Source organism: Synechococcus sp. H55.7, assembly GCF_047462395.1.
In the GTDB taxonomy this organism is placed as follows: Bacteria; Cyanobacteriota; Cyanobacteriia; order Thermostichales; family Thermostichaceae; genus Thermostichus.
The window spans coordinates 57,029-112,943 of the sequence record NZ_JANSJD010000004.1; the positions used below are offsets into that span (position 1 = coordinate 57,029).

The window sequence follows — 55,915 nt, forward strand, 5'->3', positions numbered from 1 at the left end:
GGATCGGCGTCACCGAGTTTGGGGATCAAAACACGCTGATGAACTTTATTCCCACCCGTTCTCCATCTGAAATTGCCCGGGAATATCTGGAAAGTTTTTGGAAGTTGTATGAGCCGGCGCGATATCTCTCTCGCTGTTTGCAACAGTGCCTGAGTATCGGCACTAAAGTAGGTCGGCAACAAGCAATGCGGCTGCCCCTTCACAAAGGGATCTATCTGCTTCTACAACTCATCTGGCGGCAAGGGATCCTTCATCCCCAAATTCGCGCCCAATTTTGGCAACAGCTATGGACGATCTGGCGCCAGAAACCGAGCCTGCTGAACCTATATCTGGGCCTCTGTGCTGCGGGGGAGCATTTTTGGGAATATCGAGAACTGGCGCGCGCCCGCCTCAGCCAACAACTGGGATACGATCCTTTGCTGGCCAGCTCATCATAATCTCCGGGCGGGGCCGATGCGGCGACGACAGTTGGCGGTGATGGGGCTGGGATCCCTGTGGGCCCTTTGGGGAGGCTCTCTGCAGGCCCAGACTGCTGGAGATTGGTTGGCCGTGGAGCTGTTCAGCCGCTGGGGCGCGGAGCCTTTGACCCAACTGGAGCTGAGCGGCCCCTTTGTCTTGAATCAGCAGCCCTTTCCGGCAGGGATCTGGAAGCTGCAGGTTCGCCGCCAAGCGCTGATTTTGAGCGGGCCGGGCCAGCCCCGTCGCTACTCGGGATCCCTTTGGCTGCAAGGAGGGGGGCTGCGTCCTGCGGCGGGAGAGGAGCGTCGCTACCGTGGCTTGATCCAGATTCGCCCAAGCGGCCCAGAGCGCCTGCACCTGCTGAACTGGGTACAACTGGAAGACTACCTGCTGGCCTTGGTGCCCGGCGAAATGCCCGCCGATTGGCCAGCCGCCGCTTTGCAGGCCCAAGCCATCCTGGCCCGTACCCTGGCCGTTCCCCATCTGCGCCCCGCTCCAAGAAGAGAATGGCCCTCTACCCCGGCAAGGCCATTGCAAGATTCCACCGCCCACCAGTTCTACGGGGGCCTGGCCTATGAGACGGCGGCGACCACGGCTGCGGTGCGGGCAACCCAGGGGCAGATCCTAACCCATGCCGGCCAGCCGGTAGAGGTTCTGTTTCACTCCACCTGTGGCGGCCACACCAGCGCCAACCAAGATATTTTTGCCCCACCCGCCCGTCCCTACCTGCAAGGGGTGAGTTGCGAAGGGTGTCGCGCTTCCCCCTTCTATGGCCCCCACAGTGTCCGGCTCAGCCGACAAGAGTTGGAGCAAGCCCTGGGCAGCGCCGAGTTAGAGATCCTGCAATCGGATCCCTGGGGGCGCCCTCTGCGCATCCGCGTCGGATCTCGGTTATTTACCGGACAGGAGTTTGTGTTGCACCTCGGGCAAACCCTAGGGTGGGGGATCCTGCCCAGCAACCGCTTTACCCTCAAACGCCTCGAGCCAAAGGCCGGCCAGCCGGAATCGTACCTTTTCACCTATCGGGGAGCCGGGCACGGGGTGGGTCTATGTCAGTGGGGAGCCCGCGGCCTGGCCGAACAGGGCTACACAGCGTCGCCCATCCTCAACCACTACTTCCCCGGCACCCAGGTGACACCGTTGAGCTGATGAAACATCTCTCCACAGCGTTATTGCTACGCAACACTGTCGCGAACTCCCCTCTCCCTCTGGGAGAGGGGACGGGGGTGAGGGTGGGAGAGGGGACGGGGGTGAGGGTAGCGGCGCAGATACCGACTCCTTAGATCCACCACAAGCAGGGGATCTGGTGCCATCCCAGCTTGAGAAGCTGTCCTCAGGAAAGAGCTTTGGGAGTGACCTTCAAAATGGTGGAACGGGATCTAGACGGAGCTGAACCATTCGCCTGGGGCTCCTTGGCCATCCCACCGCCGGTGGAAGCTGCTTGTGCTCCGCGCCGCTTCCGCAGGCCAGCCGCCTCGGCCTGCTGGCCTGTAACGCTGGAAGTAGTCTTCGCTTGGGTTTTGCTTGCAGCGGAGTCGGCTTTGCCGGTTGAGCGGCTTTTTTTCTTGCCATCGGCAGCAGAACCTTCTTTTTCGGCCAACACCTGCAGGGCCATTTCCAGGGTGACCGCTTCGGCAGGGAGCTCCTTGGGCAAAGAAGCATTGACCTTGCCGTGTTTGACATACAGCCCGTAGGGGCCGTCGTGCAGATTGACCGGCTCGCCGTCCTCAGGATGGGATCCCAGCTCGCGCAGGGGTTTGGCCGAGCCGCGCCCACGGCCTTTTTTGGGCTGGGCCAGCAGCTCCAGCGCCCGCTCTAGGCTGATGGTCAGCACATCCTCATCGGCGGGCAGAGAACGAAAATCCCCGTCGCAGACCACGTAGGGGCCGAAGCGGCCAATCCCTGCTTGCACCTTTTTCCCCGATTCCGGGTGCTCCCCCAACGTGCGGGGCAGGCTGAGCAACCCCAGGGCAATCTCAGGGGTGACCTGCTCCGGCTTTAGCCCTTTGGGCAGGGAGGTGCGCTTGGGCTTCTTGTTCTCCTCCGACACCTCCCCCAATTGCACATAGGGGCCGTAGGGACCCTGGGGAATCACGTAGACCGGCTCTTGGGTTTCCGGGTGGAAGGTGATGGGCTTGGGGCCCTCCTGTTTGCGCTTGATCAGCTCCGCTACATGTTCGGCGCTGAGATCGGCGGGGGGAATCTCCTCCGGCAGGTTGGCGCGCACCTCTCCCGATTCAGTCTCTACTGCTACATAAGGGCCGTAGGGGCCGATGCCGATCTTGACGGGCAGGTTCTCCAGGTGAATGGAGCGGGCCAGGCCAGAGTCGATTTCCAGCTCGCGCGCCTTCACCTGGCCTTCTAGGCCCTGCTCTCCCAGAAAGAAATGGCGCAAATAGGGCAACCAGTCTGCCTGGCCAGAAGCGATGTCATCGAGGGTTTGCTCCATCTCGGCGGTGAAGCGGGTATTCACCAAGTTGGGAAAGTATTTTTCCAGCAGCTCGGTCACTGCAAAAGCGGTGTAGGTGGGCACGAGGGCATTCCCCATCGACCTCACGTAGCCACGGCTCATGATCGTGTTCAAGATGGTGGCGTAGGTGCTGGGACGGCCAATGCCCTCGCTTTCCAACACCTTGACCAGGGAAGCTTCCGTATAGCGGGCGGGGGGCTGGGTCTCGTGGCCGACGGGTTCGAGCTTCCGGCAGCGGAGGGGATCCCCCTGCCGCAAGCGGGGCAGATGCACCTCCCGATCTTCCAGAGCCGCCTCCGGGTCGTCGGATCCCTCCACATAGGCGCGGAAGAAGCCGGGAAAATCGATGCGCTTGCCGCTGGCCCGAAACACCGCATCGTCCACCGCGATGAGCACGATGGTGTGGGTCTGTCGTGCTTCGGCCATTTGGCTGGCGACGGTGCGCTTCCAGATCAGGTCGTAGAGGGCCAGCTCCTGCCCTGTGAGCGGGGTTTGGCTGGGCAGGCGAAACTCCGACCCGGCGGGACGAATGGCCTCGTGGGCTTCTTGCGCCCCTTTGGTTTTGGTGGTGTACTGGCGCGGTTCGGGGCTGAGGTACTCCTTGCCGTACATCGACTCCACGCAGGCGCGGGCGGCGCGGATGGCCTGTTCCGACAGGTGTACCGAGTCGGTGCGCATGTAGGTGATGTAGCCCTCTTCGTAGAGCTTTTGGGCGATGCGCATCGTCTGCTGGGCGGACAGGTGTAGCTTGCGGTTGGCCTCCTGCTGCAGCGTGGAGGTGGTAAAAGGAGGGGCGGGCTTGCGGGTGGAGGGGCGCTCTTCGACCGAGCTGACGACCCAAGCTTTCCCCAGCAGGCGATCCCGTAGGGCCTCGGCCTGGGCTTGATCCAACAGCACCACATCCCGCCCGGCCATGAGCTGCCCGGTGCTGGGATCGAAGTCTTGCCCGCCGGCCAGGCGCTTGCCGGCCAGGCTCACCAGCTCTGCTGGAAAGACGCTCTGCCGCTCCTGCGGGGAAGTGCTCGGTTGCAGCTCCGCCTTCAGATCCCAGTAGGAGGCTTTTTTGAAGGCGCGCCGCTCCCGCTCCCGATCCACCAAGAGCTTGACCGCCACCGACTGCACCCGCCCTGCTGAGAGTTTGGGGGCAATTTTTTTCCACAGCAGCGGCGACAGGGTGTAGCCCACCAGGCGATCCAAGATGCGGCGGGTCTCCTGGGCACGCACCAGTTGCTCGTCCACCTGGCGGCAGTTTTGCAGCGCCTCTTGAATGGCCTCGCGGGTGATCTCGTGAAACACCATGCGGCGGGTGGGCACCTTGGGTTGCAGCACCTGTTGCAAATGCCAGCTAATGCTTTCCCCTTCGCGATCCTCGTCGGTGGCCAGGATCAGCTCGTCGGCTTTCTTGAGGGCTTCCTTCAGTTCCTTGACCACTTTCTTCTTGTCTTTGGGGATCACGTAGAGGGGCTCGAAGTCGGCGTGGACATTGACCCCCAGGCGGCTCCACTCTTCACCCTTCAATTCTTCTGGGATTTCAGATGCCGAATCGGGGAGATCCCGCACATGTCCCATCGAGGCCTGAACTTCGTACCCTGCGGGCAAGAATCCACGGATGGTGCGGGCTTTGGTGGGAGATTCGACAATGACCAGCTTAGGCATGATGATGTTGTTGTTGGCAGCAATTGGCTGAGGTTGCCAGGGCCAGCGTACACCACAAGAGGTGCTTAAAATAGATGGCCTGCTTCTCTGGAGCCTAGCAAGTCTATCTGCGCTTGACTAGCGGTCATCGGCGATTGATTCCAGGGATCTGCCCCCACCTGGCTCTTTGTACGACCATGAAACTGCATCATTTTTCCATTCGCACTGCCGATATTTTCCGCTCCATCGCCTTTTACGAGGGGCTGGGCTTGGCTGTGGAAGAACGCTTCACTGCCGGGATCACGTTGGCCTGCTGGATGCGTGGTCCCTGGGGGCGCCTAGAGCTGATGCAGGTGCCCCAGCCCCAGCCGGCTCCCGATCCCTTTGGGGATCCCCACTATGTGGGCTACTACCATCCCTCTTTGGAGATCGGCCCTGAATGGGGATCCCTGGCCGGCTATTTAGAACATCTACAAGCGCAAGTCCCCCTTACCCTGCTGCTCCCGCCCCAGCTCCAGCAGATCGGCCATCAAACTTATGAGGTAGCCTTCATCGCCGATCCCGATGGCCTGCCGATTGAGTTGCTGCGTTTGCAGGGATCCCCGGAATCCCAGCAGTTGGGCAAGGAAGGCTGTTGAATTTGCCGTTGGGTGGGATCCTGCAATTGGGCCTGAAGCTAAGCTGGTAAGGCCTGTGGGGAACTTGAGCAAGGATGGGTTGGCTTGTTTACTGAACTGGCGATGAAAGCTCAGCTTCCGGTTACCGTCTTGACGGGCTTTTTGGGCAGTGGTAAGACCACCCTGCTCAAGCGCATCCTGCAGGAAAAGCATGGGCTGCGCATTGGGGTTATTCTCAACGAGTTTGGCGAAATTTCCATCGATGGCGAGCTGGTCAACCTGCCCGAAGAGGGGCTGATGCAGCTGAGTAATGGTTGCCTCTGTTGCACGGTGCGGGCAGATTTTGAACGGGCAGCCCGAGAGCTGCTGCAGCAGGCCCAGGCGTTGGACTACCTGGTGGTGGAAACCAGCGGGGTGGCGGATCCCAGGCAGGTGACGGAGCTGTTTGTGCAAGAGACTTTTCATGAGGACTTGCGCCTCGATGGCGTGGTGACCCTGGTGGATGGGGCCGAATACTGGCACAACTTCCGGCGCTCGCAAACCGCCGCCCACCAGATCAGCAGTGCTGACATCCTGCTGCTCAACAAGGTGGACTTGATCACCCCTATCGAACAAGAGCAGATCCTTGCCGATCTGCGCCGCTACAACCCCGATGCCCCTTGCCTGCTCACCACCCATGCCCAAGTCCCCCTGACCCGCATTTTGGATGTGCATGCCTTCCGTCCAGAAGGGTGGGATCCCAAACTTCCCGATTTGGAAGCCGAGGCCCACCCTAGCCATCACCTCGCAGAAGACGGGATCCAATCGGTGAGCTTTCAACTGCAGCAGCCGCTGGATTTGATGGCTTTTCGCGACTGGCTACAAGACTTGCCGGAGACGATTTTTCGCGCCAAAGGGGTGCTGTGGGTTGTGGACGAGCCGCAGCGGGTTATCTTTCATCAGGTAGGCCAGCGGCAAACCCTCTTCTTGGAACGGGACTGGGATGTGGAAGAGCCTCGCCTGTCCAAAATTGTGTTGATCGGCAAAGGGCTAGAGCGAGAACAGTTGGCTGCCGACCTCAGCCGGGTCGCCGCTGGTTAGGGATCCTCGTCATGGCTATTTTTTCAGTTCGTGGATGGGGTGAATTGGGATGGCTCGCAGCAAGCTTTCGGAGCAAGAACAACAGCAAATTGTCAGCGCCTACCGCGGCTCAGCAGCGACCGCCGTCGAATTGGCCGAGCAATTTCAAGTGAGCGTCACCACCATCACCCGCGTGTTGAAGGAAAATATCGCTGCCGATGAGTACCAGCGGTTGATTCAGCTCAAACGCTCGGCTGCCCGCCGCAAAGACATAGAGGAAAAAGTGGCCGTTGGCCAGATCGCAGCTTTGGAGCAGCAGCTCTTGCCGCTGTCTCCATCTGGGGATCCCCCCGCAGCCGCCACACCCCCCAATGGTGAAGAGCCGAACACAAACGACGCACCCATCGGCGGGATAGAAGAGTCTTTGCCAGAACTGCAGTTGGCGGCTGAGCTTCAGGAAGATCTAGAGGATATCGACGACGAGGAGGAAACCGAAGAAGACAGTGACCTCGAAGACGAGGACGACTCCGACTATTTCCCAGAAGACGAGCCGGAAGCAGACCACCTCGCCGATCCCGGCTATCAAGTTCAGGTGTTACCCCTGGAAGAGCTCACCCCGCCGGAAACCTGTTATGTCGTTGTTGACCGCTACCAGGAGCTGACCACTCGCCCCCTCAAGGAATTCTTTGGCCCCGGATCTGTGCCCGTCGAAGGGATCGATAACGCCAATACGCTGCCCATTTTCGACAACCACAAGGTGGCCCGTCGCTTTTCCGAAATGAGCCGCCGCGGCAGCAACACCTACCCCCCCTATCGGGTGATCCAGTTTCCCGGCTACATTCTGGACATTGTGCGCACCCAATTGCAAAAAAAAGGCATCACCCATCTGCTCGTAGATGGGCAGATCTACAGCCTATAGGTCAGTTGGGCGGCAATCGCTCTCAACAGGTGGGTTTGGTCGATGGGCTTGGTTAGGTAGGCGTCAGAGCCGAGCCGTAGCCCTTGTTCAATGGCTTCTTGGGAGGTTTTGGAGGAGAGAAAGACGAAGGGGATGTGGGCCGTGGACTGATCCCATCGCAAGGCATCTAACACGCCATAGCCGTTCAGCTTGGGCATGACCACATCGCACAACACCAAATCCGGCATAAGCGCGCGCACCATCTGTAGGCCTTCCTCGCCATCGGTGGCCGCCACCGTGTCGTACCCAGCCCGCTGCAACACCTTCTGCAGATAGGTGCGGATAGAGGGTTCGTCTTCAATCACCAAGATGCGTTTGGACATGTGGCTTCGTAGACAAGCAAACGATAGTCTCCCCCAACCTGTCGGGCTGGCTGTCAGCTTCAACCGAGAGCCCAGTTGATGCGGGAACGGACAGAGAAGCTATAAAGGCAGCATAGGAAAACTCTGAGGAAAAAAACTCCGCCAAATGGCTCATTCTGGCACCCCAACCCTCTGCAGAAATCCTGATACGGTGCAGAACCTCCTTCCTCATCCGCAGATTTGCGCTTATGGTCATTATCAAATAGCAATGAAACGTTTCTCTCCGTCTATCCCTAACTCCCCTCTCCCTCTGGGAGAGGGGCAGGGGGTGAGGGCTGGGAGAGGGGCAGGGGGTGAGGGCTGGGAGAGGGGCAGGGAGGGGCCTATTCCGAGGTCAGTTGTCGCTCCATCAGCCTGGCCAGGGCGGCAGTGGGAGTGGTCTGCCCCTGCAGCAACCGGTGAACCTCTTGGGTAATGGGCACCGGGATCCCGTGTTGGGCGGCGATCTTGACCACAACAGGGGCGGTGTAAACCCCTTCGGCGGTGCCCTCGATGGCGGCCAAAACCTGGGACAAAGGACTACCCTGGCCCAATCCGTAGCCCACCCGGTAGTTGCGGCTCAGAGGGCTGTGGCAGGTGGCCAGCAGATCTCCCAGCCCCGACAGGCCGTTGAAGGTCTCAGGTCGCGCCCCCAGCTTGGATCCCACCCGGATCATCTCTGCCAGGCCGCGGGTGACCAGAGCCGCACGGGCATTGGCCCCCAGTTGCAAGCCGTCACACACTCCAACAGCGATGGCGATAACATTTTTCAAGGTGCCCCCCAGCTCCACCCCCAAGGGATCGCTGCTGGTGTAGAGGCGAAACCGTTCCGAAGCCAGGGCCTGTTGTACCTGCATAGCTGCCCAGGGTTCCCGGCTGGCCACCACTGCCGCTGCCGGCAAGCCCTGACGGATTTCCGCCGCAAGGTTGGGCCCTGAAAGCACCACCAGGGGCTGCTCTGGGAAAGTGGCCCCCCAAATTTGGGCAGGGGTCAGAAGCTGCAGCGGATCCAGCCCTTTGGTGGCCGAGACCACAATCGCTTGGGGAGGGATCCCCACCTGGCGCACCGCTTCCACCACAGGGCGCACCCCCGCCATGGAGACTGCCGAGATGAGCATTTGGGATCCCGGTAGCACTTCTTCGAGATCCAGACCCTTGCGCCGATCCCAAACCTGCACCCGGTGCCCTTGGGCTTGGGCCAGCAGAGCCAGTGTGCTTCCCCAGGCTCCCGCCCCCAGAATGGCGATGCTCTGGGGAGAGGTCGGGCGTTGGACTTCTGTCTTCATCGCGCCTCTCCAGCCGTAGCCTCTCTCCTAGGGTGCCTCTGGCTAACCCCTCTAAAAAAGTCTTCACCGTTGGGAGGAAGAGCAAGGGCAAAGGTTAGTATGGGTGGATACCAAATCATGGGTTCAGAATCGAGAACAAAGGAGATGACAGAAGCAGGGATCCAACGCCTTCCTGCTGAGGTGGCTGCCAAGATGGGGAGTTGGCGGCACGGCTATGCCCTGACCAATGGCATTCAACTGCACTATGTCACCCAGGGGGAAGGGGAGCTGGCGATCTTGTTACACGGTTTCCCGGAGTTTTGGTACTCCTGGCGCCACCAGATCCCGGTGTTGGCGCAGCGATTTCGCGTGGTGGCCCCTGACCTGCGCGGCTACAACGACTCCGACAAACCGGATCACGGCTACGACCTGGATACCCTCACCGAGGATGTCCGCGGCCTGTTGCATCACTTTGGGGCCCAGAAGGCGGTGGTCGTGGCCCACGACTGGGGGGGAGCCATTGCCTGGCACTGGGCGCAATTTTTCCCGCACGAGATCCGCAAGCTGGCCGTTCTCAATTCTCCCCACCCAGCCTGCTTTCGGCGGGAGTTCTTGAGCAACTTGGATCAACTGCGGCGCAGCTGGTATCTGTTCTTTTTTCAGTTGCCTTGGCTGCCAGAGTGGGTGCTGCAGTGGGATTTGGGAGATTGGGTGCGGCGCATTTTCCAAGAAACCTCGGTGCGCAAAAGCGCCTTCACCCGCCACGATCTGCAGCTCTACCAAGAGGCCCTCGCCAAACCCAAGGTGCTCACCTCTGCCCTCAACTACTACCGCCAGCTTTTTAACCTGCCCACCTTGCAGAACCTGTTTTTGCAGCCCATGCGGCAGATCCTCGCCCCCACCCTGCTCATCTGGGGCGAAGAAGACTTTGCCCTCAGCCGCGAGCTGACCGAGGGGATGGATCCCTTTTTCCCCAACGGCCTGCGCAAGGAGTACATCCCCGAATGCGGCCACTGGGCACAGCAAGAGGCGCCGCAAACCGTGAATCGACTGCTGATGGAGTTTCTCTAGCCAGCGGGGGAATGGCCGGGCTGGGGATCCGCCCTTTACCATCTCCAAGGGTTCACCCTAGAATAATCCACTGAATTCTACGGGAGAACCGGCATGGCCCTGGAGTATCCATCCCACCTGCGCTACGTGGACACCCACGAGTACATCCATGTCGAGGATGATATTGCGGTGATCGGGATCACGGCTTATGCCGTCGATCAGCTTGGGGACATCGTTTTCGTCGGCCTGCCCGAAGAAGGCACCGAGATTGAAAAAGGCGAGAGCTTTGGCTCGGTCGAGTCGGTCAAGGCGGTCGAAGATCTCTATGCCCCCCTGTCGGGAGAAGTGGTGGCCGTCAATACGGCAGTGGTGGATAGCCCGGAGAGCATTGCCGACGATCCCTATGGCGATGGCTGGCTGATCAAGGTGCGCATCGCCAACCCCGAAGATCTCGAAGACACCATGAGCGCTGAAGCCTACGCCAGCCTGGTAGAGGGATCCTAAATTGCAACGGCTTGAGCTATCGGAAAATCTCTCGGTCGCCGCCCTCAGCCTTAGCCCGGTAGAGAGCCTTGTCGGCAGCAGCCAGCAGACTTTGCAGGTCGGCTCTTTCTCCCAGCTCCAGCAGAGAGGCGATGCCTACGCTGCAGCTCAGGTGGGTGGTCTCCGCCCCTACCTGCACCGACAGCAACTGGACGGCCCGCCGCAAGCGCTCTTTTAACCCCAAGATTTGGGGGTTCGGGATCCCGCGTACCAAGAGGGCAAATTCATCGCCCCCCAGCCGGGCCAGCAGATCCTCGCGACGAACTTGGGCCTGCAATTGTCGTGCCACCCGGATCAAGGTTTGATCCCCAACCCAGTGCCCCCAGCGATCGTTGATTTGCTTGAACCCATCCAAGTCCAGATAGAGCACGTGGAGGGGAATGTGATGGCGAAGCGCAAAAGGGATCTCCAGCTCCAGTTGCTCCAGGAAAAAACGGCGGTTGTGCAAGCCGGTCAGCGGGTCGTAGAGGGCGGCAGTGGCCATTTGCGAAAAGAACGCTGCTTCTGCCGCGTCGTAGTGGGCAAACTTGAGGGTGGTGGCCCCCACTTGAATGCGATCTCCATCTTTCAGAAGAATGCGGCTGATGCGTTTGCCGTTGACGTAGGTACCGTTGAGGCTCTCGAGGTCGGTGAGAACATACCCCTCGCCTTCTCTCTCCAGCCGACAGTGCCGCCGGGAGACGGCGTGGTCGGATAGCTGAATATCTGCTTGGTGGCTGCGCCCCAAAACTCCCCCACTTGCCATAGGAAAGGTCATGCCCACATTGGCACCGCTGATCACCGTCAGAAAGGCCGCAGTCGGCTCGGCCTGGGAGCCGCGCTCGTAGGGGGGGATCCGAGTGGTTGGTTCCTCTGGCATCGGAAAGAGAGGATCTGGAGGCATGGCCCGTTGTAACTTGTATAAAAGTTAAGTTAGCAACAACTCCTGTTTATATCCGTATTATGCTGGTTGGCCCGCGGGCCTGTTTGTGCCTGGGAGGTACATAAGAGTTGTCTTGCCAGTTCTGATCTGAAGGGTTGCCGAGGCAGCCTAGAATGGGGCTGGGATCCTTAATCCAGGAGAAGCGGGGCATGACAAGACCCAATTCTGCCCACCTGTTGACCCCAGATTTTCGCCTCAGCCTGTCGGTGCTGGCCTTGGCAGTGCCGTTGTTTTGGCTTTCTTTTTGGGCGGGGCTGGGGGTGGGCCTGTTTGGCCTGTTTTTGATGGTGCAGACCTCTTTGATTGGGCTGGCCTTTACCAGGACGGCGCTGCAGGTCTACAGCGGCCCCAAACGCATCCGCGAGTTCCCCTATAGCGAGTGGCAGGATTGGCAAATTTTCTGGCCGCCGCTGCCGGTTTTGTTCTTTTTCCGAGAAACCCAGAGCATTCATTTTTTGCCGATGCTGTTTAACCCTGCCGAGCTGAAAATGTGCCTGGAAGAGCGGTTGGGCCATCTCCACCCACGACGAAAGTCTCATGGCTCCCGCCAATGATTGGCTCTGCCGTGTGGGTTTGGCGGCAGGCAGGGAGATGGCGCTGGCTGGAGTGTCAGCTTTTGGCAGAGTGGCCTCACGCTTTTGGCTCTCGCCAAGGTCATCCTTATCCCCCGTCCCAGTTGGCCGCTCGGCTGCAATTGCCTCCTGAACGGGCCACGTGGGGCCATCAGGTGCACGGCTGCAACTGGATTTGGGCAGATGAGAGCACGGAAACCCTCAGGCAAAAAAGACCCGGTCAAGGGATCTCTACCCATTCTCAGGCGGATGCAGTCATTGCCCGCCGCCAAGGGGATTCTGCCTGGGTATGCACCGCTGACTGTGTGCCGATTTTGCTGGCCAGTCGAGGATGGGTGGCGGCCGTTCATGCCGGCTGGAGAGGAACTGCTGGGGGGATTTTGTCCAAGGTGCTGCGGGAGTTTCTCCGGGCGGGGATCCCTGCTGCCGCGATTCGCGTTGCCATCGGGCCTTCTATTTCGGGGTCGGTCTATCAGGTGTCAGAAGAAGTGGCCGAGCAGGTGCTGAAAAGCCTGCCTCTGGGGCTGGACACCCGCGCCGCCCTGTTGCCGGATCCTCTGCCCGGCAAAGTTCGTTTGGATCTGCGCTGGGTCAATTGTGCCCAAGCCCAAGCCCAAGGGATCCCCTCTGAACAGATTGCCGTCAGCCCCCATTGCACCCTCAGCCAACCCCAAGATTTCTTTTCCTACCGCCGCGATGGATCCCTGAAGGATGAGCAGGGCCGTCATTGCGTGCAGTGGTCGGGCATTGGCCTGCGGTTGTCAGCATGCTCCAGTCGGCTCTGCCCAGAAGACTCGGAACAACAGTGGCTATAATTGCGCTCAAGACAGAGCCCTATAGCCTCTTACTAACCGGCGAGGATCCCATGTTTCGTAGTGCCGCCCTTTGCGGATTGTCTGGGATGGTCTTGGCTCTCACGCTCGTTTCGACTCAAGGGGCAAGAGCCCAAACCTCTCTGACCGGCATCAACCGTGACAGCGTACTGCAGCTGAACCTTGGGTCGGGACGCAGCCGCCCTCGGGCCCCTGTGAGCGGTTCAGGTTCTGAGGAAGGCCGGGATCCCGCTGCTCCCTCGCCGCAGATGTGGGCTGAATGGCATATTCGCGCCAATGTCTGTACCGGCAACCTATCTACAGAAGAGTTGGCGGAGCTGTTTCCATTGGTCAACCAAGCTCTGGTGGATGCCGTCTGCCAGGGAGGAAGTTAAGAGGAAGTTAAAGATCGCCCAGGTTGGCAGTAAGGTAAAGAAGGAGCCTCTAGGTCGCTGCTGCATGGATTTTGAGAAGCTATTGGAGGAATGGGTGGCAGCCTTCACCCAAGCGGCGGAAGAAAGCCTCGCCGCTTTGGAAACAGCCCTGACAGAACTGACGGAACACCTGGCCGTGCCTCTCCAAGAAACCCTGCGGCAGTGGGAAGCGCTCTGGAATCTGGAGGAGGAACTGGAGCCAGAACCTTGCGAGGAAACCTTCAACCCTTCTGTGGGCGAATCTTTCAGCAGCAGCCGTTTCTTCGTCAGCCCGATAGGATTTGGTGGCCTGGTTGTTTATACCTACGTGGCTTCGCCGCCCGACTCCATCGGGGATCCCACCTGTCGCTACAATGCCCATTCTCCAGAGTTGCGCTGTGCCGTCAATCCGCACGGCCCCTGTGAAGGTTGCCCCCACTACGAGCCCCGGAACGTGAGCCCTGGAATGAGTCGCGATGAAGGGTGACCGCCTGATTGTTGCCCTGGATACCTCTTCTTGGGAGCAGGCTGTGGGGTGGGTGGACGCTTTGCCGCAGGTGCTGTGGTGGAAGGTGGGCCTGGAGTTGTTCTCTGCTACGGGTTCCTCTATCCTCCAGGCTCTCAAGGAAAGGGGCAAGCGCATTTTTCTGGATTTGAAGCTGCACGACATTCCCCACACGGTGGGACGGGCTACGGAGGTGGCCGTCGGCTATGGGGTGGATCTGCTCACCGTCCATGCTTGCGGTGGCAGTGCTATGTTGCGGGCAGCCGTGGCCGCCGCCCAGGGCAGTTCCTGTCGGCTGTTGGCAGTGACCCTCTTAACCAGCCTCGGCCCCGACCAGGTGCGGCAGGAGCTGGGCATTGAACGGGATCCTGGCGACTACGTTTTACAATTGGCCCGACTGGCCCTGGATCAAGGTGTGAAGGGGCTGGTCTGCTCCCCGCAGGAAGTGGGGCGGCTGCGCCAGGCTTTGGGGCCGGAGGTTCTGCTGGTTACTCCAGGGATCCGTCTGAGCGACGCCATGGGGGATGGTGGGGATGATCAACAGCGCATCTGCACGCCCGACCAAGCTCTGCGGGCAGGAGCCGACTACCTGGTGGTGGGTCGCCCCATCATTGCTGCTCCGGATCCGGTGGCGGCCTTGCGGCGCTTCCAAGCCTTGTGGGATGCTTCTGGGTGAGAAGGTTGAGGGATTCGCCCGCTGTTGGCTAAGTGGTGCTGTGAGGCAACGACGCCATAGGCCACCTGTCCAGTCTGCTAACGCGAACGGCAGGGGGTGTTGGCTGGGAGTGGGTTTATCGGTGGCTTTGGGCCTGTGCAGCCTTCCTGCCGCCCCGGCCAGCGGAGAAGCCTGTCTGGCTGCTCCTCAGGTTTGGGCTGAGGCTCTAACGGAGCAGTTGCCTCTGTTCCTCAATCTGGCCTTGAGCCGCTCCCGCTCTGAGTTTCAGGTTGTGCTTGTGGGGAAGCCGGAGGTTGAAATGCTCCCTCCTCAGGAGCTGGCTCAGGTTTTCTCGGACACCACAACAGCTGCAGAGGCTTTTCGACTGTATTTCACCACGTTGGAGCGCCGCTTGGTCTTGCCCCAACACCCCCAGGACAACCCCTTGGCCGGTCGGCGCAGCGAAACCCTGCAACTGGCCTACGAGGCCTATGTGCTGCGGGCTAGGTCTGGGGATCCCTGGCAGTTGGTGCGTCTGCAGGTAACCGGAGCGGGGATCCCGATTCGCGATGTAACCGAGGGGCTCACCGCTCAGGCCATCCGTCGCTGGCAGCAGTCGGGTTGCCCCTTGACGGGCGATCTAGAGTTGACTAGACCTTCTCTGTAGGCGGGGAGTTTTGCAAGGCACACAAGGACACTTTCTCCTCCCAGAGGGAGAGGCATTGGATGTTCTGCTGCTGGTCGAATGACCATTCCGTTCAGGAACACAATAGGGCATACCTATGAAGTTTCCCCCCGCCAAACCTCGCCAGGGCAAACGGCTGCCCCGCGGCTCATTTTCCCGACTGCGGTCGTCCAACACGGACAAACATCGCCGCCGACGTCTGGTCGGTTTTGGTTGCATAGGCCACTGGCTGCTTTGGGGCGGGATGGGCCTGCTCTTGGGACAGCGGCTCCGCTCCTGGGGGCAACCGTCTCCGCTGCAGTGGTGGCGCGTTGTGCCCGTGAGCGGCTCTGAGGGATCCTTGCCATCCGGTCAGCCGGAACTGCCCCTCTACCACTGGTTTGCGGATGGCCTAGTGCCCTGGCTGGCTCAGGGAACGGGGATCCCGGCTGGAGAGCTGTTGCGGATCTTCTCGGTCATGGCTTGTTTGGCCATCCTGCTGTTGTGCTGGAGCTGGGGCAACTTCTGGAGTGCCGGGCTGTGGGGACTCAGCCCCTGGGTGCTGACCCAAGGGTTGGAGCCGGGCAGCGAGATTTTGAGCACCTGGGTGTGGCTGTGCAGTTGCGGCGTTGGGCCGGGATCTGCCTTGCGCCGGTGGGGTCTGGCCCTAGCTTGTGCCCTGTCCTATAAGATTTGGCCCTTGGCTTTGCTCTGGGCGGGGCTGTGGACGAGCCAGCAGTGGTCGCGGCAGCCGCTGCGTTCGCGAGGGGCACTTTGGCTGCTTTTGCTGCTGCTGGTGATGGCCCTTTCTTGGCTGGGACGGGTCGATCTACCGGCTGATCCTTCTGCAAGGGTTGCCTATCGCCTCAGCTCCCAAGGTGGCTTGGCCGTTTTGGCGACTTTGATGCTGCCCTTGGGGTTGAGCTTGGTGCGGTTGGGCTGGCCCTGGGCGGAACGGCAACAAGCCTTGCTCAGCTTGGCCGGCCTGGGCCATGTCCTCTGGATGGGGATGCTGGCGACGTGGTTTTGGGATCCCCAAGTGAACAGCCTGCAGCAAAGTGCTCGCTGGGGATTGGTGGGGCTCCCCTTCCTGTGCCTGAGCGCCGGCGGCGTCTTGGCGGAGATCCCCTACCGGGGCTGGCGGCGGGTTTTGGGATCCCTGCTGCTGGGCAGTTCTTTCTTGTTATCGTGGCAATCATTGGCCTAGGCTAGTCTGCATTTTTCTTTTTGTCTTGCCTGCTATGACCCAGACCTCATCATCGCTACGCGACGCTTTTGCGAACGCAGCAGCTCAGCCTCTGTTGCAGACCCTGTTTGCCCAACGGGCGCAGGCTTTGATCCCCCCGCCTTTTGGCGCGGAGATCTAGGGGCGGTGCCGGTGGTGAGCAGTTCTGCCTTTGGACTCGCGTTTGTTTCCCAAGACCGACTTGGCACGGGCCACGGCGGAGGTGTTGGCAGAGGATGGGGACAATGCCCTCAATTATGGCGGCACGTTTGCCGGGTTGATTGAGGTGGTGCTGCAGTTGATGCCGGCTAGAGGGGTGGAGGCCCAACTGGAAAACCTGCTGATCGGCCATCGCTCTGGGCAGATCCTCGGCCTCTTGCCCCAGGTCTTTGTGGAGCCGGGGGATGTGGTGATCGTGGAGGGGCCCACCTTCATGGGGGCGGTCAGCCGTTTTGCGGCGTTTCGCGCTGGCGGGACGGAGTCCTTTGTGATTGCGCTTTTGGGGGCCGCTGTAAACCGACCTAGGGGTTCGTGGTTGGCTTGCCAACTGCAGGGCTACCATTCGCGTCAGCGGCGCGGAGCGCTAAAACCTCACCCGCCTATGCGGTGGGGTAGTTTATGAGGCTACACCTATCAAGGCATAGCTCTCCCCGATCCGGAGAAAAATCTCAGAGCCGAGGGGGCTTGATGCTCACCGCAACAGCTCCCTGGCCGTTTGTCCTTCTAATCGCAGAACTGCAGCCGGGATTGCGGCTGGCGCATGGCCGGATCCAGCTCGCAGATCAGCTCGAAGTTGATCACTCGCCAGCGCTGCGGTGGTCCACCGGCTCCTTCAGGAAGCTGGGAGCTGAAGCTAACCGGCAGGCCGTAGAGGCGGGGTGGGCCGGGACGGCGATGGGATCCCTGCTCCAGGTAGGGGGTGAGCAAGGGGCGGTAGCGCTCGGCCACGATCACCTGTGTGGCTCGCATCCCTTGCATGCGCAGCCGATCCAATTCTTCATGAATCTCGAAGCGGATCCCATCGGCGTGGGTGTGCTGACGAAACCAGCGGCCTTCCCAAAAACGCCAGCGCCGTCCGGATTGCAGATGTACCAGCTCCTCTTGCTCAGCATCCGCCTCAAAGGCGCCGTGGCGAGGGCAGAGGTAAGTATCGGTCAGCGTGAGGGCCGCAATCGTTTGCCGACAGTGGGGACACTGAATGCTGGGGCCGAAGATCGGGTAGGAAAAGGCAACGGTCATAGGTAACCCCACAAAACGCGGCTGAATAGTCGAGCAAATCCGCAGTTGTCCACATTATAGATGTTGCCTTTTGTGGATCTGGTGCCGATCGCGTGGGCAAAACGCAAGTCAGGATCCCCATGACAAAACCAGACGAGATCTTTTAAAATGGATTGAAGGGAAGCACGCCCAGAGTCTGCACCGGCTCCAGGCAGCTCCCAGGCAATCTCCGCAATGACAACGGGGAGTGGGCAGCGCCCACTTTTTTGCTTTTTGGGGGGCTGAGCGCCCCTGTTGCCGGCACCGGCCCAAGTGGGTTTGGATCTGACAGCAACATAGGTTGGCGACGAGTTGGTTATGGTTCACCCTCTTATTCCACAGTTGGAGAGCTTGGCCCGTCCTGTGGCCGCTCGACTGGGGTATCAATTGGTGCAGATGGTTTTTCACACCAATCAGTATCCACCGGTCTTGCGGGTGGACATCCGTCCGCTGGATCCGGATCAAGAAACCAGCCATGCCGATTGCGAAACCATGAGCCAGGCCTTGGAGGTGGAGCTGGATCGGGTGGATCTGATCCCCGGCCATTATGTGCTGGAGGTCTCCAGCCCCGGCATCACCAACCTGCTCACCAGCGACCGCGACTTTGTGGTTTTCAAAGGATTTGCGGTGCAGGTGACGGTGGATCCGCCCTACAAGGGCAAAACCGTCTGGTCAGGACACCTACTGGGTCGGGATGAGGAGAACGTTGCCCTCTCCCTCAAAGGGCGACGAGTCCAGTTGCCCCGCGCCTCAGTCCAGCGCGTTGTCCTCTCAGAGGCAGAAACCGAGTAGAGGAATGGGGATAGAGAGGACGTTCGGCCGCGAAGTGTGTTGCCCTGTCTTCGCGTCGGAGCTACCTGCTATGCGACGACGCATTTCCCGTCAGGATTGCGGAGCAACAGTGATAGCAGTTTCATCCCAGCTTAAGTTGCATTAGGAGGACAACAGTTTATGTCGATGGTGCCTCTGCCCGGTTTGGCAGAAATGGTGGAGATGATCTCGCGGGAGCGCAACCTGCCCCGCCATGTGGTCACCGATGCCCTGCGAGAGGCGCTGCTCAAAGGCTACGAACGCTACCGCAAAACCATCCAGCGAGATGTCGTTTTTGAAGAAGATCACTTCCGCAACTTCGATGTAGAGTTGGATGTGGAAGCAGGGGGCTTTCGCGTTTTGGCCACCAAAGCCATCGTGGAGCAGGTGCAGGATCCGGATCACGAGATCTCCCTGTACGACGTGCAGCAGGACTATCCAGAAGCCGAAGTGGGCTGGCAGGTCATGAGTGACGTTACCCCACAACAGGCGGAATTTGGCCGCATGGCGGCCATCCAAACCAAGCAGGTGCTGGCGCAAAAGTTACGGGATCAGCAGCGCCGTCTGATTCAGGAAGAGTTCCGCGATCTGGAAAAAACCGTACTGCAGGCACGGGTGCTGCGCATGGAGCGGCAGAAGGTGATCATGGCTGTTTCCAGCGGTTTCGGCCAGCCAGAGGTGGAGGCCGAGCTGCCTAAGAAGGAGCAGTTGGCCAGCGATCGCTACACCCCCAACACGGTGATGAAGGTCTACCTCAAACAGGTTTACCAGGGATCCCGGCGGGGGCCGCAGCTTTTGGTTTCCCGGGCCGATGCCGGCTTGGTGGTCAACCTGTTTGCCAACGAGGTGCCGGAGATCGAAGAGGATATTGTGCGCATCGTGGCGGTGGCGCGGGAGGCCAACCCCCCTTCCCGCAACGTGGGGCCGCGCACCAAGATCGCCGTCGATACGGTGGAGCGAGACGTGGATCCGGTGGGGGCCTGTATTGGCGCAAGGGGATCCCGCATTCAGGCGGTGGTAGCCGAGCTGCGCAACGAGAAAATCGATGTCATCCGCTGGTCGCCGGATCCCGCCACCTACATCGCCAACGCCCTCAGCCCGGCCAAGGTGGTGGAGGTGCGGCTGGTGGATCCGGAAATCCAACAGGCCCACGTGTTGGTGACCGGCGACCAGCTCAGCCTGGCCATCGGCAAAGAGGGGCAGAATGTGCGCCTGGCCGCCCGTCTCACCGGCTGGAAAATCGATATTAAAGAAGTGGAGAGCTACCGGGCGGCGCTAGAGGAGGCGCAAGCGCAGGGGCTGCCCTATCCCTTCATCACGCCGGAGGCTTTGGAACGCTTGCGGCGGCGGGCAGAGCGAGCCGCTCTGGGCCTAGAGGACGAGGAGTACGCAACCAAAGGCCGCTTGGAGGAAGAGAAGTTGGCCACAGACGACAGGCTGGGAGAAGACTGGGTTGAGGAAGACGAGGACTTCGACTACGATGCCGAGTTCGACATCGCCCAGCCCCAAGAGTGAGATCAGAGAGAGCTCTCCTCGCTAGACTTGAGCAGAAGACGTTCTGCGGCGGCCCTTGACATCCTCTCTGCCCATCATCCTTGGCGTCTCAGGCGCCTCTGGGATGCTTTATGCTGTGCGGGCTTTGCACGTCCTGCTCAGCCTGGATTACCGCGTCGAAGTGGTGGTCTCCAAGGCGGCCTATCAGGTGTGGCAGGGAGAGCAAGGGGTGCTGTTGCCGGTGGATCCCCGGCAGCAGGCGCAATTTTGGCGGCAGCAGGCCGAAAGCGAGGGCGGATCCCTGGTCTGCCACCGTTGGCAGGAGGTGGGGGCAACCATCGCCAGTGGCTCTTATCGCACCCAGGGGATGCTGGTGATCCCGTGCAGCATGGGGACGGTGGCTAAGTTGGCTGCCGGCCTGAGCTCAGATCTGCTGGAGCGGGCGGCCGACGTGCAGCTTAAAGAAGGTCGCCGTCTGGTCATTGTGCCGCGGGAAACCCCCTTTAGCCTGATCCACCTGCGCAACTTGACCACTCTGGCGGAAGCAGGGGTGCGCATTGTCCCGGCCATTCCGGCCTGGTACCACCAGCCGCGCACCCTCTTGGATTTGGTGGATTTTGTCGTGGTGAAGGCGCTGGATCAGTTCGGCATCGACAGCGACCTTATCCAGCGCTGGCAGGGGATGCGCCAGCGGCAGATCCTCAAGCTGCCCCCAGAGGACTAAGGGGATCCCCTCACCCCCAGCCCCTCTCCCAGAGGGAGAGGGGAGTTATCTTAGAGCTTGCTGCCACCTACCCACCCTCGATGAGTCTTTTGGCCAGCTCTTTAAGTTACGCCTACAGCAACAGCGACCTGCTAGTTCAAGCTTTCCTCCAGCACCTACAACTGGTGGCGGTGCCGCTGGGGATCGCGTTGCTGGTGGGCCTGCCCTTGGGTTTTGGCAGCTCCCGCTCGCAGGTGGTTTCCCTCGTGGTGATCAATGCCTTCGGCAGCTTGCGGGTGATCCCCAGCTTGGCGATTTTGTTTTTGGCCATTCCCTACTTTGGCCTTGGCTTTCAGTCGGCGGCGATTGCCCTGACGATCTTGGCCTTGCCCCCCATTTTAATCAGCACGGATGTGGCCTTCCGCAGTCTCGATCCGGCTCTACGCGAAGCTGCTTTGGGAATGGGCATGACGCCGGCGCAGGTGCTACGCCATGTGGAGATCCCCTTGGCGTTGCCGGTAATCTTGGCCGGTGTTAAAACCGCTACTATCGAGGTCATTGCCAGCGCCACGTTGGCCGCCTTTATCGGGGCGGGCGGGCTGGGCAGCTTCATCACGCTGGGGTTTGCCCTCTACGACAACGCTATCCTGTTGGTGGGAGCAATCCCGGTGGCGCTGTTGGCCATTGGTGCCGAAATTCTCCTCGGCGCTTTGCAGCGAGCTCTGGAGCCGCCCCAAGCCTAGGGATCCCATGCTGTTTTCCTCTTCTTCTCCAATGCACCTGCCCTTCCTCACTTCTCGAGCGGTTCCTTTGCAGGTGGCGCTGCTGTTGCCGCTGCTGTTGGCAGTGGCTGGGGGGGCAGGCGGGGTGGGCTATCTCTCCTGGCGGGCTGGCCGGCAGATGGCGCTGCAGTTGGCCGAGCACCTGAAGAGTGAGGTTAACCATCGCACTGAAGAGCACCTCAGGCGCTATCTCCAAGCCCCCCTTCAGATCAATGCCCTCAATCAAGGGGCAGTCCAGTGGGAGCTACTGCCCAATTTGGCCGCGCTTCAGCCGCAAGATCTGGAGAGGCTTGAGGCCTATTTTGCCCGCCAGTTGCAGCAGTTTCCCGAGCTGAGCTATATCGGCTTTGTCTCAGCGGAGGGGGGGTTTGTAACCGCCCGCCGCCACACCGGTGGGTCGATCTGGACCTACCACACGCCAGGCCTGAAGCCGGGATCCGTCCAGGGCTGCCAGCGGGATCCGGAAAGCGGGGATCCCACCGGCTTGACGCGGCAGTTGGGCTTTGTGGATTTGCGGCGGCTGTCTTGGTTTCCCGAAATCCTGCAACAGGAAGGGGCCCGCCGTACCTGGGTGGTGAGCAACTTTTTTGTCGAGTTTCCCAATCAGAGGCCGGAGCGGCTGATCCTGACAGCGCTGCCCTTGGCCGAGGCGGAGGGGCGGGTTTACGGCAGCTTGGTGGCTGCTCTCTCGGCTCAGCAACTGCAGGCTTTTCTGGAGGATCTGCAGGCCAGCTTGGCGTATCCAGGGGTGAGCTGGTTGCTGGATGAAGAGGGCCAGGTGGTGGCCGGCAGGGAGGAGCTGTCTCCCCAGCCGCTGCTGCTGGCTGTGCAAGAGCAGGTGGGATCCTGGGCAACGGCGGCCTCTGAAGGTTTGCTGCGCCTCAGGGTGGACGGGATCCCTTACTGGGTGCAGGTGATGGCCATTCAGGATCAATGGGGGCCGGGCTTTTATTTCGTCTACGGGATCCCGGAGGGCGCCCTTTTAGCCCCTGTCTATGCCAGTGCTCGGCAGGCGGCCCTGTTGGGGGGTGGGCTGCTGCTGGGCTTTTTGGCCGCCGGGATCCTCCTCAGCGAAGCCCTCTCTCGTCCGCTGCGCCGCCTTACCCAAATAGCGGAGCAATTTGTGCACACTGAGATCCTGGCCTGGCCCCCTGTGGATCCCGGCCCTATCCAAGAAGTGCAGACCCTGGCCAAGGCTTGGCAGCAGGCGGCCACCAACCAACAAGCTTTGCTGGATCGCCTCTGGCAACAGCAGCAGCAGTACCGCGCTGTGGTGGAGCAGCAGACGGAGCTGATCTGCCGCTCTTTGCCCGATAGCTGCATCGCCTATGCTAACCCTGCCTACCTGCGCTTTTTTGGCCGTTCCGCAGAAGAAGCGATAGGTAGCCGTTGGGTGGACTCTCTGCCGCCGCAAGAACGGGAGGCGGTGCTGCAGTCCCTTGCGGCTCTGACGCCTGAGCACCCTTACCACCGCAGCGAGCGGGAGTACCCCGGCGAAGATGGCCAATCCCGCTGGGTGAGCTGGGTGGATCAGGGCATTTTCAACAGCCAGGGCCAACTGGTGGAGATCCTGTCGGTGGGGCGGGAGATCACCGAGCAAAAGCGGATCCAACAGCAGCTAGAAGCCCTCAACCGGGAGCTGGAAGCCCAGGTGGCGCTGCGCACCGCCAAGCTGCAGCAGTCTTTGCGCTTTGAGGCGGTGCTGCGCTCCCTCAGCGGCCAGATGGTGGCCGGCCTCAAGGAGGGGGAGATCCTGGAAGAGGTGGTCAAGAGCCTGGCCGAGGCCCTCAACCTAACCGGCTGTCATATTTTCTTGACTGGCGCCGATGGATCCTCTTGGATCCCGGCTTGCTCGTTTCCGGAGAAGGCGGATCCCGCCTGCCTCAACGATCCCGAGCTGAGGCACCTGCTGCACTCCCATGCGTTTCTTGACCAGCCCTGGGAAGTCCACTGCTGTTGTCAAAAGGAGCGAGGGGGGCACTGGGTACAGCTTTTGGCTTGCTCCCTTTGGGACAAGCAAGAGCGGCTGGGGCTGCTGCTGTTGGAGCGGCAGCAGGAGTTTTCCGAAGCGGAGAGACAACTGGCCTATCAGGTGGCCAACCTGTCTGCTCTGGCTCTGCGGCAGGCCCGTCTGTATGAGGCGGCCCAGGCCCAGGTAAAGGAATTGGAGCGGCTCAACCTGCTCAAGGACGATTTCTTGAGCACCGTCTCCCACGAGCTGCGCACCCCCATGACCAATGTGCGCATGGCCCTACAAATGTTGCAAATAGCCCGCGATAACCCCGAGAAGCAGCAGCACTATTTCGCCATCGCCCTCAAGGAATGCAACCGACAAATTGATCTCATCAACGACCTGCTGGACATGCAGCGGCTGGCAGCCGAGAAGTATCTGCTCCAACCCGAAGAGATCTTTCTGCCGCGCTATTTGCGGGATCTGGTGGCGGCAGTTCAGCCCCTGGCCCAGGCCAAAAACCAAAGTTTGCAACTGCATCTAGAAGAGGGGATCCCACCCCTTGAGGCGGATCCCACGGCCCTGGGCCGCATCTTGCGCGAGCTGCTGCACAACGCCGTCAAATACACCGCCCCCGCGGGATCCATCCACCTGCAGGTGGCCTGGGAAGGAGAAGGGATCCTCTTTGTCTGCAGCAACAGCAGCGAGATCCCGGAATCGGAGCTGCCCCGCATCTTTGAGAAGTTCTACCGCATCCCGCAGTCGGATCGCTGGAAGCACGGCGGCACCGGCCTGGGGCTGGCCCTGGTCAAGCAACTGGTGGAGCACATGGGGGGCCAGATCTCCGTCAGCAGCTTGGAAGGATGGACGCATTTTCGCGTTTGGCTGCCCCAAGCCAGAACAGCATCTCACCTGCAGAAACAGAGAAGCGAAAGCTCCCCTCTCCCCCAGGGAGAGGGGCTGGGGGTGAGGGGATCCCCCAGGGAGAGGGGCTGGGGGTGAGGGGCCACCTATCCCGGCAAAACCTGTTGCTGCCAGAGGGCTTCCAGTTGCACCGTGTATTCGGGGTGGACGATGGGCACAGCGCCGGCGATGGCCTCGCGAATGGGGATCCCGGCGGCAGCTTCTAGCTGGGCAAAGTTGGTCTGCAGCTCGGCAGACAGACGACGGATATCGATCAGGGGCAGATCCCCCCACACATCCGGCTTGAACTTTTCCAGTTGTCCTTCCGGGCTGGCCAAGAGCTCCGCCAAAACCATTGCCCCCCAAGGGTTGGCCGCGTTGATGGGAATGGCCGTGAACGAGGGATCGATCAAGCTGGTGCCGGGGATTCCATAGGGGGTGGTGCTGGGGGGAAACTGGCCGTTGCCCTTGCGCAAGATCACCTGGTCGATAAAGGTGGGGATCAGCCACACCTCGCCGTTGGCAAATAGTTCCGCCAGGCGGGCAAAGGTGGGTGGATAGGTTTGCCCTCGCCGCCACAACAAGGGATCCAGCTTTTTCAGGTAGTCCACCAGAGCGGGGGATTGTTGCGCCCAAAGCTCGGCATTGAACTCCGGCCCGCTGTATTGGGCATGGCCTCCTGTCACACCGTAGAAGGCGCTCAACAGAAAGCGGCTACCGTGAAAATCCGGCGGGGCCACGTAGGCGAACCGGCCTGGATTGGCCTCGGCCCAGGCCAACAATTCGGCATAGCTCCGGGGCGGATTGGGCACCCGTTCGGCATTGTAGGCCATCAGGAAATAGTTGCCGGTGTAGGGGGCAGAATAGCCTTCGGTGGGCAGGCCAAAATCCGTTGCGATATCGGCAGGGTTGTAGAACTGCAGGCTGGGCAGTTTCTGGGCAAAGGGGCCGTAGAGCAAGTTCCCCTGCTTGAGGGTGCGGAAATTGTTGCCGTTGATCCAAATCAGATCAAGGCTGCCGCCGCTGCGCAACCCGGCCTGCACCTCTCCAATCACTTTGTTGACCGCTTCCAAGGTATCCGTGAGCGGGATCCGGTTCAAACGAATGTCATGGCGCTCTTGCAACTGCCGCTTGACCCAGCCATCCACAAAACCGTTGATGGCCTCGCTGCCGCTCCACATGGCCCAATTCACCTGGCTGCCCCGCGCCCGCTCCAGGATATCTGCCCAGCTCAGGGATCCCAACTCCACTGGGTTCTCGCCGGTGTTTTGCGCCAGAGGAGAGCTTTGCCCAACCAGCCAAGCCCCTAGGGATCCCAGGCCCGCCAACACCTGCCGCCGCTTCCAGAAAACGCCTTTGGGTTGCATGGCCTCACCTCTGTCTAGGTTCCAGATTCAACTTAACTCCCCTCTCCCCCTGGGAGAGGGGCCGGGGGTGAGGGAAGACTCCCCCTGGGAGAGGGGCCGGGGGTGAGGGCTGGGAGAGGGGCTGGGGGTGGTCGCGTGAGCGGCGCGGAGCGCTTGGGCTGGGAGAGGGGCCGGGGGTGAGGGCTCCCCCTCCACAGGCCACAAAGCCTCTGGCGGCAAATGGATCCACACCGCCTGCCCGGGCGCAAACATCTGGTGGGGGTTCACCCACGCCTCTAGGTTGCCCCAGCCGGTTCGGAGCTGCAGCCGGCGCTGAGGGCCCGCAAAGCGCTCCGCCACCACCTGGGCCGGGAAAACATTCTCGGCCAACCCCGGCGGCTGGGGAAACACCTGCACCTGCTCCGGGCGCACCGTCAGCCGCACCTGACCTTGGAGGGGCACAGCGCTTTTTAAGAGGATCCCGGTGCTGAGGCGAAGTTGGTGACCTTCCCCCTGAGCATCGAGAAAATTGACCCCGCCAAAAAAGCGGGCAACCCGCTCGGAGCGCGGCCGCTGATAAAACTCCGCCGGGGATCCCACCTGGTGCAACTGCCCCGCAAACATCAGGCCAATGCGGTGGGCCATGGCCGTGGCTTCCACTTGGTCGTGGGTAACCAGCACCGTCGTCACACCCGTTTCCGCCTGCAGCTCCCGGATCAAGGCCTGCATCTCTTGGCGCAGGTTGGCATCCAAAGCCGATAAAGGCTCATCCAACAGCAGCAGCTTGGGCCGGATCACCAAGGCCCGCGCCAGGGCCACCCGCTGCGCCTGTCCGCCCGAAAGCTGACTGGGCCGGCGCTGAGCAAACCCGGCCAATTGTACCCGCTCCAACATGCGCAAGGCCGCTGCCTCTCGCTCTGCCCGGGGAACACCCCGCATCTTCAGGCCAAAAGCCACGTTTTCCCCCACGCTCAGGTGGGGAAACAGACGGCTGTGCTGGGAGAGCAAAGTCACGCCGCGCCGCTCTGGTGGCCGAGGGTTGAGCAGGATCCCGTCCAGCCAAATTTCTCCCGGATGGGGCCAGGGATCCGGCTCCAGCAGGCCGGCGATGAGATTGAGAGTGGTGGACTTACCACAGCCCGATGGGCCCAGCAGGGCGAAGATCTCCCCTGGCTCCACTGTCAAAGACAAGTCCCTCAGGGCAGGGATCCCTTGCTTGTGGAAGCGTTTGCTGAGATGGCGAAGAACAAGGTGGCCCATGCTCAGGTTACGCGGCTAGGGTTAGCCAATCCGTTCCGCTGTCAGTCGTATCCCAGATGCTCGACCCTCAAGCTGAGAAAAGCCTAGAACAAAAAGTATCGTTGCGCCATCGGCAGGACTTCTGCCGGCTCACAGGTGAGCAATTCTCCATCGGCCCGTACTTCATACGTCTCCGGGTTGACCTCGATGTGAGGGGTGCTGCTGTTGAGTTTCAAATCCGCCTTGCCGATCTCGCGGCAATTCTTGACCGCTACGGCCCGGCGTTGGATCCCCAGTTTTTCTGGGATCCCCAGGTCTAGGGCAGCCTGGGAGACAAAGAGCAGGCTGGTCTCGCTCAGGGCGCGGCCAAAGCTGCCGAACATAGGCCGAGGGTACACCGGCTGCGGAGTTGGAATCGAGGCGTTGGGATCCCCCATTTGGGCATAGGCAATCAAGCCCCCCTTCAGGACGATCTCCGGCTTAACCCCAAAGAAAGCCGGCTTCCACAGGCACAGATCCGCCAGCTTGCCCACCTCTACCGAGCCGATGATGTGGCTGAGGCCCTGGGCAATGGCAGGGCAGATGGTGTACTTAGCTACGTAACGCTTGGCCCGAAAGTTGTCGTTGCGGCTGCTATCCTGCGGCAGAGGCCCCCGTTGCACTTTCATTTTGTGGGCGGTCTGCCAGGTGCGAATGATCACTTCTCCCACCCGGCCCATGGCCTGGGAGTCGGAAGAGATGATGCTGAGGGCCCCCATGTCGTGCAAGATGTCTTCGGCGGCAATGGTTTGGGGGCGAATGCGGCTTTCGGCAAAAGCAATGTCCTCTGGCACCTCTTTGCTCAGGTGATGGCACACCATCAGCATGTCCAGGTGCTCTTCGATGGTGTTGCGGGTAAAGGGACGGGTGGGATTGGTGGAGCTGGGCAGCACGTTGGGCTCGGAAGCAATGCGGATGATGTCGGGGGCGTGCCCACCTCCGGCCCCTTCAGTATGAAAGGTGTGAATGGTGCGGCCATTGATGGCGGCGATGGTATCTTCCACAAAGGCCGACTCATTTAAGGTATCGGTGTGGATCAGGGTCTGGATGTCGTATTCATCCGAAACCTGCAGACAGCTATCGATCACCGCCGGCGTCGATCCCCAGTCTTCGTGGATCTTCAGCCCGCAGGCCCCCGCTTCCACCTGCTCCCGCAGAGCTTCAGGAAACGCCGCGTTCCCCTTGCCAAAAAAGCCCAAGTTGACCGGAAACCCTTCCGCCGCCTGCAACATCTTCCCCAAGTTCCAGGCCCCCGGTGTGCAGGTGGTGGCGTTGCTGCCTGTGGCCGGCCCGGTTCCGCCACCCAAAAGGGTAGTCACTCCCGAAGCGATGGCAAACTCGCACAGTTGAGGACAAATGAAATGCACATGGGCGTCGATCCCGCCTGCCGTCAGGATCAAGTTTTCGCCGGCAATCACCTCGGTGCTGGGGCCAACCACCATGCCTGGTGTCACCCCCGTCTGGATGTTGGGGTTGCCGGCCTTGCCGATGCCGACAATGTAGCCGTCGCGAATGCCCACATCGGCTTTGACGATGCCCCACCAGTCCAAGATCAGGGCGTTGGTGATCACCAGATCCAGAGCCCCGTTGGCGCGGGTGGCCGTCGGCGATTGCCCCATGCCGTCGCGGATGGTCTTGCCGCCGCCGAACTTAATCTCCTCGCCGTAGGTGGTGAAATCCTGCTCCACCTCGATGATCAGCTCGGTATCCGCCAGACGCACTCGATCCCCTACTGTGGGGCCGTAGTTGCTGACGTACTGGCGACGGGGAATTTCCAGAGTCATAGAAGGACATCTGCGCAGGAAGCTGTCAGCTTTCTACCACATATCCCCACCCAGAGGATCCCTTGCTGCCCGTTGCCCAGTTCTCAGCGTTCATTTCACCAGAGCAGATTGGGTTGGTGAAAATTCGTTACATATATTTACATCTACAATTGGAAAAACGATTGCCAATCGACGCCGACCCCGATCAGACAAGGGATTCCTCGTTTAATTATTGTGAAGCGACGGGGGGTTTACAAACCCTGACCTATAATGCCTGGTAAGTCCCGCCCTGGGGGGTTTCCTGACGATGGGCGGGAATGCTTCGTTCCTTGTCGCAAGAGAGGAGTTCTTGATGACAACTACACCCAAGGAGCGAGAGCCAAAGGTTAAGGTGACGGTTGATATCGATCCGGTTCCCACCTCATTTGAGAAATGGGCCAAGCCGGGACACTTCGATCGCAGCCTGGCGCGTGGCCCCAAGACCACGACCTGGATCTGGAACCTCCACGCTCTTGCTCATGACTTCGATAGTCACACCAGCGACCTAGAAGACGTCTCTCGCAAGATCTTTTCTGCGCACTTCGGCCACCTGGCGGTGGTCTTTGTCTGGCTGAGCGGCATGTACTACCACGGCGCTCAGTTCTCCAACTACTCCGCTTGGCTGGCGGATCCGATCAATGTCAAGCCCAGCGCCCAAGTGGTCTGGCCCATCTTCGGCCAGGAGATCCTCAACGGCGATGTGGGCGGCGGCTTTGAAGGGATCCGCATCACGTCGGGCCTCTTCCACCTCTGGCGGGCTGCCGGCATCACCAATGAGTTTCAACTCCTCTGCACCGCTATTGGTGGCTTGGTGATGGCTGGCCTCTGCCTGTTTGCCGGCTGGTTTCACTACCACAAGCGGGCTCCCAAGCTGGAGTGGTTCCAGAACGTGGAGTCGATGCTCAACCACCACCTGGCGGGCCTGCTGGGGCTGGGCTCTCTGGCCTGGGCCGGTCACCAAATTCATGTGGCCATCCCCATCAACAAGATGTTGGATGCGGGCGTGCCGGCGGCTCAGATCCCTCTGCCCCACGAGTTCATCCTCAAGCCGGCCCTGATGAAGGAGATGTTCCCCAGTGTGGATTGGGGCTTCTTCAGCGGGGTGGTGCCTTTCTTTACGTTGGACTGGGGCAAGTACGCGGAGTTCCTCACCTTCAAGGGGGGCTTGGATCCGCAAACCGGCGCCCTCTGGCTGACGGATCAGGCCCACCACCACCTGGCCATTGCCGTGCTGTTTATCGTGGCGGGCCACATGTACCGCACCAACTGGGGCATCGGCCACTCCATTAAAGAGATCCTTGAAGCCCACAAGGGCCCCTTCACCGGCGAAGGCCACAAGGGTCTCTACGAAGTGCTGACCAGCTCCTGGCATGCCCAACTGGCCATCAACCTGGCCATGGTGGGATCCCTGAGCATCATCGTGGCCCAGCACATGTACGCCATGAACCCCTACCCCTACATGGGCATCGACTACGCCACGCAGATCTCCCTCTTTACCCACCACATGTGGATAGGGGGACTGTTCATTGTTGGCGGCGCTGCCCACGGGGCCATCTACATGGTGCGGGACTATGACCCGGCGGTGAACCGCAACAACGTGCTGGATCGGGTAATCCGCCACCGCGACGCCATCATCAGCCACCTGAACTGGGTGTGTCTGTTCCTGGGCTTCCACGCCTTCGGCTTCTACGTCCACAACGACACCATGCAGGCGCTGGGCCGTCCGCAGGACATGTTCTCGGACACCGGTATCCAACTGCAGCCCATTTTTGCCCAGTGGATTCAATCCCTGCACACCAACGCCATCGCCAGCACCGCTCCCTACGTGGGCGCTTCGGTAAGCCCCATCTTCGGCGGCGACGTGGTGGCCGTGGGCGGCAAGGTGTCCATGATGCCGATGGTGCTGGGCACGGCGGACTTCATGGTGCACCACATCCACGCCATGACCATCCACATCACGGTGTTGATCCTGCTCAAGGGGGTGCTCTTTGCCCGCTCTTCCCGACTGATCCCCGATAAGGCCAAGCTGGGCTTCCGCTTCCCCTGCGACGGGCCAGGCCGCGGCGGCACCTGCCAGGTCTCCGGCTGGGATCACGTCTTCCTGGGGCTGTTCTGGATGTACAACGCCATCTCGATTGTGATCTTCCACTTCAGTTGGAAGATGCAGAGCGACATCTGGGGCACCGTCAACCCGGACGGCACGATCGAGCACATCACGGGCGGCAACTTTGCAGCCAGCGCCGTCAACATCAACGGCTGGTTGCGGGACTTCCTGTGGGCGCAATCGGTGCAGGTGATCAACTCCTACGGCTCGGCGCTGTCGGCCTATGGGCTGCTCTTCTTGGGCGCCCACTTCGTCTGGGCCTTCAGCTTGATGTTCCTGTTCAGCGGCCGTGGCTACTGGCAGGAGCTGATTGAGTCGATTGTCTGGGCGCATAACAAACTAAAAGTCGCTCCGGCCATTCAACCCCGCGCCCTGAGCATCATCCAGGGTCGGGCGGTCGGTGTGGCCCACTACCTGCTGGGTGGGATCGTCACCACGTGGGCGTTCTTCCTGGCACGGTTTGCCGCACTCGGCTAAGGCAAGGAGGAAGAGAGAATCATGACAACTGCAACTCGTTTTCCGCAATTCAGCCAAGACCTGGCCAGTGATCCCACCACTCGACGTCTGTGGTATGGCATTGCCACCGCCCATGACTTCGAGACCCACGATGGCATGACGGAGGAGCGGCTTTACCAAAAGCTGTTTGCCACCCACTTCGGCCATCTGGCGATCATCTTCCTGTGGGCCTCGGGCAACGTCTTCCACATCGCCTGGCAAGGCAACTACGAGCAATGGGTGGCCAACCCCACCGGCGTCACCCCCATCGCCCACGCTATCTGGGATCCCCAGTTCGGCAAGGCGGCGGTGGAAGCCTTCACCCAACCTGGAGGCGGTGGCCCTGTCAACGCGGCCTACTCCGGTCTCTACTACTGGTTCAACACCATCGGCCTGCGCACCAACGGCGATCTCTACACCGGTGCCATCGGCCTGCTGTTGTTGGCGGCGGTGTTCCTGTTTGCCGGCTGGCTGCACCTGCAGCCCCGCTTCCGGCCCAGCCTGAGCTGGTTCAAGAACGCTGAAGCCCGCCTCAACCACCACCTGGCCGGCTTGTTCGGCGTCAGCTCGCTGGCCTGGACGGGCCACCTGGTGCACGTGGCCATCCCCGAGTCGCGCGGTCAGCACGTGGGCTGGGACAACTTCCTCACCACGCTGCCCCACCCGGCGGGACTGAAGCCCTTCTTCACCCTTAACTGGGGGGTGTATGCCCAGAACCCAGATACAGCCAACCACGTCTGGGGCACGGCAGAAGGGGCGGGCACGGCCATCCTCACCTTCTTGGGCGGCTTTAACCCCAACACGCAGTCCCTGTGGCTGACGGACATGGCCCACCACCACCTGGCCATTGCGGTCATCTTCATCGTCGCTGGCCACATGTACCGCACCAACTGGGGTATCGGCCACAGCATCCGCGAGATCCTGGGCGCCCACAACCCGCCCAAGGGCACTCCCTTCGGGGGCCTGTTGGGCGAAGGGCACAAGGGCCTCTACGACACGGTCAACAACTCCCTGCACTTCCAGTTGGCGTTGGCGCTGGCTTCTTTGGGAGTGGTGACCTCGCTGGTGGCGCAGCACATGTACGCCCTCAACCCCTACGTGTTCATGTCCATGGATCACACCACGGAGGCGGCTCTCTACACCCATCACCAGTACATTGCTGGGTTCTTGATGGTGGGGGCTTTTGCCCATGGGGCCATCTTCCTGGTGCGGGACTACGATCCCGAAGCCAACAAGAACAACGTGCTGGCGCGGGTGCTGGATCACAAGGAGGCGATCATCTCCCACCTGAGCTGGGTATCGCTGTTCTTGGGCTTCCACACGCTGGGGCTGTACGTCCACAACGATGTCATGCAAGCCTTTGGCACGCCGGAGAAGCAGATCCTGATCGAGCCGGTGTTTGCTCAGTTCATTCAAGCTTCCCACGGCAAGATGATCTACGGCATGGACGTGCTGTTGTCCAACCCGGATAGCATCGCCTCTACGGCTTGGCCCAACTACGGCAACGTGTGGCTGCCCGGCTGGCTGCAAGCCATCAATGACCCCAATGGGTTCCTCTTCCTGCCCATTGGCCCTGGCGACTTCCTGGTGCACCACGCCATTGCTCTCGGCCTGCACACCACGACGTTGATCCTGGTCAAAGGGGCGTTGGATGCCCGCGGCTCTAAGCTGATGCCGGACAAAAAAGACTTCGGCTACAGCTTCCCCTGCGACGGGCCGGGTCGGGGCGGCACCTGCGACATCTCCGCCTGGGATGCCTTCTACCTGGCCATGTTCTGGATGCTGAACACCATTGGCTGGGTGACCTTCTACTGGCACTGGAAGCACCTGGGGATCTGGAGCGGCAACACCGCCCAGTTCAACGAGAACTCCACCTACCTGATGGGCTGGCTGCGGGATTATCTCTGGGCCAACTCGGCTCAGTTGATCAACGGCTACAACCCCTACGGAATGAATAACCTGGCGGTTTGGGCCTGGATGTTCCTGTTCGGCCACTTGGTCTGGGCGACTGGGTTCATGTTCTTGATCTCCTGGCGCGGCTACTGGCAAGAGCTGATCGAGACCCTGGTCTGGGCGCACGAGCGCACCCCCTTGGCCAAGCTGATCCGCTGGAAAGATAAGCCGGTGGCTATGTCGATTGTGCAGGGTCGGTTGGTGGGTCTGGCCCACTTCACGGTGGGTTACGTACTGACCTACGCGGCCTTTGTTATCGCCTCGACAGCCTCCCAGTCTGGCTAGCGAAGTTGAATAACTAACTACTAACTGGAAGGGATCCCTTGGCTAGGGGATCCCTTTTTTTGCGTCTTGGTAGAGGGGGAAGGCTTGTGGGGCACATTGGATCCTCATCTGCAATGTCGGTGACGGGACAGGGGTGTCTCTCATCAACCCCTCTTATAGCAAGCCGCGGTAGCGAATAAAAATTAAGATTGCCGCCCAGGATCCCAGCGCCACCTTGATCGCCACCAAAATATTGAGAATCGGGATCCAGCCACCGCTGAAAAGGGATCCCAGCTCGCCCTTGGGCAGCTCCCAACCGGCCAGGGCGATGACAGCCACGCCGATAAACGTCACCACCGACAGCTTCTCCCACATCGCGGCTTGCCACCGCTTGTAGATGGCCTCCATCCAGGTCGAAGAGGCGGTGATCGCCACCAAGCCAATTGCCGTTCCTCCCGCCACGCCGGCGGCAAACCCCCCACCCGGCGTCAGGTGACCCCGAATGGCCAGCTCCACCCCAATCAGGGCAGAAATGGTGGCCCCCACCCGCGCCAGCACGATCGAGGGAATGTCGGTAAATTGAGCTACATTGGCCGTCGGTCGCTCATCCGCCAGCAGGTATTGCGCGCCCAGAATTGCCGCGGAAAATACAACTACTTCGAAAACCGTGTCGTAAAGGCGGTTGCGCAAGATCAAACCTGTCACCGTATTGGGCACGCCGCTTTCTCCGGCTAGAGTCGATACAGGTTCAACAGCAGGCAAAACAGCTCCTGCATCGGCGACCACGAGCTGCAATGCTGCCAGCAGCACCGCCACCCCATACAACCACCTCATGGCAAGAAGACCTCAGAAAGCAGGGCTTGTTGCGCCAAGATGGCCTGCAGGCGGGGCACGCGCGTTACCAAGCGATACTCTGCCACCTCCTCATCGGGCTCAAGGGCAATGGTGTGCACCTCTCGGCTGTGAAGGGCAGCCAACAAGGCCTCTGAACTCCCATAGACGGCCAACTCCAAACGCATGTGGTACCGCTGTAGTGCTTGGCGCATCTGCTGTAACAACTGCTGTGCTGCTGAGGTACCGGCCTCCAACACAGGACTGCCTTCGAGAACGCCCAAGCGCATACTCAACGAGGAACGCACCGCGATGGCATAGAGCGTAATGGAAAGCATGGTGCCCACCAGCGCCTCGGTGAGCGCCACATCCGCCGCCCCAAACAAGGCATAGATCAGAGCAGCGATGGATCCCAGAATGCCGCGCATCACCAAGGCATGATAGGGATTGGTCTGGGTCACCACCAAGCCTGCCGTCAAGGGCAGCAGCAGGGCGATCACCAGCAACAAGGTCTCTTCCATCCTGTCCTCCTATAGGGACTTGCGCTGCGAGCAAAACGCCAGCACATAGCCCAAGATGGTGTTCCAAATGGCCAAGGAAATCAGCGCCAACACCAGCAGAGGCCACTCCCTTGGGATCCGCAGCAACAGCCCCAGTATGATGCTCATGGATCCCAGGGTGTCGGACACCGAAAGGCCGTGCAGCTTAAACAAAATCGAGCGATCCCCAAGGAGCGGCGCCGTTCCCCACAGCCAAAACAGCACCCCGATCCCAAACAGAAGATAGCTGAGAGCTTCCATTAAGATTTCCATATTCCCCAGACTAAGAATATCTTTAGAGCATTTCCAAGCGCTTGAGCACGTGGGCCAGCAGCATCAGGGCCGCGTTACCCACCGACAAAATCAAGACCCCCACGATCCCGATCATCCAGTCATCCCGCACCACGGATACCACCAAAACCAGGATGGCCGTCTTGGTGGATAAGCTGGCAAAAGCCAGCATCGTCTGCCAAATATCCTCCTTCAGCCAGGCGGCATACAGCGGCAGGCATAGGGTCAAAGTCAGCAGAAACAGCAGTAGGTTCACGCCTCCTCCCGTGGTTTGAGCAGATGCACCTCGTAGGTGCCTTGGGCATCGCAATTGAGCACAATGGTTTTGGGCGTAAAAGTAATCAAAAAGATATCGAGAAACACCAGCCCCGCCGAACGATTGGGGAGAGTTTGTTTGTATACAACCTCCTCTACGGTGTGGGGCCTGAGGATCATCTCAAAGGCCTCCCAGTAAGCTTTCGGAACGGCGAAAACAATCTCCTTGAGCACCCGTCCCCAATCCCGCCACCGCACCGGCGCAGAGGCCTGACGAGGCAGCAGCAGCGTCGCCGCCACCCCGATGGCCACATTGTCCCAGCTCAGATTGCCCGTCAGCAGGAACCAAATCAAAAGCCGCAGGCCAATTTCCAGTAAGCCCAACTCAGGGTAGCGTCCCATAATTCCACCCAGCTAACAAAACCCAAACCAACACCAACACCAACACCACACTCAAGCCGCCCACCACAGCCTCCAGCCCCTCATTCACCGACCTTCTCTGCCAAGGGATCCGCTCCCAAAACCAGCCCAGGGGGATCCCGGCACCCAAGCTGAGCAGTGCCTTAAGGAGATTATCGACGTCGTAGGCCGCCGGCAGCCAGCCCCAGAGCAAGCCGCCGCCCCAAAGGGCCAAGGCCGCCTGGTCTTGCCAACTGGAGGGGATGTTCCCGCTGATTTGAGAAGGAGATGACCGCAGCACTCGCACAGCCACACAGGTGGTGCCGATGGTAACCCCAACCAGCAGCCACTCGTGCCAGGGATCCAGAGCCGACAAGGTGAGGGCCTTGGCTGCATACCCCAAACTGCCGGGCACCCCTGCCAGAGAGGCCGCCCCCAAGATCAACATCGGCCAGCGCCAGCGACTCGTTATCGCCGTCCCCACAAACAACAGAGGCTTTGCCAACCCATGGGCCAGGCCGTACAAACCTGCCCACTGAGGGGCGGCAATTACAAATCCCATCTGCGAGACCGAGCTCCAGGCCAAAAGGCGCTGGGGCGTGCTGGCCATCAAAGCCAGGAGGATCCCAAAAACGGCTGAGCCGGCGCTCAAGTAGGACAACCCCTGGGCCAAGGCCGGCGAAGCCTCGCTGCAGTGCACCAAGGCCATGGCACCTGCTTTGGTCGTAAAGCCGCTGAGCACCGCCGCGATAACGGGATCCGCGGTGATGTAGGTGAGGGGCAGCCACAGGCCGGCGACGAAGACCGCCCCCTTGGCCAAAAGACCCACGGCAATCAGCGCCAAAGCCGTGGGGGTAGCCATGGCCAAGCTGCTCATCGCCAGGGATCCGGTGCGCACGTAGACCAGGATTGCGCCCATCAAGTAGAAGAGCATGGCCACATTGCTCATGAACAGGTAGCGCAGCCCCACCCAAAGCTGGCGGTCGCGATGATCCCCTGCCGTCGGCTGGGACTCAGCCCGGCGCCCGTAGGTGAGCAGCAAAAACACACCAATGCTGAGCACCTCTAGGGCAACATAGACACTGATCAGGTCGGCGCTGATGACGACAGCGTTGGCGCTGCCGTGGACGATCAGCAACTGCATGGCCAGAAAGCGGCTGCCCACAAAGCGCCGATCCAGATACAGCGCCACCCCCAGCGTTATCAGTCCATGGGCCAAGAGCATGGCTGCTGCGTTGGCGTCGATCCGCAGCGTCACCCCGAAGTGATCCAGCAACTGAAGCTCTAACGGCGCCGCAGTTGTTCCCGGCAACCCCCCCTGGTACACTGCATAGGTCACCGTCAGCGCGGCCATCCCCACCAAGCTGGGACGGGTCAAGGCGGGCATCAAGTAGGTGGCAAAGGCAAACAAAAAGGGTAGCGCCACCCAGACTAGCGTCAGCTCAGTCATCGGTAAAAGTGCTCCGCCCCGCTGACGCGACCGCCTGTTCGATGCTCTCCACTTCGAGGGTGGGATGGTTGCGGGACAACTTCATCACCCCCACCAACATCAGGGCTTGTACCGACAGACCGATGACGATGGCCGTGAGAATGATCCCCTGAGGTACGGGGTCGGCATAGTCCAGCTCGCGCCAGGGCTTGTAGATAGGGGTGAACACACCGCTGCGGGCGGCCCAGATCACGAAGAAGGCGATGACCCCGGTGCTCATGACATCCATGGCCAGGATCTTCATAATGAGATTGCGCTTGACCACGACTCCCCAAAAGCCAAGGAAGATCGTGAGGGTGATGGCGGCATTTAACATGGGCACCTCGCTTGCTGCGCTCGAGCCATCCGGTTGCTAAGTCGTTCATTTCGTCCCGCTTACGCGATCAGTATCCAGCTTCCGCGGTCGCAGCAGCTAGAGGGCCGGTGCCAGACAGTCTGTGGCAGGTTGCAACCCTGCCGGGATCTCAATCTCCCCAACAAGGCCGGATCCCGAAGTCGAAAGAGTTGCAGATCCAGGTAGGCAGCTTGAGCCAACTGCCGGTCAGCTCTGGGGCTTGGTGGGATCCTGGTCATACACCTCTCATAGCAAAGTCAGAATCAATGGGGGCTGCTCGCAGTTTAGGCTGTTTTTACTTATGCTGGTGGGACGAAGTTCCGGGTTCTGCAGCAGCAGCTCCCTTGTGAGCGACAGGTCGTCGAGACCCTCCCCGCCGGAAAAGCCTCCACCCTGGCTCAGTCCTGCCCCTGGATGCGGATACGGTTGGAGCTGCTGCCGGAAGCATCGTTAATTTGCGTTAGAACTATACTACAGTCGGCTATCATGGAGCCGAGACTTTCCTCTGGGGGTGAGTCCCCTTCAGCGATCTTCAACTATGCCCACTCCTGTCGACCCTGCCCTGCCTGACGTTCCGGAAAGCGAGGTTCGCAAGCCTGAAGACTCCTCCGTCCCGTCGACGCGAACAATTCTGGCGGCCCGTGAGCCTTTTTTGGGGGTGGTGCGGGATCTGGTGCGGGCCTACCAAGCCTTTGAAAATTATGCCGGGGTTCACATTCGGCAAATGGGGCTGACCGCCCCCCAATTTGATGTGTTGGTGACCCTCGGCAACACTCCCGGCATGACCATGAATGTCTTGGCCCAAAAAACCCTGGTTACCAAAGGGACACTGACCGGCATTGTGGATCGTCTGGAACAGAAGGGGCTGGTGCGCCGGCAAGTGCCGCCAGAGAACCGCCGCTGCTTCAGGGTCGTGCTGACAGAGGCGGGGGAGAAACTGTTTGAGGAAATTTTTCCGGCCCACATCGCCTACTTGAAAGAGCGCTTCCAAAAGTTGGATCCCTCCGAGCTGGCGGAGATCCAGGCCTGTCTCAAAAAGCTGCACGCTATTTTCTAGGATGCACCCTTAGATTTTCTCTTAATTGAGCCGGTTGACCAGAGACTCCCCGAGCCGGGTCTCTAGCCTTGTTCAAATGGCTGTCCCAGGGCTGCCGGCGGAGTGGCTCGCGCCGCCTGCTGAATCCAGCGCCGCAGCCGAGGTGGGATCCCGCGCAGACCGTACTCCCACCATTCCCCGGAGGTGAACACCAACACCAAAATCATCAACACAAAGGGAGCCACCGTAAAAACTTGGGCGGGCACGGCGCGGATGGTGGTCTGGGCAACCCCGGCAAAGGACTGCAAAATGCCGAACAGGTAGGCCCCCAAGGCCACCCGTAAGGGGTTCCAGCCGCCGAAGATGACGATGGCCAAAGCAATCCAGCCGTAACCTGCTGTGTGTCGGTGGCTCCAGCCGGCCTTGAAATCCAGCGAAAAAGCGGCTCCTGCCAAGCCCAGCAGGGATCCTCCCACGAGGGTGTAGACATAGCGCCAGAAAATGACATCGGTGCCACGGGCAAAGGCTGCTGCCGGCTGTTCTCCCATGGCCCGCAGCATCAGGCCAGGCCGGGTGCGATAAAAAAAGAACCAAGTTCCCCCAATCAGCGCATAGCTGGCATACAGCAGCAGATCCCTTCGGAACAGAAGTGGCCCCAGCAGCGGCAGCCCAAAAGCCCAACACCAGGCTTCCCGTCAGCTTGGCCACGGCGAACCCAACCATGGCAGCCAGCATGATCGTCCCCTCTGCGGAGAGATTGATCACCCCTGCTCGCTCGGTGATGGTTTCTCCTACACTGGCGAAAACCAACGGTGTGGCGGTGGCAATGGCAGTAGAGAGAATGGCGACCAGTTGAGCAGCGTTCATTGCCTCACCCCAACACCCAAAGCATCCAGACCACCCCTAAGGTGACAGCGCCAAACAGGGCATAGCTGATCTGGCGCAGCGGCTTCAGTTGCATGGCATGCAAAGCTTTGAGCCAGTCCAGCCCCAAAGATTCCACAAAGCGATCCAACACCACTTGCATGGGGTAGGCGTAAACCGATCCCTGCTCCTTGAAGTTCACCAACACGATCAGCAGCGTGGCGTAGCCCCAGAGACCGCCCCAGAGCACAGCGCTCAACCCGATTAAAATTGGCTCGAGCATCGACCGAAAAACATGGATTGAGCCCGCTTGGGATGCCTGCCCATTGCCGACCGCCTGCTCTTCCACCTCGATGGCTCGGCTTTCACGCACCCATCGAGTCCTAAGGTGGTGCAGAAAATCTCCCCGGCTGTTCGCGATGCGGGCGCGTTGCCGCACCACCTTAGCTTTTTCTTGGTCTTTCAGAGCCTTTTTGTTTGCAGCTCAAGGACTTGTAAACTACCCAACTCCGACCGCTAGGCGGTAGGGAGCGGGGCTCCTGCGGCTTTTAGCTAAAGGTGGCGGGTATCTGGAGCTCCTCCCCCCGCTGCTCAGGAGAAACAAGCTGGTCAACCCAACATCTACCAGCGGCAGCGCCTCAACCGTGGGGTCAGCCACCCGTAGGGAGATAAACCGCTAGAACACTTGGCCACGGTAAACCCGCTGCAGAGCCGGGGTGACCGAATAGCGATCGATATCGGCCAGGCTCAACTTCAAGCGCAATGTATTGAGCAGTCTCCAGTAGGGAGGCACAAAAGCTTTTTCAGTGAGAAGTTGGCCGGCAGGAGAGGGATCCCCGCAGCGGGCAACCGTCTCCACAGGGCAGCCGCGGTAGCGGACCGGACGAGCTTCAAGACGAGCCGAGCGCAGATCCCGTCCAGGCTCCACCGTCAAGCCGCGAAACTGGATTGCCCCTGGACGAGAAGCTTGCCGGTAGCACAGGTAACGGGCCCAAAGCTGGGCCAGCCCCTCCGGCAAAGTCTCAGGACGAACGTGGAAGCGCTCCGGCAGCAGGCGGTCGTTGAAAAAGCCGATGAGACCAGACCAAGCTTGCCAGAGGAAAGCTCCCACAAGGCGGGCAACAGGAAAGGAGGAAATCTTCATGGTCGAAGCCGAAAAAAGACTTAAAGAACCCAAAAGACCGGTGATGGAGAAAGGAATTGCCAGCGATTATACCAGCCCGGATGAAGGAGGATGCTCACCGTGAACACTTGCCCACTCAATAATTATTTGTTCTGCTCACTCGAAAGCTGAGGCCGGCTTGCGGTCGAGCGTGTTGAGTCGCCAAAATCCATCGACTACAATAGGCCCAAAGCTCGGGTGTCGCTTTCTTCTTCCCATCTAGGGATTCCGAGAGCGCACCGACCGGCAAACTTGCTTCAATGGCCACTGCACTAAGGGGATCGACGGATTATGACCTGGCGCGGCAACATCACTCCCATCGATCGGCTCTGGGGATCCCTTCCCTACCTTTTGCCGTTGGTATCGGCTCTGCCCTTCGGCTTTGTGCCCTCTGGTTTGTTTCAATCTCTGCCAGGTTTGATCCCCATTTTTAGTCCGCTGCTGCGTTTGCTGCCTCTGGCCACGGGCTGGCTGGGCATGGGGCTGTTTTTTGCCCTACTCTTTTTCGTAATCCGCAACGGCCGCGTCGCCCATTTTGTTCGCTTCAACACGATGCAGGCGCTGCTGCTCAACATTGCCCTGTTTTTGGTGCAAGTGTTGATGCAGGTGTTCGCTATGCTCTTTGGCAGCCTTGGTTTGGCGGCGCTTGTCAGCATTTTGGCCACCACTGCCCTGCTTGGGGTAATCGCTGTCACCCTTTATGCTTGGGTGCAGAACGTGCGCGGTCACTATGCCGAGGTGCCGGTGCTCTCCGATGCCGCCTATGCTTGGATTCGCTACTAACAGTTCTCAAGTTGAGGGCTTGGTTGCTGATTTGACGACTTCACTGGAGCCTGAGCCGGCTGTTGCAGCTTTCAAGGATTGCAGGAGGCTGGGGTGCCGTCGGATTTGACCTCTGATGTTGGCCCAACCCTCACCCACCTGGACGCTTCCGGTCGGGTACAGAGGGTGGAAGTGGGACACAAGCCCCTGGCTGCCCATTTGGCCACTGCCCAAGGGCAGGTACGCATGTCAGAAAGGACTTTAGAGGCCATTTTGGCCGGTCAAGGGCCCAAAGGGAATGTGGTGGAAGCGGCTCGGCTGGCCGGGATCATGGCCGCCAAGTGCACTGCCGATCTGATCCCGCTGTGTCATCCTCTCCCCTTGACCAGCATCACCGTGGATCTGGATCCGGATCCCCACCTGCCCGGCTTTCTGATCACCGCTACGGCAAAAACCACAGCTCAGACCGGAGTGGAGATGGAGGCTTTGACGGCGGTTGCAGTGGCTGCCCTCACCCTGTACGACATGGCCAAGGCCTTGGAAAAGGCGATGGTGATCGAGAATATCCGCCTGTTGTGCAAGTATGGGGGAAGTTCCGGGCCTTCTGGGTTCGATCAGAATAGCCCGTCCCAGTGAGATGTTGAAGAGGTTGCACCAACCGGGAGGGCTTATTGGGATCGCGCTGCTGGCCGGGGTGCTGGCACTGCTCTGGCCAATGCTGCAGCGGGGCTACCCCATCACCCATTCCACCCACTTCAATCTCAATTGGGCCTTCCAGTATCAGCGCCAGTTTTTCGGCGGGCAGTTTTACCCCCGCTGGCTGGAGTATTCCAACTTTGGCTATGGCAACCCCACCTTTGCCTTCTATCCGCCCCTGTGTATGGTGGCCACTTTGCCCTTTCGAGCCCTGGGGCTGGACATGCTCGGCTCTTTGGTGGCCAGCATGGGCCTAGCGATGGCGGTCTTGGGGCTGGGGCTGTACCTTCTGCTGCGGCAGGTGCTTCCTTGGGCTTTGGCGCTGGTCTTGGCCCTGCTGAGCATGGCCGGCCCCTATTGGCTGGTGGATATCTACCAACGGGGAGCCATAGGGGAAGTGTGGGCCATTGCCGTCTCCCCCTGGATTTTCTGGGCCTCGCTGCAGACGATCTGCCGGTTGCAGGCCCTTTGGCCGGTTGCGGCTTTGGCCCTGAGCTACGGCCTGCTGGCGCTGTCCCACCTGCCCACCTTGCTGGTGTTTACCCTGATTTGGCTGCCTCTGCCTTGGGTGTTGGGGCGAAGGGATCCCTTCTGGCCCAGGGTGGGGCGCTGCTACCTGGGGTTTGGGCTGGGGCTGGGGTGGACGGCGTTTTATCTGCTGCCAGCCTTTTGGGATCAGCGGCATGTCCAGGTGGATTTTGTCAACTTTACCGAGGAGTATACGCCCCACCATCGCCTGATGGTGAGCGGGCTCATGCAGCTGCAGCCGCGCTGGACAGAGCACTGGTTTGAGAGCAACCTGGTGGGGTACTGGGTTTGGATGGCGGCGGTTCTGGGAGGAGTTGGGATCCTGGTTTTTTGGCTGGCCCGCCGGTCGGGGAGGAGTTTCTCCTGCCAGGAAAGTGGTGCTGCCGAATCTCTTGCCAGAGCCACCCTGCTCTACAGCTTGGGAGCCAGCCTGGTGGCGCTGCTGATGATGACGGATCTGCTGGCTTGGCTCTACGAGTGGGTTTTGCCCCTGCGGCGGATTCAGTTCTCCTGGCGCTGGATGGCGGTAACGGCGGTAACCGTGCCTTGGCTAGTGGGATCTCTAGCTGGGTGGGGATGGGGGCACAAGCGCTGGCGGCTCCCTTTGCTGGTGGGGCTCGGCCTGGCCATGGCAGTCCAAACCTGGCAGGGCTTGCAACTGGTGTCCAAAGCCGGCTTTGATCCGCCGCTTGTCCAAACTTTTCAAGAACTCGCTGCAGCCAAGCAGTTCCCCAACGAGCCCCAAGAGCGGCCGGGCATTGCTTTCTTGCACATGCACTGGCGCTTTCCCGATGGGCTGGCGCTGGTGGATGCGCTGGAATACCGGCCCCGCCAGGCGACGCTGCCCATGCCGCCCCCACAGGTGGATCCGCTGCTGCAGTGGCAAGGCGAGGTAGAGGATCCGGCGGCGCGGCTCCAGGTGGAAGAGTGGCGCTACGGCTACCGTCGCTTTCGGGCGCTTAACCCCACCGGTCAGGAGCAAGCTGTAGTCTTGCGCACGTTTTACTACCCCGCCTGGCGGGTACAAATTGATGGACGGTTCAGAGCTGCTGAATACAACGAGCCAGGGCTGTTGCAAGTGCGGATCCCGCCGGGGGAGCACCGCGTGGAGGTGCGCTACTTGGGCACGGCGGCGGACTGGCTGGGCTGGATCCTGACCGGCGTGGCAGGAGTGCTGCTGGTGGAGTTGCGGCGGCTGCTCCGTCTGTTGGGGTTGAGGACAACAGAGGAGGCAACACCATGTTGAGTCGCGTGGCCGATTCCATCTACTGGCTCAACCGCTACGTGGAGCGGGCCGAGAACATTGCCCGTTTTATCGATGTCAACCTAAACCTCATCCTCGACTCACCTAGTGGCACAGCTCAGCAATGGGATCCCATCATCTCCACCACTGGGGATCAGGAGCTGTTTTACCAGCGCTACGGCCAGGCGACCCAGGAAACGGTGATCCAGTTTCTGGCTTTTGATAGGGATTATCCCAACTCGATTTTTTCCTGCTTGCGGCTGGCACGGGAAAATGCCCGCTCTGTGCGGGAGATCATTTCTTCGGAAATGTGGGAGCGGGTGAATCGCTTCTACTTAATGGTGAAGGAAGCTGCTCAACAGTGGCCGCATCTGAGCCAGCTCCACGATTTCTTCACGGAAGTCAAGCTGGCCAGCCATCTCTTTGCTGGGGTGATGGATGCCACCATGACCCACGGGGAGGGGTGGCACTTTGGACAAATCGGCCGCCTTTTGGAACGGGCCGACAAAACGGCTCGCATTCTGGATGTTAAGTATTTTATTTTGCTGCCTTCTGTACAGGATGTGGGCACGCCCCTGGATGAATTGCAGTGGATTGCTCTCCTAAAGTCGGCCAGCGCTTATGAAATGTATCGAAAATACAGCCGCCAACACCGCATTAACCCTAGAGAGGTGGCCTCTTTCCTGATTTTGGATCGGCAATTTCCCCGCTCCATTCAGTTTTGTCTCATTCACGCCGATCGCTCCCTACACCAGATTACTGGAACCCCTGCTGATACTTGGCGGGATCCCAGTGAGCGGGCTTTGGGACGGCTGCGCTCTGAGCTGGATTATCTCACCATTGACGATATTATGGAGCAGGGCTTACACGAATTTCTCGACAAGTTGCAATTGCAAATGAATTACGTTGGCGATTGCATCTACGAAAGTTTCTTTGCCATTCGCCCTTTGCAGACGGCTGACCCCCCTCTGCTCCTGCAGCGCCAAGCTTAGCCGAAACCCCTCACCCCCGGCCCCTCTCCCAAAGGGATAGCCCAAGCGCTCCGCGCCGCTCACGCGACCACCCCCGGCCCCTCTCCCAAAGAGATAGCCCGAGCGCTCCGCGCCGCTCACGCGACCACCCCCGGCCCCTCTCCCAAAGAGATAGCCCAAGCGCTCCGCGCCGCTCACGCGACCACCCCCGGCCCCTCTCCCAAAGGGAGAGGGGGGTTAATCTCTTTCACGGCTGTTGTATGCTTGCATCTGGTCAGCTGCCGGGGCAAAGGCGGTGCAGAGCACTGGGGAGGCCGGGAATTGCCGCACCGTTACTGGCGGTAGGATTGATGGAAGTTGTTGCTGGTTGGAGAGTGGGGTTGGAGCAGCAGCCGCGAGGGATCGACCAGGCAGCCTTTGTGGCCGCCAATGCCACGCTGATTGGTGATGTGCAGCTCTCGGAAGGGGTGAGCATCTGGTACGGGGCCATTTTGCGAGGGGATCTGTCGCCGATTGTGATTGGCCGCCGCAGCAACATTCAAGACGGGGCGATCCTGCACGGGGATCCGGAGCAGCCGACCTGCATCGGCGAGGAGGTCACCGTCGGCCATCGGGCCGTCATCCACAGCGCCCACATCGAGGCGGGATCCCTGGTGGGGATTGGGGCCGTCATCCTCAACGGAGTCACCATCGGGGCGGGCAGCATGGTCGGGGCTGGAGCGGTGGTCACCCGCTCGCTGCCGCCCCGCTCTTTGGCAGTCGGGATCCCGGCCAAGGTCATCCGCACCCTGACAGACCAAGAGGTGGAGCAGTTGCGCCGCCACGCCGAGCACTATGTGGATTTGGCGCTGCAACACGCCCGTCGTTTCGCCAGATGGCCGGGCCCTGCTGCTCCGGCCTAAGCCTACCCTTCAGCAGCGGGGATCCCCGCAGAGCACCCAGGTATCTTTGCTGCCGCCCCCTTGGGAGGAGTTGACCACTAGGGATCCCTTTTTGAGGGCCACGCGGGTTAGGCCGCCGGGATGAACGTAGATCTCTTTGCCGTAGAGGATGTAGGGCCGCAGATCCACATGGCAGGGCTCCAGCCTCAGCCCCTCTCCCCAATCCACGAGGGTGGGCACGCGGGAAAGACACACAACGGGCTGGGCGATGTAGTTGCGGGGCTGGGCGCGGATTTTCTCGGCAAAAGCGGCCCGCTCCTCCGGTGTGGCCCGCGGTCCCATCAGCATGCCGTAGCCGCCCGACTCATTGGCCGCCTTCACCACCAACTTGTCCAGGTTCTCCAGCACATAAGCTTGATCCTTGGGATCCCAACACAAGTAGGTGGGCACATTGGGCAAAATCGCTTCTTCTCCCAGGTAGTAGCGGATCATCTGGGGCACATAGGCGTAGATGACCTTATCGTCTGCCACTCCTGTCCCCAAGGCATTGGCAATTGCCAGCCGACCCGAGCGATAGACCTCAAACAGGCCGGGTACCCCCAAGAGGGAATCGGGGCGAAAGACCAGCGGATCGATGAAGTCATCGTCGATGCGGCGGTAGATTACATCCACCCGTTGCAGGCCCTTGGTGGTGCGCATCTGCAAATAGCCATCGGCCACCACCAAATCCCGTCCTTCCACCAGCTCCACCCCCATCTGCTGGGCCAGAAAAGAATGCTCGAAGTAGGCGGAGTTGTAGATGCCGGGGGTGAGCACCACCACTGTCGGGTTGGCCAGGTGCGGCGGCGTCAGATTGAGGAGGGTATCCAACAAGTGGCTGGGGTAGTCGTCCACCGGGCGGATCCCCATCGTGTTAAACAGCGAGGGAAAGGTGCTTTTCATCACCCGCCGGTTTTCCAGCACATAGGAAATGCCCGAGGGGCAGCGCAGGTTGTCTTCCAGCACGTACCAAGTCCCGTCCCGATCCCGCACCAGGTCGGTGCCGGTGACGTGGCACCAAATTCTCCCCGGCGGGTTGAGCCCAATACAAGGCCGCAGGAATCCTTTGGCCGTCTCGACCAGCTCAGCAGGGATCACCCCATCCTTGAGGATCTTCTGGTCGTGATAGACGTCGTCGATAAACAGGTTCAGGGCATGGATGCGCTGCTTCAGGCCCTGCTCCAGCCGCTGCCACTCAGAGGCTGAGACGATGCGGGGAATGATGTCGAAGGGGAAAATCCGCTCCGTGCCCTGGCTGTCGCCATAGACGTTGAAGGTTACCCCCATCTGAAAGAGGGCTGCCTGGGCCGCCGCTTGCCGCTGCTGCAGCTCTCCTTCTCCCAGCGAATGCAGGCGCTCAATCAGCGGGATCGCCTCAGGGCGAGGCCGACCGCGCCCCACAAACAGCTCATCGTAAAAACCTTCACCTGGGTCATAAGTATCAAAACGCACGTCGGGATCCCTCGAACCCTACCCTGTTTTACTGTGGGCGGCTCTGGATTTGCCTAGTGTGCTTCCGGCTACTTTTACGGTTATCGTGGTGGAAGTTAGGACAGGGGGTATACCGGTTGCCCCCAGTCAGCCAGAGTTGTCAAGGTTTATGGTGGCGAGCGGTACTTTCTCAGCTTTGTTGTCAATGTAGTGTAGAGGAATGAACCGGACACCCTCTTTTGTAAATCGGCCCCTCATCGGCGTTACTACCCCCAGCCGCAACGGCCAGGGAGATTTTGTGGCGCCGGGCCGCTATGTGGATGCCCTTCGCGCTGCTGGCGGGATCCCCGTTCTTTTTCCCCCAGGCGAAAGTGAGCCACAAGCGCTGCTGGCTGCGGTAGATGGGCTGGTGTTGACAGGAGGCGGCGACCTTTGCCCCAGCACCTACGGAGAGGATCCCCAACATCCCCAGGTGCGTCACGTCAGCGCCGAGCGGGATCGCTTTGAGATGGCCTTGGCGGCAGCCGCGCTGGCGCAAGGGATCCCGGTCTTGGGCATTTGTCGAGGGATGCAGTTGCTGAACGTGGTCAGCGGCGGCAAGCTGATCCCCCATGTGCCCGACGTGTACGACGAGCTGGATCATTTCAACCCCGCCGATCGCAAGCCCGTTCGCCACAGCGTCAGCCTCATCCGCTCCACCCGCCTGCAGCAAATTGTCGGCGTCGACGCAATCTCCGTAGTCTCTTGGCACCACCAGGCTGTTTGGGGGGTGCCGGCGGGCTGGCGTTTGGCTGCCTGTTCTCCCGACGAGCTCATCGAGGCCATCGAGCACGAAACCCATCCCTGGGCCATTGCCGTGCAGTGGCACCCCGAGTTCACCTTTGAAGAGGCTGAGCATTTTCGCCTGTTTCAGGCCTTTGTGCAGGCAGCGCTGCAGTTTTCGCCGCGCCTGGCCAGCCCTGAAGCAATGCCTCAGGTTGCCTAGGGATCCTGTGCTGCTGCTGGAGAAGAGGCGGGGGCTTATCCCTCGCGATAGCCAGGGGAGAGCCCTTGCTATGCTTTGCCCAGTGCCCCCAAAAGAGGGCCTATGAGCAGGAGACAGGCACTGGCTAGAGCAGTTCTGGGTGTCTTAGCTTTTTTCGGTTTAGGTTTTGGCTGTAGTCCCAGCCCTTGGCTGCGCCAGTTTGGCACCCCTTCCTCTGACGAGGCTCGCGCCATCGCAATTGATGGAAAGGGAAATATTTGGGTGGCGGGGGTAACGGAGGGAAGCTTTTTGGGCCAAAGCTCGGCAGGGGGTGGCGATGGTTTCTTGCGCAAGTACAATGCCTGGGGCCGAGAGCTCTGGACACGGCAGTTGGGCACCCCTGCTTTAGACGAAGTTGTGGCGGTGGCAGTGGACAGGAGAGGGAACACCTGGGTGGCAGGAGTGACCTACGGCGCTTTCCCTGGCTACAGCAATGCCGGCGCAAAAGACATCTTCCTGCGTAAGCACGATCCCCAGGGTCGGGAGCTCTGGACGCAGCAGTTGGGCGGTGCTGAGCCTGACCAGGTCACTGCCATTGCCGTGGATGGCAAGGGCAATGTCTGGGTAACCGGGAATAGCGGAGGCAAGAGCTTTGTGCGCCAATACAACGCTGACGGCAAACCGCTCTGGGTCCGCGAGCTAGGGGCCCAGGTCACTGCCCTGGCCGCCGATGGGGCAGGAAATCTCTGGATAGCCGGATTCGTCCGCGACCGCACAAGGGCTGGCGGCTTTGTCGGCCAGTATGATCCCAGCGGCAACCAGGTTTGGCTGCGCCAGTTTTCCAACAAAGGGGGCGACGGCACTCTTGCCATCGCTGTGGGAGAGGAGGGAAATGTTTGGGTGGCGGGCTATACCCAAGAGGCTCCTGCTGGCCAGGCCTTGCTCCAGGGGTACAGTGTCTTTGTGCGGCAGTATGATCCCTACGGCAACGAGCTCTGGAGCCGCCAATGGGACGGCGCGCAAGGGGAGCGCCCTCTGGCCATTGCCGTGGATAGGCTCGGAAGGGTCTGGGTGGCAGGATCCACCCAGGGGATCCCTGCAAGTCGCAGCGATGCCTTTGTCCGCCTCTACGATACCAACGGCGGCGAGCTCTGGCGCCACCAGTTCGGCAGCGCCGACTTCGACTGGATCCAGGCCATGGCGCTAGACCAAGAGGGCACCCTCGGGGTGGTAGGTGTAACCTGGGGATCCCTCGCCGGAGAGCCCCATGCTGGTCTGAAAGATGTCTTTGTGCTCAAGTACGGCCGTTAGATTGACACCCCCACCGCCTCAAGGCGTAGGGTTCTCACGTAGTTCAAACAGGCGCTGTCAAGACGCCTCTAGACAGTCCCCTCAGGAAAAGCCCTGCTCGCGTCAGCAGGACGGCGTCCTCTCGCGTCTCGGACGCCTGCACCAGTCGGTTTTTTTCACCGTGATTAGCTGCTGGCCTGGGAACGGTACGCCTTTTCGGCAAGTATACCCTTGGCAATTACGAGCTTTTCCGCTCCCCACGCAAGTGCGGGGCTACCAAGCTATCCTTCTGTGTAGTCTCAAGGAGATGGCGGGGCGCCTGGCGCTGGCTCTATGCACCGGATAGCTGCTTTGCCGGGGGGATGGGATCCTTCCCAAGGTGGGGTCATTTTCCTGGAGCAGGATCCTGCGCCCATCGTTGTCCTGTCGGCAGCCGACACGGATCTGACAGCCTTGAGCGCAGCCATGCGCTTGGTGCCGGCTGATTTCCCGGCGGTGCGGGCGGCTAACCTCTTGCAGTTGCAACAGCCTCTCAGCATCGACGACTACGCCGAGAAGGTGTTGCGGCAAGCTCAGGTGGTGCTCCTGCGCCTGTTGGGGGGAAGGGCCTACTGGAGCTATGGTCTGGAGGTGGCCAAAGAGGTAGCGGCAGCAGCGGGAGCCACCCTGATTGTGATCCCTGGGGATGACCGCCCCGATTGGGATTTGGTTAGCCACTCCACCGTGCCCCTGACAGTGGCAGACCGGGTGTGGCAGTACTGGCTGGAAGGAGGGGCAGCCAATGTGGCGGCTTGCTTGAAATTCTTGGCCAGGGAGTTTCTGGGACAGGAGTACGCCGTGCCAGAGCCGCAGGTGCTGCCCCGGCTGGGGATCTACCATCCCCCCCTATCCCCCCTCAGGGATCCCCAGGCCCCCAAGGTAGGGATCCTGCTCTACCGGGCCCATGTTTTGGCGGGGAATACGCAGCCAATAGATGCCCTGGCCAACGCCCTGCAGGAGCGGGGGTTGCAGCCGCTGTGTCTGTACACCTATGGCCTGCAGGAACCGGACTTGCCGCAGGCCATCCGGGAGCACTTCGGCGGCCAAATTGAACTTTTGTTGAACACCACCAGCTTTTCCCTGGCCCGCCTGGAGAGCGAGCAGCCCGATGTCCGCCTCTGGCAGGAGCTGGATGTGCCGGTTGTGCAGGTGGTCTTGAGCAGTGGGTCGCGGGAGCGCTGGGAGAACTCCACTCGGGGCTTGGGGGCGCGGGATCTGGCCATGAACGTGGTGCTGCCGGAGGTGGACGGCCGCATCCTCAGCCGCGCCATCTCGTTCAAGACGGTTCAACAGTGGGATCCCCGCCTGCAGACGGAGATCATGGCCTATGAGGCTGTGCCGGATCGGGTGGCGTTTGTGGCCGAGCTGGCGGCCAACTGGGTAAAGCTGCGGCGCACTCCTGCCAACCAGCGCCGTCTAGCCTTGATTTTGGCCAACTACCCCAGCCGGGATGGACGGCTGGCCAATGGGGTAGGGTTGGATACACCGGCAAGCTGCGTCGAGATCCTCAAGGCCCTGGCGCAAGCCGACTACCGCGCCTGTCCACTGCCCCAGAGCGGAGATGAGCTCATCCGCTGGCTAACCCAGGGCCAAACCTATGATCCGCTGGGATCCCTACGCCCGGCGCGGCAGGTGCTGCCGGCTGCCCTCTACCGGGAGTGGTTTGCCCAGTTGCCCGCCGCCGTCCAGGACAATCTAGTGCGGCAGTGGGGGGATCCGCCCGCCCACGACATCCCCATTGTCGGCCTGCAGTTGGAGCATGTTTTTGTCGGCCTCCAGCCGCCGCGGGGCTACGACCAGGATCCTGCTTTGAACTACCATGCCCCGGATCTGGCGCCGCCCCACGAGTACCTCGCCTTTTACCTGTGGCTGCGGCAAGCGTTTGGCGTGCAGGCGGTGGTGCATGTGGGCAAGCACGGCAACCTAGAGTGGCTGCCTGGCAAGGGATCCGCCCTTTCAGCCACCTGCTACCCAGAAATAGCCTTGGGGCCTCTGCCCCACTTCTACCCCTTCATCGTCAACGATCCTGGCGAGGGATCCCAGGCCAAGCGGCGGGCTCAGGCTGTCATCCTCGACCACCTCACCCCGCCCTTAACCCGCGCCGAGCTCTACGGGCCCTTGGCGGAACTGGAGCGGCTGATGGACGAGTACTACGAGGCCCAGCAGATGGATCCTGGGCGCTGCCCGCTGATCCGCGCCCAGATCCAGGAGCTTGCCTGCCGAGAGCACATCGACTTGCAGTTCAACCTGGATAAGGAAGAAGACTGGGGCCGCCTCGATGGCTACCTCTGCGAGCTCAAGGAATCCCAGATCCGAGATGGACTGCACATCTTTGGCCGCACCCCCACTGGCGAGCAACTGGTGGATCTCCTGCTAGCCCTGGCCCGCTACCCGGGCTCTGGCCAGTTGGGCCTTACGCAGGCCATCGCCCGCGACTGGGGTTGGGACTGGGATCCCCTAGCTGCCGACCTCACGGATCCCTGGCCGGACAAACCGCCGGCCTAAAAGTCGCTACCGAATTGCAAGGGAAAGCTCGCCGCCTCAATCCCTAGCCCCCCTCTCCCTCAGGGAGAGGGGACGGGGGTGAGGGACGCTCTGGGAGAGGGGCCGGGGGTGAGGGGCAAACTCAAACCGAGAAGCCTCAGCAGGCGTTCTAATAGCGAGATTGGAAGTTGCGCCGCCGCTCGCCGCCGTTGGCGTTACCAGAGCGGAAGCCTGAGGTGGGGCGTTCTTCCCGCGGACGAGCCTTGTTGACCTTGAGGTCGCGGCCCATCCATTCTGCGCCATCCAGAGCGGCAATAGCAGCCTGCTCTTCGGCCTCAGAACTCATTTCCACAAACCCAAAACCGCGGATGCGACCCGTCTCCCGGTCGGTGGGGATCTGCACCCGCTTCACAGAACCGTACTCGGCAAAAACAGCGGTCAAATCCGCTTCTGTCACCTTAAAGGAAAGGTTGCCTACATAAATCGACATCGACGATCTCCGAAAGAGAGAGGAACAAAGGGCGAGATATTCGGAGAGCCGTCTGCCAATACAAAACGTGAAAACCCGTCAAGACCAGAAGAACCGAACGCTACAACCGACATTTATCTCGAGTTAATTTTCATCATAACACAGAGATGGGGGATGGTCACTCCCCTTGCACAAAAATAGCAAAATAGCCGGTGCTATTCGGCTGCCCAGGTCAAGAGCCCCAAAGGAGAGCGCTCCCCGTTGCCCTAGCCCAACTTTTCCAGGCGGGCTTGCAAGAGCTGCATCTGGGCCTCCAGCTCCGCCAGTTGCTCGCGGCTAGCCTGCACCACTTCCGGGTTGGCCCGACTGAGGAAACTGGGGTTCTCCAGGCGGGCGCGGATCCCTTGAGCCTCTTTTTCCAGCTTGGCCAGATCTTTTTGCACTTTAGCCCGCAGCGCCTCCACATCCACCAGCCCCGCCAAGGGCACCAGCACCTGCACCGTGCCCACTACGGCAGCCGCCACCTGCTTGGGCTCCGTGGCCAGGGATCCCGTAATTTCTAGGGACTCGGCCTTGGCCAGATCGCGGATGTAGGCTTGAGCGGCGGTGAGGATCCGCTGCTCGTCGGGATCCTCGGTAACCAGCAGAGCCGTGATGGTTTGATGGGGCTTAAGGCCAGCCTCTGCCCGCAGGTTGCGCAAGCTGCTGATGGTCTGGATCACCAGGCCGAACTCCCGCTCCAGTTGAGGGTCAACCCAGTTAGGGTCAGGGGCGGGATAGGGCTGGACGGAGATGGAGGTGGCTTGGTTGGCCTGGGTGAGGAGCTGCCAGACTTCTTCGGTGACGTGGGGCATCCAGGGGTGCAGCAGCCGGAGGATGGTCTCCAGCACAGTGGCCAACACCTGCTGTGCCGTGCGCTTGGAGGTCGGGTCTTCTCCCCGCAGCCGCGGCTTGGCCAGCTCGATGTACCAGTCGCAGAAGTCATCCCAAATCAGGGAATACAAGAGCCGCGCCCCCTCGCCCAGGCCGTAGGCTTCCAGCTCTTCGATAACCTGGGTGGCCGTGGAGTGCAGCCGCGACAGGATCCAGCGATCGGCCAGCTCCAGCGCTGCGGGGGCAGGGGATCCCAGTTGGGCGGGGGTCTGCCCCTCCAGGTTCAGGAGCACAAAGCGGGAGGCGTTCCAGATCTTGTTGGCGAAGTTGCGGGCTGCTTCCACGCTGGCGCTCTCGCCGGTCTTGCGGTCGTAGGCCAGGCGGATATCCTGCCCTGCCCCCACCACTTCTTTAACCAAAGCGTAGCGCAGGGCGTCGGTGCCGTATTTGTCCAAAAGCTCGATGGGATCGATGCCGTTGCCCTTGGACTTGGACATTTTCGCCCCCTGCTCGTCCCGCACCAGGCCGTTGATGTAGACATCCTTGAAGGGGATCTGGCCGGTAAACTGCACTCCCATCATGGCCATGCGGGCCACCCAGAAAAAGATGATGTCGAAGCCCGTGGACATGAGGGAATTGGGGTAGTAGCGCTTGAAGTCCTCTGTCTCTTCCGGCCAGCCCAGCGTGGAAAAAGGCCACAGAGCGGAGCTAAACCAGGTGTCCAACACATCGGGATCCCGCTCCAGCCGCTCGAGGGCCGGGCCAAACTTCTCCCGTGCCTTAGCCCAGGCCTCTTCGGCATTGCGGGCCACCACAAAAGCCTGGGGATCCTCAGGGATCTGACCGTCGATGACCGGATACCAGGCCGGGATCTGGTGCCCCCACCACAGTTGCCGCGAGATGCACCAGGGGCGCAGCTTCTCCAGCCAGCCGGTGTAAACCTTGGTCCAGCGCTCCGGAATAAAGCGGGGGTTGTGGTGTTCCCGCTCCTCCTGCAAGCAGCGGGCCCCCATCCCCGAGACATCGCAAAACCATTGAATGGAGAGCAGCGGCTCGATGGGCACGCCCCCGCGGTCGCTGTAGGGCACGCTGTGGGTGTACTCTTCCACCTTCTCCAGCAGACCGTGCTCGGCAAACCACTGCACCACCTTCTCGCGGGCGACAAAGCGATCCAGACCGGTGAAGGGATCCCCGTTCTCGTTGAGGGTGCCGTCCTTGTTGAGAATGTTGATAAAGGGCAACTGGTGGCGACGGCCCATCTCAAAGTCGTTGGGATCGTGGGCTGGGGTAACTTTGACACAGCCGGAGCCAAAGGAGGGATCCACGTACTCGTCGGCGATGATGGGGATAAGGCGATCCTTGATGGGCAGCCGCACAAACTGGCCAATGAGATGGCGGTAGCGCTCGTCTTGCGGGTGGACCGCCACGGCTGTATCCCCCAGCATCGTCTCGGGGCGGGTGGTGGCCACCACCAGGTACTGGTTGGGATCCGCGGCCAAGGGATAGCGGAAATGCCAGAGGTGGCCCTTGACCTCTTTGTTGTCCACCTCAATGTCGGAGACTGCCGACTGGGTGGCCGGACACCAGTTGACCAAATACTCACCCCGGTAAATTAGCCCTGCTTCGTAGAGGCGGACAAAGGCTTCCGTAACTGCCCGGCTCAGCCCCTCATCGAGAGTAAAGCGATCCCGCGTCCAGTCCAGCGACAGGCCCAGGCGCCGCAGTTGGCTTTTGATGGTGCCCTGGGATTGCTCCTTCCAGGCCCAGGCCCGCTCCAGAAAAGCCTCGCGGCCCAGGTCAAAGCGGCTCTTGCCCTCCTGGCGCAGTTGGTTTTCCAGGATGGTGTGCACGGCAATGCTGGCATGATCCGTACCGGGCAGCCAGAGGACGTTGTAGCCGCGCATGCGCTTGTAGCGCACCACCACATCCGGCAGGGTAAAGGCAAAGGCATGGCCCATGTGTAGGCTGCCGGTGACGTTGGGCGGGGGCAGCACCATGCTGAAGGCTTCTCCCGGCGCCTTGGGATCCGCTACGTAGAACCCCTTTTCCTCCCAAAAGCGCTGCCACTTCGGCTCGGTGTCAAAGGGGTTGTACTGGCTGGGCAGATGGGCGAGGGCAGGTGCAGCAGTCATGGGGAGAATAGGCCAACGGTTGAGAAGGATGAATCACTTTATAGAGTAGCAGTCTAACCCCTTGCCCTTTGGGGATGGGTAAGGCTGATCCCGATCACCCAGCAGAAAGGCGCTTTGGGCTAAGGTACTGCTATCCTCAGCGTTCAGATGCGGCTCTATGTACAGATCATTGGCGGCAACGGCCCTGATGGTTCTAATGGCTTTATCCGGTAGGATCCCTGCCTTCGCGCAACAAGAGTGGTGGAAACACTCAAAAGACGACATCCTGCTTTGTTATGGGCAGCCCGTCGATCCAGCCTCTCTACTGGGTTTTGAGGCTTGCTTGAGTGCCCGCAGCCACCCTGATGAAAAATCCCGGCTGGTAGGACTGTATTTTGTTCCGTACAGCGATTACGCCTTTTGCTTCGCAGGTACAGAGAAGCTCAATAGCTTAGAGTGGACTCTTGTGGGTCGAAGTGGAGAGTTCGTGTTTGGCCTAGATCGCCCTCTGGCCCCTTCTGAACTAGAAGGGGAGACCCCTTGGATTATCCAGCGAAAAGCCCGCATTCTCGATATGGAGGGGGATCCTGCCGCCGGTTTCAGCCAACTGGTGGTTTACGACGAAAC

The 55,915-nt window shown here is 60.6% G+C and carries 55 protein-coding genes and 1 pseudogene (2 of these 56 cut by a window edge); 35 read left to right on the forward strand and 21 right to left on the reverse strand.

Annotation, left to right across the window (positions count from 1 at the left end):
• Both NW851_RS02800 and NW851_RS02805 read left to right on the forward strand, forming a co-directional pair.
• Nucleotides 1–437 carry the end of a B12-binding domain-containing radical SAM protein gene (locus tag NW851_RS02800; RefSeq protein ID WP_414334149.1) on the forward strand. 1,120 nt of this gene lie to the left of the window's left edge, so 437 of the gene's 1,557 nt are visible here — the last part of the coding sequence; its start codon lies beyond the left edge, outside the window; its stop codon occupies nt 435–437.
• A 16-nt stretch (nt 438–453) separates the two neighbouring features.
• Nucleotides 454–1,608, forward strand: coding sequence for a SpoIID/LytB domain-containing protein (locus NW851_RS02805; protein ID WP_414334150.1), 1,155 nt, complete (start codon nt 454–456; stop codon nt 1,606–1,608).
• A 184-nt stretch (nt 1,609–1,792) separates the two neighbouring features.
• Here the strand turns inward: NW851_RS02805 and topA are convergent, their stop codons facing one another.
• Complete coding sequence (gene topA / locus NW851_RS02810; protein ID WP_414336955.1) at nt 1,793–4,585, reverse strand: type I DNA topoisomerase; 2,793 nt, start codon at nt 4,583–4,585, stop codon at nt 1,793–1,795.
• A 176-nt stretch (nt 4,586–4,761) separates the two neighbouring features.
• On the opposite strand from topA, the gene NW851_RS02815 reads away from it, so the two are divergent.
• The 3 genes from NW851_RS02815 to NW851_RS02825 all read left to right on the forward strand — a co-directional run bounded on the left by NW851_RS02815 (nt 4,762) and on the right by NW851_RS02825 (nt 7,159).
• Nucleotides 4,762–5,202 carry a VOC family protein gene (locus NW851_RS02815; protein WP_414334153.1) on the forward strand — a complete coding sequence of 147 codons (441 nt, stop codon included), beginning with the start codon at nt 4,762–4,764 and terminating at the stop codon, nt 5,200–5,202.
• 84 nt (nt 5,203–5,286) lie between these two features.
• Entirely contained in the window at nt 5,287–6,261 is a 975-nt protein-coding gene (locus NW851_RS02820) for a CobW family GTP-binding protein (protein ID WP_414334155.1), read from the forward strand.
• 49 nt (nt 6,262–6,310) lie between these two features.
• A complete protein-coding gene (locus tag NW851_RS02825; protein WP_414334157.1) occupies nt 6,311–7,159 on the forward strand; it encodes a hypothetical protein in 849 nt (282 codons plus the stop codon).
• On the opposite strand, the gene NW851_RS02830 is transcribed toward NW851_RS02825, so the two are convergent.
• On the reverse strand, nt 7,147–7,521 hold the full coding sequence (locus tag NW851_RS02830) for a response regulator (protein ID WP_414336958.1): 375 nt from the start codon (nt 7,519–7,521) through the stop codon (nt 7,147–7,149). The genes NW851_RS02825 and NW851_RS02830 overlap by 13 nt on opposite strands.
• Before the next feature lie 362 nt (nt 7,522–7,883).
• Complete coding sequence (locus NW851_RS02835; RefSeq protein WP_414334160.1) at nt 7,884–8,825, reverse strand: NAD(P)H-dependent glycerol-3-phosphate dehydrogenase; 942 nt, start codon at nt 8,823–8,825, stop codon at nt 7,884–7,886.
• 144 nt (nt 8,826–8,969) lie between these two features.
• Between NW851_RS02835 and NW851_RS02840 the strand changes: the two genes are divergently transcribed.
• A complete protein-coding gene (locus NW851_RS02840; RefSeq protein ID WP_414334162.1) occupies nt 8,970–9,875 on the forward strand; it encodes an alpha/beta fold hydrolase in 906 nt (301 codons plus the stop codon).
• Nucleotides 9,876–9,968: 93 nt separating this feature from the next.
• Complete coding sequence (gene gcvH / locus NW851_RS02845; protein WP_414336960.1) at nt 9,969–10,358, forward strand: glycine cleavage system protein GcvH; 390 nt, start codon at nt 9,969–9,971, stop codon at nt 10,356–10,358.
• Nucleotides 10,359–10,374: 16 nt separating this feature from the next.
• Here gcvH and NW851_RS02850 read toward each other — a convergent pair whose 3' ends face one another.
• On the reverse strand, nt 10,375–11,256 hold the full coding sequence (locus tag NW851_RS02850) for a diguanylate cyclase domain-containing protein (protein WP_414336962.1): 882 nt from the start codon (nt 11,254–11,256) through the stop codon (nt 10,375–10,377).
• A gap of 212 nt (nt 11,257–11,468) precedes the next feature.
• On the opposite strand from NW851_RS02850, the gene NW851_RS02855 reads away from it, so the two are divergent.
• From NW851_RS02855 to NW851_RS02895, 9 genes are all read left to right on the forward strand, one after another.
• Nucleotides 11,469–11,873, forward strand: coding sequence for a DUF3119 family protein (locus NW851_RS02855; RefSeq protein ID WP_414335610.1), 405 nt, complete (start codon nt 11,469–11,471; stop codon nt 11,871–11,873).
• Complete coding sequence (pgeF, locus tag NW851_RS02860) at nt 11,870–12,706, forward strand: peptidoglycan editing factor PgeF (protein WP_414336965.1); 837 nt, start codon at nt 11,870–11,872, stop codon at nt 12,704–12,706. Before NW851_RS02855 ends, pgeF begins: the two co-directional genes overlap by 4 nt.
• A 212-nt stretch (nt 12,707–12,918) precedes the next feature.
• Nucleotides 12,919–13,098: a hypothetical protein gene (locus NW851_RS02865; RefSeq protein WP_414336967.1), complete on the forward strand. Its 180-nt coding sequence runs from the start codon at nt 12,919–12,921 to the stop codon at nt 13,096–13,098.
• A 64-nt stretch (nt 13,099–13,162) separates the two neighbouring features.
• A complete protein-coding gene (locus tag NW851_RS02870; RefSeq protein WP_414335615.1) occupies nt 13,163–13,603 on the forward strand; it encodes a DUF6464 family protein in 441 nt (146 codons plus the stop codon).
• On the forward strand, nt 13,593–14,297 hold the full coding sequence (pyrF, locus tag NW851_RS02875; RefSeq protein WP_414336969.1) for an orotidine-5'-phosphate decarboxylase: 705 nt from the start codon (nt 13,593–13,595) through the stop codon (nt 14,295–14,297). The genes NW851_RS02870 and pyrF overlap by 11 nt, the downstream gene beginning before the upstream one ends.
• A 121-nt stretch (nt 14,298–14,418) precedes the next feature.
• Entirely contained in the window at nt 14,419–14,943 is a 525-nt protein-coding gene (locus NW851_RS02880) for a hypothetical protein (RefSeq protein WP_414335619.1), read from the forward strand.
• Nucleotides 14,944–15,205: 262 nt separating this feature from the next.
• Nucleotides 15,206–16,147, forward strand: coding sequence for a hypothetical protein (locus NW851_RS02885; protein ID WP_414335620.1), 942 nt, complete (start codon nt 15,206–15,208; stop codon nt 16,145–16,147).
• A gap of 34 nt (nt 16,148–16,181) precedes the next feature.
• A complete protein-coding gene (locus NW851_RS02890; RefSeq protein ID WP_414336972.1) occupies nt 16,182–16,307 on the forward strand; it encodes a hypothetical protein in 126 nt (41 codons plus the stop codon).
• Nucleotides 16,308–16,337: 30 nt separating this feature from the next.
• A complete protein-coding gene (locus tag NW851_RS02895; protein WP_414335629.1) occupies nt 16,338–16,787 on the forward strand; it encodes a hypothetical protein in 450 nt (149 codons plus the stop codon).
• A 101-nt stretch (nt 16,788–16,888) separates the two neighbouring features.
• On the opposite strand, the gene NW851_RS02900 is transcribed toward NW851_RS02895, so the two are convergent.
• Nucleotides 16,889–17,404, reverse strand: a complete 516-nt coding sequence (locus NW851_RS02900; RefSeq protein WP_414335622.1) for a TIGR02652 family protein — start codon at nt 17,402–17,404, stop codon at nt 16,889–16,891.
• Nucleotides 17,405–17,740: 336 nt separating this feature from the next.
• On the opposite strand from NW851_RS02900, the gene rimP reads away from it, so the two are divergent.
• The 5 genes from rimP to NW851_RS02925 all read left to right on the forward strand — a co-directional run bounded on the left by rimP (nt 17,741) and on the right by NW851_RS02925 (nt 24,164).
• Nucleotides 17,741–18,214, forward strand: a complete 474-nt coding sequence (gene rimP, locus NW851_RS02905; RefSeq protein WP_414335623.1) for a ribosome maturation factor RimP — start codon at nt 17,741–17,743, stop codon at nt 18,212–18,214.
• Nucleotides 18,215–18,373: 159 nt separating this feature from the next.
• Entirely contained in the window at nt 18,374–19,747 is a 1,374-nt protein-coding gene (gene nusA / locus NW851_RS02910) for a transcription termination factor NusA (protein WP_414335625.1), read from the forward strand.
• Nucleotides 19,748–19,802: 55 nt separating this feature from the next.
• Nucleotides 19,803–20,450, forward strand: a complete 648-nt coding sequence (locus NW851_RS02915; RefSeq protein WP_414335627.1) for a flavin prenyltransferase UbiX — start codon at nt 19,803–19,805, stop codon at nt 20,448–20,450.
• A gap of 80 nt (nt 20,451–20,530) precedes the next feature.
• Nucleotides 20,531–21,172, forward strand: a complete 642-nt coding sequence (locus tag NW851_RS02920; protein WP_414336974.1) for an ABC transporter permease — start codon at nt 20,531–20,533, stop codon at nt 21,170–21,172.
• Between the two features lie 7 nt (nt 21,173–21,179).
• Entirely contained in the window at nt 21,180–24,164 is a 2,985-nt protein-coding gene (locus NW851_RS02925; RefSeq protein ID WP_414336976.1) for an ATP-binding protein, read from the forward strand.
• Nucleotides 24,165–24,172: 8 nt separating this feature from the next.
• Here the strand turns inward: NW851_RS02925 and NW851_RS02930 are convergent, their stop codons facing one another.
• The 3 genes from NW851_RS02930 to ureC all read right to left on the reverse strand — a co-directional run bounded on the left by NW851_RS02930 (nt 24,173) and on the right by ureC (nt 28,473).
• Nucleotides 24,173–25,432 carry an ABC transporter substrate-binding protein gene (locus NW851_RS02930; protein WP_414336978.1) on the reverse strand — a complete coding sequence of 420 codons (1,260 nt, stop codon included), beginning with the start codon at nt 25,430–25,432 and terminating at the stop codon, nt 24,173–24,175.
• A gap of 27 nt (nt 25,433–25,459) precedes the next feature.
• Nucleotides 25,460–26,671 carry an ABC transporter ATP-binding protein gene (locus tag NW851_RS02935; protein ID WP_414336980.1) on the reverse strand — a complete coding sequence of 404 codons (1,212 nt, stop codon included), beginning with the start codon at nt 26,669–26,671 and terminating at the stop codon, nt 25,460–25,462.
• An 83-nt stretch (nt 26,672–26,754) separates the two neighbouring features.
• Nucleotides 26,755–28,473, reverse strand: coding sequence for an urease subunit alpha (gene ureC / locus NW851_RS02940; protein ID WP_414335744.1), 1,719 nt, complete (start codon nt 28,471–28,473; stop codon nt 26,755–26,757).
• Nucleotides 28,474–28,804: 331 nt separating this feature from the next.
• On the opposite strand from ureC, the gene psaA reads away from it, so the two are divergent.
• Nucleotides 28,805–31,072, forward strand: coding sequence for a photosystem I core protein PsaA (psaA, locus tag NW851_RS02945; RefSeq protein WP_414336982.1), 2,268 nt, complete (start codon nt 28,805–28,807; stop codon nt 31,070–31,072).
• A 21-nt stretch (nt 31,073–31,093) separates the two neighbouring features.
• Entirely contained in the window at nt 31,094–33,328 is a 2,235-nt protein-coding gene (psaB, locus tag NW851_RS02950) for a photosystem I core protein PsaB (protein WP_414336984.1), read from the forward strand.
• 153 nt (nt 33,329–33,481) lie between these two features.
• Here the strand turns inward: psaB and NW851_RS02955 are convergent, their stop codons facing one another.
• The 7 genes from NW851_RS02955 to NW851_RS02985 are packed head-to-tail and all read right to left on the reverse strand — an operon-like array spanning nt 33,482 to nt 37,427.
• Nucleotides 33,482–34,141 carry a Na(+)/H(+) antiporter subunit B gene (locus tag NW851_RS02955; protein ID WP_414336986.1) on the reverse strand — a complete coding sequence of 220 codons (660 nt, stop codon included), beginning with the start codon at nt 34,139–34,141 and terminating at the stop codon, nt 33,482–33,484.
• A complete protein-coding gene (locus NW851_RS02960) occupies nt 34,138–34,659 on the reverse strand; it encodes a DUF4040 domain-containing protein (RefSeq protein ID WP_414335433.1) in 522 nt (173 codons plus the stop codon). The genes NW851_RS02955 and NW851_RS02960 overlap by 4 nt, the downstream gene beginning before the upstream one ends.
• A gap of 9 nt (nt 34,660–34,668) precedes the next feature.
• Complete coding sequence (locus tag NW851_RS02965; protein WP_414335431.1) at nt 34,669–34,950, reverse strand: monovalent cation/H(+) antiporter subunit G; 282 nt, start codon at nt 34,948–34,950, stop codon at nt 34,669–34,671.
• A gap of 22 nt (nt 34,951–34,972) precedes the next feature.
• On the reverse strand, nt 34,973–35,224 hold the full coding sequence (locus tag NW851_RS02970) for a hypothetical protein (protein ID WP_011430584.1): 252 nt from the start codon (nt 35,222–35,224) through the stop codon (nt 34,973–34,975).
• The gene (locus NW851_RS02975) at nt 35,221–35,625 is read right to left on the reverse strand and encodes a Na+/H+ antiporter subunit E (RefSeq protein WP_414335429.1); all 405 of its coding nucleotides are present in this window, start codon (nt 35,623–35,625) and stop codon (nt 35,221–35,223) included. Before NW851_RS02975 ends, NW851_RS02970 begins: the two co-directional genes overlap by 4 nt.
• On the reverse strand, nt 35,609–37,072 hold the full coding sequence (locus NW851_RS02980; protein WP_414336988.1) for a cation:proton antiporter: 1,464 nt from the start codon (nt 37,070–37,072) through the stop codon (nt 35,609–35,611). Before NW851_RS02980 ends, NW851_RS02975 begins: the two co-directional genes overlap by 17 nt.
• Nucleotides 37,065–37,427 (reverse strand): cation:proton antiporter subunit C, encoded by a 363-nt coding sequence (locus tag NW851_RS02985; RefSeq protein WP_414335437.1) that lies wholly within the window; start codon nt 37,425–37,427, stop codon nt 37,065–37,067. Before NW851_RS02985 ends, NW851_RS02980 begins: the two co-directional genes overlap by 8 nt.
• A 556-nt stretch (nt 37,428–37,983) precedes the next feature.
• On the opposite strand from NW851_RS02985, the gene NW851_RS02990 reads away from it, so the two are divergent.
• Nucleotides 37,984–38,502: a MarR family winged helix-turn-helix transcriptional regulator gene (locus tag NW851_RS02990; protein ID WP_414335425.1), complete on the forward strand. Its 519-nt coding sequence runs from the start codon at nt 37,984–37,986 to the stop codon at nt 38,500–38,502.
• A gap of 62 nt (nt 38,503–38,564) precedes the next feature.
• Here the strand turns inward: NW851_RS02990 and NW851_RS02995 are convergent, their stop codons facing one another.
• Nucleotides 38,565–39,041, reverse strand: a complete 477-nt coding sequence (locus tag NW851_RS02995) for an ABC transporter permease subunit (RefSeq protein ID WP_414335424.1) — start codon at nt 39,039–39,041, stop codon at nt 38,565–38,567.
• Nucleotides 39,042–39,202: 161 nt separating this feature from the next.
• Here NW851_RS02995 and NW851_RS03000 point away from each other — a divergent pair, with 161 nt between their 5' ends.
• Entirely contained in the window at nt 39,203–39,337 is a 135-nt protein-coding gene (locus tag NW851_RS03000; RefSeq protein WP_414336990.1) for a hypothetical protein, read from the forward strand.
• A gap of 15 nt (nt 39,338–39,352) precedes the next feature.
• Here the strand turns inward: NW851_RS03000 and NW851_RS03005 are convergent, their stop codons facing one another.
• Nucleotides 39,353–39,787, reverse strand: a complete 435-nt coding sequence (locus NW851_RS03005) for a hypothetical protein (protein WP_414335422.1) — start codon at nt 39,785–39,787, stop codon at nt 39,353–39,355.
• 234 nt (nt 39,788–40,021) lie between these two features.
• Nucleotides 40,022–40,489 carry a hypothetical protein gene (locus NW851_RS03010; RefSeq protein WP_414335420.1) on the reverse strand — a complete coding sequence of 156 codons (468 nt, stop codon included), beginning with the start codon at nt 40,487–40,489 and terminating at the stop codon, nt 40,022–40,024.
• Nucleotides 40,490–40,798: 309 nt separating this feature from the next.
• Between NW851_RS03010 and NW851_RS03015 the strand changes: the two genes are divergently transcribed.
• From NW851_RS03015 to NW851_RS03035, 5 genes are all read left to right on the forward strand, one after another.
• On the forward strand, nt 40,799–41,290 hold the full coding sequence (locus NW851_RS03015) for a Tic20 family protein (protein WP_414335419.1): 492 nt from the start codon (nt 40,799–40,801) through the stop codon (nt 41,288–41,290).
• 105 nt (nt 41,291–41,395) lie between these two features.
• Nucleotides 41,396–41,905 (forward strand): cyclic pyranopterin monophosphate synthase MoaC, encoded by a 510-nt coding sequence (gene moaC / locus NW851_RS03020; RefSeq protein WP_414336992.1) that lies wholly within the window; start codon nt 41,396–41,398, stop codon nt 41,903–41,905.
• A gap of 1 nt (nt 41,906) precedes the next feature.
• Nucleotides 41,907–43,739, forward strand: coding sequence for a hypothetical protein (locus NW851_RS03025; protein ID WP_414336993.1), 1,833 nt, complete (start codon nt 41,907–41,909; stop codon nt 43,737–43,739).
• On the forward strand, nt 43,733–44,728 hold the full coding sequence (locus NW851_RS03030) for an alpha-E domain-containing protein (RefSeq protein ID WP_414335413.1): 996 nt from the start codon (nt 43,733–43,735) through the stop codon (nt 44,726–44,728). The genes NW851_RS03025 and NW851_RS03030 overlap by 7 nt, the downstream gene beginning before the upstream one ends.
• Before the next feature lie 329 nt (nt 44,729–45,057).
• Entirely contained in the window at nt 45,058–45,609 is a 552-nt protein-coding gene (locus NW851_RS03035; protein WP_414335411.1) for a gamma carbonic anhydrase family protein, read from the forward strand.
• 9 nt (nt 45,610–45,618) lie between these two features.
• On the opposite strand, the gene NW851_RS03040 is transcribed toward NW851_RS03035, so the two are convergent.
• On the reverse strand, nt 45,619–47,079 hold the full coding sequence (locus NW851_RS03040; protein ID WP_414335409.1) for a circularly permuted type 2 ATP-grasp protein: 1,461 nt from the start codon (nt 47,077–47,079) through the stop codon (nt 45,619–45,621).
• A 199-nt stretch (nt 47,080–47,278) separates the two neighbouring features.
• Between NW851_RS03040 and NW851_RS03045 the strand changes: the two genes are divergently transcribed.
• The 4 genes and pseudogenes from NW851_RS03045 to cobN all read left to right on the forward strand — a co-directional run bounded on the left by NW851_RS03045 (nt 47,279) and on the right by cobN (nt 51,856).
• Nucleotides 47,279–48,043 carry a gamma-glutamyl-gamma-aminobutyrate hydrolase family protein gene (locus NW851_RS03045; RefSeq protein WP_414335407.1) on the forward strand — a complete coding sequence of 255 codons (765 nt, stop codon included), beginning with the start codon at nt 47,279–47,281 and terminating at the stop codon, nt 48,041–48,043.
• Between the two features lie 102 nt (nt 48,044–48,145).
• Nucleotides 48,146–48,319: pseudogene (locus NW851_RS03050) on the forward strand (SBBP repeat-containing protein); the annotation flags it as partial.
• Nucleotides 48,320–48,331: 12 nt separating this feature from the next.
• On the forward strand, nt 48,332–49,333 hold the full coding sequence (locus NW851_RS03055) for an SBBP repeat-containing protein (RefSeq protein WP_414337038.1): 1,002 nt from the start codon (nt 48,332–48,334) through the stop codon (nt 49,331–49,333).
• A gap of 312 nt (nt 49,334–49,645) precedes the next feature.
• A complete protein-coding gene (gene cobN, locus NW851_RS03060) occupies nt 49,646–51,856 on the forward strand; it encodes a cobaltochelatase subunit CobN (RefSeq protein ID WP_414336995.1) in 2,211 nt (736 codons plus the stop codon).
• A 148-nt stretch (nt 51,857–52,004) separates the two neighbouring features.
• Here the strand turns inward: cobN and NW851_RS03065 are convergent, their stop codons facing one another.
• Both NW851_RS03065 and NW851_RS03070 read right to left on the reverse strand, forming a co-directional pair.
• A complete protein-coding gene (locus NW851_RS03065) occupies nt 52,005–52,325 on the reverse strand; it encodes an RNA recognition motif domain-containing protein (RefSeq protein ID WP_414335402.1) in 321 nt (106 codons plus the stop codon).
• Nucleotides 52,326–52,570: 245 nt separating this feature from the next.
• Complete coding sequence (locus NW851_RS03070; RefSeq protein ID WP_414336997.1) at nt 52,571–55,309, reverse strand: valine--tRNA ligase; 2,739 nt, start codon at nt 55,307–55,309, stop codon at nt 52,571–52,573.
• A 466-nt stretch (nt 55,310–55,775) separates the two neighbouring features.
• Here NW851_RS03070 and NW851_RS03075 point away from each other — a divergent pair, with 466 nt between their 5' ends.
• Nucleotides 55,776–55,915 carry the 5' portion of a hypothetical protein gene (locus NW851_RS03075; RefSeq protein WP_414335398.1) on the forward strand. It continues 115 nt past the right edge of the window, so the window shows 140 of its 255 coding nt (coding positions 1–140); its start codon is at nt 55,776–55,778; its stop codon lies off the right edge, out of view.

Excerpts from the sequence above, each read along its gene's own strand:
- NW851_RS02985 (WP_414335437.1), bottom strand. The coding sequence starts at position 37,427 with ATGTTAAATGCCGCCATCACCCTCACGATCTTCCTTGGCTTTTGGGGA.
- NW851_RS02870 (WP_414335615.1), top strand. The coding sequence starts at position 13,163 with ATGGATTTTGAGAAGCTATTGGAGGAATGGGTGGCAGCCTTCACCCAA.
- ureC (WP_414335744.1), bottom strand. The coding sequence starts at position 28,473 with ATGACTCTGGAAATTCCCCGTCGCCAGTACGTCAGCAACTACGGCCCC.
- NW851_RS02825 (WP_414334157.1), top strand. The coding sequence starts at position 6,311 with ATGGCTCGCAGCAAGCTTTCGGAGCAAGAACAACAGCAAATTGTCAGC.
- NW851_RS02980 (WP_414336988.1), bottom strand. The coding sequence starts at position 37,072 with ATGACTGAGCTGACGCTAGTCTGGGTGGCGCTACCCTTTTTGTTTGCC.
- NW851_RS02955 (WP_414336986.1), bottom strand. The coding sequence starts at position 34,141 with ATGAGGTGGTTGTATGGGGTGGCGGTGCTGCTGGCAGCATTGCAGCTC.
- NW851_RS02830 (WP_414336958.1), bottom strand. The coding sequence starts at position 7,521 with ATGTCCAAACGCATCTTGGTGATTGAAGACGAACCCTCTATCCGCACC.
- NW851_RS02960 (WP_414335433.1), bottom strand. The coding sequence starts at position 34,659 with ATGGAAGAGACCTTGTTGCTGGTGATCGCCCTGCTGCTGCCCTTGACG.
- NW851_RS02925 (WP_414336976.1), top strand. The coding sequence starts at position 21,180 with ATGCTGTTTTCCTCTTCTTCTCCAATGCACCTGCCCTTCCTCACTTCT.
- NW851_RS03030 (WP_414335413.1), top strand. The coding sequence starts at position 43,733 with ATGTTGAGTCGCGTGGCCGATTCCATCTACTGGCTCAACCGCTACGTG.
- NW851_RS02990 (WP_414335425.1), top strand. The coding sequence starts at position 37,984 with ATGCCCACTCCTGTCGACCCTGCCCTGCCTGACGTTCCGGAAAGCGAG.
- psaA (WP_414336982.1), top strand. The coding sequence starts at position 28,805 with ATGACAACTACACCCAAGGAGCGAGAGCCAAAGGTTAAGGTGACGGTT.
- cobN (WP_414336995.1), top strand. The coding sequence starts at position 49,646 with ATGCACCGGATAGCTGCTTTGCCGGGGGGATGGGATCCTTCCCAAGGT.
- topA (WP_414336955.1), bottom strand. The coding sequence starts at position 4,585 with ATGCCTAAGCTGGTCATTGTCGAATCTCCCACCAAAGCCCGCACCATC.
- NW851_RS02900 (WP_414335622.1), bottom strand. The coding sequence starts at position 17,404 with ATGACCGTTGCCTTTTCCTACCCGATCTTCGGCCCCAGCATTCAGTGT.
- NW851_RS02835 (WP_414334160.1), bottom strand. The coding sequence starts at position 8,825 with ATGAAGACAGAAGTCCAACGCCCGACCTCTCCCCAGAGCATCGCCATT.
- NW851_RS02855 (WP_414335610.1), top strand. The coding sequence starts at position 11,469 with ATGACAAGACCCAATTCTGCCCACCTGTTGACCCCAGATTTTCGCCTC.
- NW851_RS03000 (WP_414336990.1), top strand. The coding sequence starts at position 39,203 with ATGGCAGCCAGCATGATCGTCCCCTCTGCGGAGAGATTGATCACCCCT.
- NW851_RS03045 (WP_414335407.1), top strand. The coding sequence starts at position 47,279 with ATGAACCGGACACCCTCTTTTGTAAATCGGCCCCTCATCGGCGTTACT.
- NW851_RS02850 (WP_414336962.1), bottom strand. The coding sequence starts at position 11,256 with ATGCCAGAGGAACCAACCACTCGGATCCCCCCCTACGAGCGCGGCTCC.
- NW851_RS02890 (WP_414336972.1), top strand. The coding sequence starts at position 16,182 with ATGACCCAGACCTCATCATCGCTACGCGACGCTTTTGCGAACGCAGCA.
- NW851_RS02815 (WP_414334153.1), top strand. The coding sequence starts at position 4,762 with ATGAAACTGCATCATTTTTCCATTCGCACTGCCGATATTTTCCGCTCC.
- psaB (WP_414336984.1), top strand. The coding sequence starts at position 31,094 with ATGACAACTGCAACTCGTTTTCCGCAATTCAGCCAAGACCTGGCCAGT.
- pgeF (WP_414336965.1), top strand. The coding sequence starts at position 11,870 with ATGATTGGCTCTGCCGTGTGGGTTTGGCGGCAGGCAGGGAGATGGCGC.
- NW851_RS02935 (WP_414336980.1), bottom strand. The coding sequence starts at position 26,671 with ATGGGCCACCTTGTTCTTCGCCATCTCAGCAAACGCTTCCACAAGCAA.
- NW851_RS02995 (WP_414335424.1), bottom strand. The coding sequence starts at position 39,041 with ATGCTGCGGGCCATGGGAGAACAGCCGGCAGCAGCCTTTGCCCGTGGC.
- NW851_RS03035 (WP_414335411.1), top strand. The coding sequence starts at position 45,058 with ATGGAAGTTGTTGCTGGTTGGAGAGTGGGGTTGGAGCAGCAGCCGCGA.
- NW851_RS03065 (WP_414335402.1), bottom strand. The coding sequence starts at position 52,325 with ATGTCGATTTATGTAGGCAACCTTTCCTTTAAGGTGACAGAAGCGGAT.
- NW851_RS02920 (WP_414336974.1), top strand. The coding sequence starts at position 20,531 with ATGAGTCTTTTGGCCAGCTCTTTAAGTTACGCCTACAGCAACAGCGAC.
- NW851_RS03015 (WP_414335419.1), top strand. The coding sequence starts at position 40,799 with ATGACCTGGCGCGGCAACATCACTCCCATCGATCGGCTCTGGGGATCC.
- rimP (WP_414335623.1), top strand. The coding sequence starts at position 17,741 with ATGGTTCACCCTCTTATTCCACAGTTGGAGAGCTTGGCCCGTCCTGTG.
- NW851_RS02975 (WP_414335429.1), bottom strand. The coding sequence starts at position 35,625 with ATGGGACGCTACCCTGAGTTGGGCTTACTGGAAATTGGCCTGCGGCTT.
- pyrF (WP_414336969.1), top strand. The coding sequence starts at position 13,593 with ATGAAGGGTGACCGCCTGATTGTTGCCCTGGATACCTCTTCTTGGGAG.
- NW851_RS02965 (WP_414335431.1), bottom strand. The coding sequence starts at position 34,950 with ATGGAAATCTTAATGGAAGCTCTCAGCTATCTTCTGTTTGGGATCGGG.
- NW851_RS03025 (WP_414336993.1), top strand. The coding sequence starts at position 41,907 with ATGTTGAAGAGGTTGCACCAACCGGGAGGGCTTATTGGGATCGCGCTG.
- NW851_RS02840 (WP_414334162.1), top strand. The coding sequence starts at position 8,970 with ATGACAGAAGCAGGGATCCAACGCCTTCCTGCTGAGGTGGCTGCCAAG.
- NW851_RS03010 (WP_414335420.1), bottom strand. The coding sequence starts at position 40,489 with ATGAAGATTTCCTCCTTTCCTGTTGCCCGCCTTGTGGGAGCTTTCCTC.
- NW851_RS02805 (WP_414334150.1), top strand. The coding sequence starts at position 454 with ATGCGGCGACGACAGTTGGCGGTGATGGGGCTGGGATCCCTGTGGGCC.
- NW851_RS02885 (WP_414335620.1), top strand. The coding sequence starts at position 15,206 with ATGGGCCTGCTCTTGGGACAGCGGCTCCGCTCCTGGGGGCAACCGTCT.
- gcvH (WP_414336960.1), top strand. The coding sequence starts at position 9,969 with ATGGCCCTGGAGTATCCATCCCACCTGCGCTACGTGGACACCCACGAG.
- nusA (WP_414335625.1), top strand. The coding sequence starts at position 18,374 with ATGTCGATGGTGCCTCTGCCCGGTTTGGCAGAAATGGTGGAGATGATC.
- NW851_RS03070 (WP_414336997.1), bottom strand. The coding sequence starts at position 55,309 with ATGACTGCTGCACCTGCCCTCGCCCATCTGCCCAGCCAGTACAACCCC.
- NW851_RS02930 (WP_414336978.1), bottom strand. The coding sequence starts at position 25,432 with ATGCAACCCAAAGGCGTTTTCTGGAAGCGGCGGCAGGTGTTGGCGGGC.